A 41,228-nucleotide genomic window follows, 5' to 3' on the forward strand; every position below is an offset into this window, starting at 1 on the left:
GTCAAATTCCGCTCAATCCAAATATAAAATTGCACAATTCAAGTACTATTCACACTTCAAAACACGGACCACTATCGGAAAGCTCTGAGATTACGACAAGTGCATCCTTATACAGCCTGAGACCGAAGGGTTTCAGCGAACAGCCTGAACCAGGAAGCTTTCAAAGGTTGCAGGACAACGGCTTGGGCGGTACCCTTCTGCCGTCGTTGTTTACTCACGACCGGGCTTGGAAACCCGTTCAAATCTGGGAGCGCATCAGCGTTTTATTCATGATTACAGGTGATTTTTTACTCCTGCGATCTTGGTCTATTGCGGCTGTGCGTGGGGCGTCTTCGGACGTGCCGGTTTACTGGATTTTCGGTTTTCCAACCTTGGAGCTTCATCATGCGCAGTATAAATCCGTTCGAAATTTGGCTATTTCTTCTATGCGATTCCCGATCGCATGACGCCCCACCATCCACCCTCCCACACGGCCTCTCCATCACCGGAGGTGGCAAATGACCGACAATCCCGAACTCAAAACCATCGGCTTCACCCCCGCGATCTACCTCGGTAATCAAGCGATGTTTCACGTCATTGGTGGCGTGCCCATTGCCGATGCGTTATCGATGGCTTCGGATTTTCTTTGCCTTGCCAAGTCGCTGACTGAGGATGCGGCTTATGCGAAGGACAATGGGCGGCATGCTTGGGCTGCGCATTATCTGGTGTCTATGGGTAAGGCGTTGGTTGATGATTCGGTGAAGGTTTTGATGCGGGAGCGGGGGAATTCTGGGGGTTAGTCTGAGGGTGGGCTTGCGATGGTGCTGGGTCATCTGGATTTGTTGTGGATGATCTGGCGCTATCGCGGGCAAGCCCGCTCCCACAGGAGTGTGTGAGGGTCTGGATTTTGGTTGTCTGCCAGGCACTGAGGACTGGGGGATTGGGGGTGGCTGGGCTGGCGCTATCGCGGGCAAGCCTTGCTCCCACAGAGATAACTTTCCCAGAAATAACTTCCACGGGGTAACTTCCACAGGTCTCCCACCGGGGGGGGCTTCCACAGAGGTAACTCCATGGGGGGGGTCCACAGCGGGCTTTTTGGAGCGGGGCTCCCGCTGGTTCGAGGTCGGTGCGAATGAGGCCAGGCCCGAGCTTATCGGGGGTTTGCCCCCGCTTCAGAGCAGGTGCTGGGAAATCAACTTGGAGATTTCCACCATAGAAGTCCGGCCAGTGAATTCGAATTTCACTCTGCCCAGCGACGAAAAGTAGATCTCCAGTTCGGAGTCCAGATCGAAGGTTCCCGACGTTTCCACCGAATACGCCACGATGTTTTTGTACGGCAATGAAGTGAAGTCTTTCTTGCTGCCCGTCAGCCCCTGGACGTTCACTGCGATGATGCGTTTGTTGGTAAACACCACGCCGTCGCGCATGGATTTGTAGGAGTCGATGACCTGCTCCCCCTCCAATAGCAGTGCGGTAACCCGTTCGGCGTATTCGTCGTTTTGCTTGAGTTTGAAGAAGCCTTTGTTGTTGAAGTCGATCATGTGCCATTCCCTATGGGTTAAATGCCTATCTAAGCATGTTGCCGCAGGCTTACCTACTCCTCCCCCGCCGTGGCCTTCACGGCCACTTCGATCGCCCGAACGCTGACCGCCGCAAATATCGCGGTCATCAACACGCCGTTGAACCCGGGCAGGATCGCCGGAATCCGCGTTACGCCAAGTTTGGGCACGCAGCACAGCAACAAGTGCCCCCGGCGATACCGCGATGCTTTCGCTGTGCGCCGCCACCTGCGTTATCATCGCCCGCCTCTGCGCACCAAGAGCCTTGACCGGATGTCCGTAACGCTGCTACCAATCGCCGATCTTCACTCCCTGCCACCGGTTCTCGCCGGCCCGCTATTGCGGCGTCTGGAGCCCACGCGGCTGGTGCTGTGGCTGGTGGGGTCGCGGGAGCTGGAGCTGGCCCTGCGTTTGCAGGGTGTCGCCGACATTCGCCTCGACGCCACGCAGTGCACGGTGATTGCCGTGGGCCGCCATGCTTTCGTGCATTTGATCGATGTGCCCCTCGACAGCGCCCTGCCCTGCGACACGCTGATCGAATATGACGTGTTGATTGACGGGGCCGGCATTGCCGACTGGGCGCCGCATCTGTTGTATGGCGACGCGCTGCGACCGAATTTTGTGCTGCGCTCGCGGGTCGATCAGTTGCTGCACGGTTCCTGCCGCAAGCCGCATCATCCCGCTGCCGACGGTTTGCTCTGCGTCGATCAGTTGCTCGCGACGGCGCACGAGCCGCAGCAGCGTCCCGCGTTGCTGATGATGACGGGCGACCAGGTGTATGCCGACGACGTCGCCGGGCCCACGCTGCGGGCCATTCATGCGCTGATCGAGCGGTTGGGGCTGTTCGAGGAGCACCTCGAAGGCGCGGTGGTCAGCGACAGCGCCAAGCTCTATGAGCACCCGGCCAGTTATTACCACCGTGCGGATTTGTTACCGGCGCTTGAGAGCAACGAGACGTTGCGTGAGCGATTTTTCGGTGGGGCGCGCAAGCCGATTTTCACCAGCAGCAGCGCCGATAATCATTTGGTGACGTTTGCCGAGGTGATGGCGATGTACCTGCTGGTGTGGTCGCCGACGGCCTGGACGCTGATTGCGCCACAGCCGCCGGTGCTGACTGCCGAGCGCCGTGAACGGTATGCGCTGGAGCAGACGCGCATCGATGGTTTCAAAGCTGGCTTGGGGCGTGTGGCCCGGGCGCTGGCGCATTTGCCGAGCCTGATGATTTTCGATGACCACGATATTACCGATGACTGGAACCTTTCCGCGCAGTGGGAGGAAACGGCCTACGGGCATCCGTTTTCCAAGCGGATCATCGGCAATGCGTTGATCGCCTACATGCTGTGTCAGGGTTGGGGCAATAACCCGGATGCGTTCAAGGATCTGCTGAAGAAAACTGCGCAGTTCAGCGCGACCGGGCAGGACCGTTACTTGGACAGCCCGGTGCAGGACGACCTGATCGATGACCTGCTGAAGTTTCAGCAGTGGCATTACGTGCTGCCCACCAGCCCGGCGCTGGTGGTGATCGATACGCGCACCCGGCGCTGGCGCAGCGAGATGACGCTGAAGCAGCCTTCGGGGTTGCTCGATTGGGAAGCGCTCAGCGAGTTGCAGCAGGAACTGCTGGATCACCCCTCGGCGATCATCGTCTCGCCGGCGCCGATCTTTGGTGTGAAGTTGATCGAGACGGTGCAGAAAGTATTCAGCTGGTGCGGTTTTCCGCTGCTGGTGGATGCGGAGAACTGGATGGCCCATCGCGGCGCCGCGCAGGTGATCCTGAATATTTTCCGACACTCGCGCACGCCGGGTAATTACGTGGTCCTGTCGGGGGATGTGCATTATTCCTTCGTCTACGAGGTATTTATTCGACACCGCAAGGGTGGGCCGCGTATCTGGCAGGTCACCAGCAGTGGCATCAAGAACGAGTTTCCGCCGAGGCTGCTGGAGTGGTTCGACCGGCTCAACCGCTGGCTCTACTCGCCGCGCTCGCCGCTGAACTGGCTGACCAAGCGCCGGCTGATGCGCATTGTGCCGCATGTGCCGGAGCATGCTGAAGCGGGTGAGCGGCTGTGGAATTCGGCGGGGATCGGGCAGGTGTTCTTTAACGAACAGGGTCAGCCCCAGGCGATTTATCAGCACAACTCAAATGGCCTGCCGAAGACGCGGATGGTGGCGCCGCAAGAGGACTGACGGGCGCGGGTCGCTTGTATCGCGAGCAGGCTCACGCCTACAAAGGAATATGTATGTTTGCACGGAGCAAGTTGGTACCTGAACTGATGGTCAGCGACATCAGGAAAAGCCTGCATTTCTGGACGGTATTGGTCGGTATTCCGATTGCCTACGAGCGGCCTGAAGTCGGGTTTGCCTACCTTGACTTGAACGGCGCGCAGCTGATGCTGGAGCAATACGATCCCGGCGAGGGGCAATGGCTCAGTGGTGCGCTGCGGGCGCCCTTCGGTCGGGGTATCAATTTCCAGATTACTGTTGAATCGGTTGAACCTGTTTTGCGGCGGCTGGCTGAAGTTCAATGGCCGCTGTTTCGAGCCTGTGCCGACACCTGGTATCGCGCGGGTGAGGTTGAAGTGGGCCAGCGGGAGTTTCTGCTGCAGGATCCGGATGGGTATCTGGTGCGGTTGGTGGAAAGCCTTGGGGAGCGTACCAGTCAGAAACCGACCTGATCCTGGCGGAATGCAGGATGGCGCATTTATCGGAAAAGGCCTACATCACTAGCAGAAACGTCTCGGCGGCTATCGAGTGATACTCAGCTCATACGCAAATGCACCGTTTGCGTAGCGACCACTCAGAGGTATTGCCTTGCCATCCTGTACTCATTTCTGTACGTTCTTTGCTTCAGGCGAGGACTACAATATGCAAACCATCAACTATACGACAGCTCGAGCGCACTTGGCCGAAACAATGGATCGAGTGAACGAAGACCGTGCTCCACTGCTGGTGACTCGTCAAAAAGGTGAGCCGGTGGTGATGATGTCCCTGGCGGAATACAACGCTTTGGAGGAGACGGCATATTTACTGCGCTCTCCAGCCAATGCCGAGCGCCTGATCAAATCGATCGGCAATTTGCGCGCAGGAAAAACCAAAGCCAGGCAACTCATTGAAGAATGAATATCGAGTTCACTCCTGAAGGTTGGGACGACTATCTGTGGTTCCAACACAATGACAAGGCAGGCCTCAAGCGAATCAACCTGCTGATCAAATCAATTCAGCGCGAGCCTTTCACCGGACTTGGGAAGCCTGAGCCGCTCAAACACAATTTGAGCGGCTTTTGGTCACGGCGAATCACAGCAGAACATCGCCTTGTGTACGCGGTTGAGGACGGAGAGCTTCGGGTTGTGATGTGCCGGTATCACTACTGATCTGGGCTTGGTAAGAGTTGCCGCAGGCTCGGGCCGCGTTCGGACGATTTTTTGATCTTCGGCGGTTTCCGCGTTATCCAAGATCAAGATCAAAAGATCGCAGCCTTCGGCAGCTCCTACGGGGTTTGCCGGGATTTTCCGGGATTTTCCGGGGGTTATCGAGGGTTACCTGGGTTGTGGTTGGTTTGGTGTGATCAGATCGCCCGGCAGATTCCTCTGACAATCATCTCCACCTCCCGCTCATCAATGGTCAACGGCGGCAGCAGGCGGATGGTTTTGCCGCGGGTTACGTTGATCAGCAAGCCTTGGTCCCGGGCGGCGATCAGGGTCAGGTCGCGGATGGGCTGCTTGAGTTCAATGCCGATCATCAGGCCCCGACCACGAATGGCCAGCACGTTTGGGTTGTCTGCCAGTTCGGCGCGCAGTCTGGTGAGCAGCCGCTCGCCCTGGCGTGCGGCGTTTTCCAGTAGTGCCTGTTCCTCGATGATTTCCAATACCGTGCAACCGACACGGCAAGCCAGCGGGTTGCCGCCGAAGGTGCTGCCGTGGCTGCCGGGGGTGAACAGGTCGGCGGCTTTGCCGCGGGCCAGGCAGGCGCCGATGGGGATGCCGTTACCCAGGCCTTTGGCCAGGGTCATGACGTCCGGGACGATGCCTTCGTGCTGGAACGCGAACCACTGGCCGGTGCGGCCGATGCCGGTCTGGATTTCGTCGAGCATCATCAACCACCCATACCCGTTGCACAGTTCGCGCACGGCTTTCAGGTAGCCGGGGGGCGCCGGTTGCACGCCGCTTTCGCCCTGGATCGGTTCCATGAGGATCGCGACGATGCGTGGGCCGTGCCGTTGCTGCACCCGCTCAAGCGCCTTGAGGTCGCCAAAGGGCACTTTGACGAAATCTCCCGGCAGTTCGCTGAACCCCAGGCGCACTGCAGGGCCGTCGCTGGCGGACAAGGTGCCGAGGGTCCGGCCGTGGAAGGCATTTTCCATGACCACCACCAGCGGCTGCTCGATGCCTTTGCGCCAGCCGTGCAGGCGCGCCAGCTTCAGCGCGGTTTCGTTCGCTTCGGCGCCGGAGTTGTTGAAGAACGCCCGCTGCATGCCGGCCAATTGGGTCAGCTTCCCGGCCAGGCGCTGTTGCCAGTCGATGCTGTACAGGTTGGAGGTATGCAGCAACAGGCCGGCCTGCTCGCTGATGGCCGCGACGATTTTCGGGTGGGAATGGCCGACGTTGGTCACCGCCACACCCGCCACCGCGTCCAGGTACTCGCGACCGGCCTGATCCCACAGGCGCGTGCCCAGCCCTTTGCAAAAGCTCAGGGCCAGGGGTTGGTAGGTGGTCATCAGGCAGGCGGCGGTCATGACATCAAGCTCCATCAATTGTCGGTGTTTTTGCAGTATGGTTAGCCACTTGAGCTGGATAAACGCTGCAACCCTTCAATGATATTAAAGCTGGGCTTGATAATGGATTTGTTCCAGGCAATGACCGTTTATGTGCGGGTGGTCGAGAGCGGCAGCATGACCGCCGCCGCGCTGCAGTGCGCCATGTCCACCACCATGGTCGGCAATCACCTGCGTGCGCTGGAGCAGCGCCTTGGCGTGCGCCTGCTCCATCGCACCACCCGCCGCCAGCGCCTGACAGAATTCGGCAGCGCCTACTATCAGCGTTGCCTGGAAGTGCTGGGGCTGGTGGCTGATTCCGAGCGCCTCGCCGAACAAAGCCAGGACACGCCCAGCGGCACGTTGCGCATCACCGCACCGCTGACTTTCGGCACCGAAAAACTCGCGCCGGCCCTCAGCGAATTCGCCCTGCGCTACCCACAGGTCAAACTGGACGTGATGCTCTCCAACGGGCGCCCCGACCTGCTGGAAAATGGCCTGGACGTCGCCTTTCGCCTGGGCGCCATCGAGCCGAGCAACGTCATCGCCCGCCCGCTGATCGACTACACCCTGACCATGTGCGCATCGCCGGCGTACCTGGCACGCCGGGGCAATCCGCTAACACCCCAGGACCTGCAACAGCATGACTGCCTGGCCTTCGCCTATCCGGCCGGGGACGACTGGCAATCGGTGGCGAAACATTGGCGCCTGAGCGGTCCGGAGGGTGAAGTGATGGTGGCCGTCAGCGGCACATTGCTGATCAACAGTTCGGCGGGCCTGCATCAGGCGGCCCGCACCGGCATGGGCATCGTGATGCTGCCGGACGCGCTGGTGGAGCAGGACCTGGCGAGTGGAGCACTCGTGGCGCTGATGCCCGACTACCAACTGCCCAGCCGGCCCATGAGCCTGATTTATGCCCAGGATCGCTACCGCCTGCCCAAGCTGCGCCATTTCGTCGACTTCGCCATGCAGCGATGGGGCAAGCAGTAGCCATTCAAACCCGGCATGCACTAGTCTGCGCGGAGACCTGATCGACATGGAGAGCGACGATGTTTAGTTTCTGCGTCGAGCATCTCGCTTCATCAACACGCCAAGGACAGCCAATGACATCCCCTACCCTTTACCGCCGAGCCACTTCCCAGGATTTGCTGGCCATTTGCAGATTGGGCCAGCAACTCAACAGCCTGCACCACCAGCACCGGCCGGACATCTACGCACCCTCTACCGGGGATTTCGCCCGCGACAGTGACTTCTGGCGACCCAGCCTCGAGGGCGAAAATCACGCGGTGTTCCTCGCCGAACAGGCTGCCACGGTGAAGGGTTTCATCACCGTGCAAGTCACCGACTCGAAGGGCTCGCTGATGCAACCGCAGCGAGTCGGGCGCATCGGTTCGGTCTGTGTTGACCAGGCGGCCAGAGGCCAGGGCGTTGGCCGCGCATTGATGGCGCAGGCCCAAGCCTGGGCGCTCGACCAGGGCGCGGCGGATTTGCGTTTGACCGTGTGGGGCTTCAACGCGCCGGCGCAGCGCCTCTATGCAGAACTGGGGTTTGAAATGCGCGCGTTCGAAATGGGCAAGCGCCTGACCGATGTGCAGGCCTAAGGTTATGACCCGCCCTTGATCAGCACCGGTTTCTCCTGGTATCGATCCGCAAACAGCTGCTTCAGCTGCGCCACTTTCGGCAAGTCGTTGATGACGATGTAGGGATAGGTGGGATGTTCAGTCAGGAAGTCCTGATGTTCATCCTCAGCCGGGTAGAAACCGTTGTAGCTTTCCAGCCTGGTCACGATCGGTTTGCTGAACGAATGCGCGGCGTCGAGCTGGGCGATGTACGCCTGGGCGACCTTTTGCTGCTCGCCGCTGCGGGTAAAAATCGCCGATCGATACTGAGTGCCGCTGTCCGGCCCCTGGCGATTGAGTTCGGTGGGGTTGTGGGCCACCGAGAAGTAGATTTGCAGCAGGGTGCCGTAGCTGACCTGAGTCGGGTCGAACGTGACTTCGACGGCTTCCGCGTGCCCGGTGTCGCCGTCGCTCACTCGCTCGTAGCGAGCGGTATCGGCCCTACCGCCGGCGTATCCCGACTCGGCTTTTTGCACCCCCTTGACGTGCTGGAACACACCCTGCACGCCCCAGAAACATCCGCCGGCGAATACCGCGGTTTCACTGCGGGCCTGGGTGGTTGAGTCGAGTGCCGGAGGTGGAATGACCACTGCGTCCTCGGCGCCCAGGGAGAAGGCCGAGCATTGACCGATAACGCCAGCAGCCGTCAGGGCCAGCAGTGTGCGACGCCAGGTGAAGGATAATTTCATGGGTCTTGCTCCAGAAACGAAAGATCAAGCCGGCGTGAACTTCATCGCCAGGCCGTTCATGCAGTAACGCTGGCCAGTGGGTTTGGGCCCGTCATCGAAGACATGGCCCAAGTGACCGCCACATCTTCGGCAGTGCACCTCCTCGCGCACCATGCCGAATGAACGGTCCTGACGAATGCCCACCGCGTTGTCCAGCGGCGCCCAAAAACTCGGCCAGCCGGTGCGGCTGTCGAATTTGGTGGCCGAGGAAAACAGCGCCCGGTCACAACCGGCACAGGCGAACGTACCGTCCCGGTGCTCATCGTTCAGCGCACTGCTGTAGGCGCGCTCGGTGCCCTCTTCGCGAAGGATTTCGTATTGCTCGTCGCTCAGCAGGGCGCGCCATTCACTGTCGCTGTGCGTCACTTCGAAGACCTCTGCGGCATTGGCATCGCCAATCAAATCGCCAATGAATGAGCAGCGACCGGCAAATGTCGGCAATACACCGACCGCCAGGGCTGCAACCCCCAGCCCGCCGCTCGCTACGAGAAACTGCCGTCGTGAAAACATGCTCGTCTCCAAAAATCCAGGGGGCCTTTCATGGAACACAGCCTAGGCTGAGTGTGATCGCCAAATCCTCACGGAGAGTTAAATAAATCGTGATAACTCGATGGGCGAAAAACCCGCACACTACGCACACCGCGCTGAAGGATTAAGCTTGATGGAACAGACCAAACGCGTCCTGGTGGTCGAGGACGACCTGCATATTGCCGACCTCATCTGCCTGCATCTTCGTGATGAACATCTCGAGGTGGTGCACTGCGCGGACGGGAACGAAGGCATGCGCATGCTGCAGCAGGGAAGCTGGGATGCGCTGATCCTCGACCTGATGCTACCCGGGGTCGACGGGCTGGAAATCTGCCGTCGCGCCCGTGCGATGGCGCGCTACACGCCGATCATCATCACCAGCGCCCGCTCCAGTGAAATGCACCGGATCCTGGGCCTGGAGCTGGGTGCCGACGATTACCTGGCCAAGCCCTTTTCCATGCTCGAACTGGTGGCGCGGGTCAAGGCGCTGTTGCGGCGAGTGGATGCGATGGCGCGCAACCTGAAAATGGACGCCGGCAGCCTGAGCCTCGATGGCCTTTCCATTGACCCGATCACCCGCGACGTCGCCCTCGATGGTCGGCGCCTGGACCTCACGCCCAGGGAGTTCGACTTGCTGTACTTCTTCGCCCGCCAGCCCGGCAAGGTGTTCTCGCGCATGGACTTGCTCAATGCGGTGTGGGGCTACAGCCACGAGGGTTACGAGCACACGGTGAACACTCACATCAATCGCCTGCGGGCCAAGATCGAGGCCGACCCGGCGCAGCCCGTGCGCATCCTCACGGTGTGGGGCCGTGGCTACAAGTTCGCGGCGCAAGAGGACCAGCCATGAAGCTGACCCTGACACAACGCCTGTCACTGGTGTTCGCCGTGCTCCTGCTGGTGTGCTGCGGCACGTCGGCGTGGATGCAGGTGCGCGCCAACCAGATCCATGAGCAGGAGGTGGTGCAAGGGTTGTCGAGAAACCTGGCGCAACACATTGCCAATGACACGGTGCTGATGAACAGCCAGGGCCTGATGCCCGATGCGGTGCGCAACCTGTTCAGCCAGTTGATGCTGGTGAACCCCAGCGTCGAGGTGTACCTGCTGGACCCTGCAGGCCGGGTTGTCGGCAGCGCAGCACCCGAGGGGCGGATTCGCCGCGAGCAGGTGGACCTGGCGCCCATCCAGCGCCTGCTCGCTGGCGATGCCCTGCCGATACTGGGCGACGACCCGCGCAGCGCCGACGCACGCAAAGTATTCAGTGCCGCGCCGTTGACGGTCGATGGCAAGCCGGTTGGCTACCTCTATGTGGTGCTGCTCGGCGAGGAACATGACCGCTTCGCCGAACAAGGCGCGACCAGCGCGGCGCTGAACACGGCACTGTGGTCAATCGGGCTGGTGGCGTTGTTATGCCTGATTGCCGGTCTCACGGCCTTCTCGCTGATCACCCGGCCCTTGAGGCGCCTGACCGCGAACGTCAGCCAGTTCGATATCGACGGCATGCCGCAAACACCCCCGGCGCCAGTGGAAAAAGCCGCCAGCCAGGACGAGATCGCCGTACTCGACGCCGCCTTCCGCCAGATGCAGGCGCGCCTGAGCGAACAATGGCGCTCGTTGACTCGCCAGGACCAGGAGCGGCGCGAGCTGGTGGCGAACATCTCCCACGACCTGCGCACGCCCCTGGCGTCGTTGCATGGTTATCTGGAAACCTTGTCGCTCAAGGACGCGACCTTGTCCGTGGCCGACCGCCGCCGTTACCTGGGCATCGCCCTGGATCAGAGCCGCAAGGTTGGCGGGCTGGCACAGTCGCTGCTGGAGCTGGTGCGGCTGGAGCATGGATTTGTGCAGCCCGTGCTGGAGCGGTTTTCCCTGACCGACCTGGTGCAGGACATATTCCAGAAATTCGAACTGACCGCCGAAGCGCGCCAGGTGCAGCTCAAGGCCAACTTTGCGCCAACGGTGTCCGGGGTGTTTGCCGACCTGGGGCTAATCGAGCGGGTACTGACCAACCTGTTTGACAACGCCCTGCGCCATACGCCGGTGGGCGGAATCATCAGCATCAGCCTGGTGCCGCAGGGTGGGTTCGTCGAGATCACGGTCAGTGACAGCGGCCCGGGGATTGCTGCGCAGTTGCGTGAGGGGTTGTTTCTGCGGCCGTTCAATATTGGCGGCGCGCGGCGGGATGGCGGGTTGGGGTTGCGAATTGTGCAGCGGATTTTGCAGTTGCATGGCCGCGAGATTCGTTTGCTGGATGTCCCGGGGCAAGGGGCGACCTTGGTGTTTTCGTTGCCGGTGGATGAGGAAGTTGCCACGCAATTGGCGGTGCGGTCGATGAATCTGAATACGCCGGGAAAGGTCTGACGGACCGCGCTGCCTGCATCGCGGGCAAGCCTTGCTCCCACAGGGCTCTAAGGCGGGCAAGACACGTTCGGATAGTTCACCCCGTGCGTGAAAATAGGCCAATGCACAGAACCCGACAGGACTACTATCCACGCTCGCTTTTCGACACGGACACGTCAAGATGCTCAACGCCCTGCAAAACACCCCACCGTGGGTCTACGCGCTCTTTGTGCTGCTTTGCTATTTCGGGATCAAGGCCCTCTCCCCCACCCGGGAAAGCAAAATCTCGCTGCTGATCACGCCGCCGATCCTGCTCGCCTGGTCCCTGTATTCGCTCAATCTGGCGCTGCATCCGGTGTTGTCGCTGGGCTTCTGGCTGGTCGCCGTACTGGTGGGCAGCGCCACTGCACTGCTGATTTTTTCCAGCCAGGACGTCAGGCTGGATGCCTCGAGAGCCGGGCTGATCCTGCCCGGCACCAGCAAGACCTTGGTGCTCTACCTGCTGTTGTTTGCGGTCAACTACTACTTCGGCTATGAGGCGCAGGTTCACCCGCAACAATCGAACACGCTGCCAGTCATGTTGCTCAAGGCCTGTGCGTCCGGGATTGCCAGCGGTCTGTTTTGCGGGCGCTCGATCAGGTTTTATCAGGTGTTTCGCGGCCTCAAGGCAACTCATGCGTAGGAGCTGGCGAAGCCTGCGATCTTTTGATCTTTGGCTAGGTGGGGGCCGCCAGGATCAGGATCAGGATCAAAAGATCGCAGCCTGCGGCAGCTCCTACGGGGCACCGAGGTGGATGTTTTGGCCGCTGGCCTGTTCGTCCGTGACAACACGGCGCCGGTCCAATAGATTAGGCGGCCTGAAAAGGCCCCGGGCTTTCTCGCCTCATCCCAAGTTAAAAGAAGTAGTGAAATTTCAATGTCCGATTCCAGTACCGCTGAATCCGTAGTCACCTTGTCGTCCAAAGCGGAATACGAAAACTCCATCAATCTTTCACAACACCTGCCACAGGCCAAGACCATCGCCGAGATGGTCCTGGACTCGTTCCAGTCGACCCGTGAAAGCGACCAGATCCGCGAACTGCGTGCCGCGATCCGCCAGGCTCACGACAGCTTCGACGATGACAAGGCCTACGAACTGATGGGCGAACTCAAGCAGCTCAAGGACGCCGAGGCCGCTGATATCGCGGCACTGGAAGACCTCAGCAGCAAGTTCCCGATCAGCCGCATCCTGTCCAGTTTCAAGGACGACCCTGCGTTCCAGGAAATCGTCTACGGCCTGGCGCTGAAAGTGCTGAACCAGACTCATCAGGCCATCAGCAATCCGGGCAGCAGCAAGGGCAAGACCGTGCGGGCGAAGAAAGAAGTCGAAGTGTTCACCATCAGCAAGGACGGCGTGAGCGTCACCTTGCCGCTGCGCACGCCGCGTTCGCGCCTGAACCTTGATCGCCAAGCGCTGGAGTTCCTCGGTTTCGCGTTCGTCGGTGAAGGCGATGAAGCGGAGCTGGAAAGCGAAACCTTCCTCGACAACGCCGGGACTGAACAGGCGGTCAACCGCAAGAACATCATCACTGCGCTGCAGCAACAGACCGCGTTCGATGGCTTCAGCATCGCTGCCCAGTAACACACCTCCCGCAGCGCAGCGCCCTCCCCGTGGGGCGGGAGCTCGCTCCCCCTGGACTGCGTAGCGGCCGCGGAATAGTGGCAGCACCGCTTCTTTTGTGAGTGCTGCCCACTCAAGCGCGAGCAAGCCACAGGCTCTTTCGCCAGCTCGTGTTTCTCCCAAGCCCCGCCCTTGTGCGGGGCTTTTTATTGCCTGCGATTCAGGCAAGTCCGCGACTACTGTTCCAGTATCGAAACAGCACTAACACTTCCCTTAACCCTCGAGCACCATGGGTCCGCCTGCGGGGAGCGTCTACTCACTGTCCAGCCCAGACCTCAGTGGTGCAACTGCTGAGGCCTGCATGAACACACTTCCCCTGTACCGTCAGTTAGCCAATCACTACCTCGACGCGATCCGCAGCGGCACCTTGAAAAACGGCGAACGCTTTCCGTCCATCCGCCTGATGATGGAGAAGCACGCAGTCAGCCTGTCGACGGCGGTGCAGGTGTGCCGGGAGCTGGAGGGTCAGGGGGTGCTGGAGGCGCGCCCGCGCTCGGGCAACTATATTCGCCAGCCGGAACCCCTGCCGCACCCCCTGCCACCGGCACCGCTGGCTGCCGATGCCTATGTCGGCATTCACCAACAGGTGTCTTCGGTGCTCAAGGCCAGCCAGCGAGCGACGATCAAGGTCAATTTCGCCAACCCCTATTGCGCACCCCAGCTCTACCCGCTGAAGACCCTGCAGGACCACATGGTCAAGGCGTTGCGTCAGAACCAACAGCTGCTGGGCACCACCGCGCCCACCAGCGGCAACCTCGCACTGCGCAACATCCTCGCTCGCCGCGCCCTGACCAGCAAAACCCACCTGAGCGCCGAGCAAATCGTGATCACCAACGGCGCCACCGAGGCGCTTAACCTGGCCCTGCGCGCCGTCACCCAGCCCGGTGATACGGTTGCCGTCGAGTCGCCAACCTTCCACGGCCTGCTGCAGATTCTCGAAAGCCTTAATCTGCGGGTGTGCGAGGTGCCGGCAGCGGCGCACTGCGGGATCAATCTGTTCGCCCTGGAACAATTGCTGCGCGGCTCTGAACCGATCCGCGCCGTGATCGTGATACCCAATTTGCAAAATCCCCTGGGCAGCATCATGCCCGACTCGCACAAGGCCCGACTGGTGCAACTGTGCGCCGAGCACGCCACGGTGCTGATCGAGGACGACACCTACGGCGACCTGGTAGACACCGAGCAACCGTTGTCCACGCTGAAACACTGGGACCGCAGCGACAACCTGATCTACTGCGCCTCGCTGAACAAGACCCTCGCACCGGGGATGCGCCTGGGCTGGATCAGTGCCGGCCGCTGGCACGACCGGGTGGAGATGCTCAAGCACAGCCAGTCGAGGGGATGTGAGGCGCTGTCGCAGTTGGCGGTGAGTGCGTTCATGAAGACACCGTCCTACGAGCGTTACCTGCGCCGACTGAGGAACACCCTGACCCAGCAGCGCCACGCGATGCGCACCGCGATCCTGCGCCACTTTCCCCAAGGCACCCGCGTGACCGAGCCGCAGGGCGGCACCCTGTTATGGGTGGAACTGCCGCCTGGGTATGCGTCGATGCGTTTGTTTCATGAGGGGTTGAAGGTGGGTATTCAGATTTTGCCTGGGGATATCTTTTCCAATGGGCCGGGGTTTGGGCACTGCCTGAGAATCGCGTGTGGCGCGCCGTTTACGCCGAGGATTGAGGAGGCGCTGGCGACCCTGGGCCAACTCCTGAAAAACCAGAAGTAAAGCCTGTTTGATGGAGATCCCCGGGATGTATACGTACCCCGTAGGAGCTGTATTTCAGCTCGGGTTTGGGTGCAGCCCCAGGGCGTTTTCATGCAGGCAAATGATGTGCGGGTCATCATTCCAATGCGGAAAACGCTCGGCGATCAGGGGGTCGTGGCCAGGGATGACGTGCTCCTCACCGTCCGCCAGACGCTCGATTTCGTTGAAGGCTTCCAGCGTTTGCGCCAGGTCATCGATAATCGGAAACGGACTGCGCTGGCGAATGTTCACCCACAAATGCGCAGCGTCCGAAGCCAGCACAATCCACCCGCGCCGGGTATTGACCCGCACCACCTGGCTGCCCGGCGTGTGCCCGCCCACCGGATGCAGGGTCACGCCGGCGGCGACCTCGACGGTACCCGTGTGCAAACGCATGCGCCCCTCGAACAGCGGCGGCAGCGCCGACATCACGTCATCGACCTCGTAGGTTTTGTTCACCGTGCGATGGGCCATTTTCGGCCCGGTGCAGAAGCGCAGTTCCGCCTCCTGCAGATGCACGGTGGCCTTGGGAAACAAACCCAGGTTTCCGGCATGGTCCCAGTGCAGATGAGTCAGGATCAGGTTGTCGACCTGTGCCGGATCAATCCCCAGCTGGCGCAGGGACTCTTCCGGCAGGCGATACATCTGACGGTTGCGCCGATCCGCAGTGGCCGGCTGGAAACAGGTGTCCACCACGATCACGCGTTGCTCATGGCGAATCACCCAGAAGTAGTAATCCAGCGGCATCGGCGCGTTCGGATCACCACAGCAGGCGTCGTACAGAAAATTCTCCCGGGCCGTGCGCTGGGCATTGGCACCGACACGGATGGCGAACACTTCGTACTCGGGAACGGGCATGGGGCAGCTCCTGGTTCAGGCCACCGAGGCGGTCTTGAGCGTCGGTCGGAAGTCGAAATCGATTTGCCCGGTGATACCCAGGTCCTCGGCCAGACGCTGGAGCCCGCTGTAGTCGCGCATGATGGTCGCGTTACGGTTGCTCTCACGGGTGTCGGCGATGATCAGCGCCGCGTCCTCAACCCCCAGTTGAGTCAGGATCGCTTCCCACATCGAGTAGTCCTGGGCGACAAAGGCACTCAGGGCCACGGACAACGTACGGGCGAAAAATTCCCGCTGCGGCGGCTGCATGTTCCCGTACATGACCTTGGCCACCTCGGCCAGGACCTTGCTGTGGGCATACTCGTCACGATTGTGCAGCTCGGCCACGCGACGGTTTTGCGGCTGGATGCTCTGATCGTCCGCCAATAGATCCAGGTAGGCATTGACGCTGATTTCGGCCACCACTGCAAAAGTGATGGAGGCCAGGTCCCGCTGCCACTGTTCGGGCAACGCTTCGCGCAGGGCCAGCAGCCGCAGATAGGTGACCGACGGCGGCAAGTCCAGCGTCTGGTCCAGCGCGCGGTCGACCCGGGTGCGCTCGATCGCACGCAGGTGCATCAGCGTGTGGTAGTGCTCGTCGATCAGCGTCTGCTGCATCGCCTCGCGAAAATGCCAGTCATGCTGCCCCAGGTATTGATTGGCGATGACGCTCAATGCTGGGTTTACCACGTGCTCTTCGGCAGTGACCGTGCGCAGGTTGTAGCCGATCCAGCCCCAGGTCAGCACGCTGCTTTTGAGCTCGTCGCTCAGGGCCTGGAATTTCGGGTGCTGGAAAAACGGCACCATGCACTCCGGGTAATCCGGACGCGCAGGGTCGAAGGCTTCGCCGGCCTGCCACTTGTCCGGCGCACACACCGTGGCTCGTTTGGTCCACGCCTGGTTGAGCCGCACGATCAATTGATGATCGACTTTGGCGATCTCGATGGCTGTTTGCATAACGCGTTACCTGTTGTACGCGTACCCACCCAGGGGTACGCAAATAGAATGAATGGCGCCGGAAAATTCAGGCCAGCCAATAGCGGGTCAGGTTGCGCGCCGGGTCATTGTATCGACTGCGGGCGTGGATCATCCGCCAGTTGTCCCAAATCAGCAGGCAGCCGTCAGGGATCAACACCGGGGTGTTGTGCTCCAGAAAGTACGCTTCCCCCAACACCGCGAACCGCGCCAGCGGCGAGGGGCTGTTGGCCACCTGCGACTGCTGCAGATCCTCTTTGCAAGGATTGACGTCGCCGTAGTGAAACTGGTTGTAGCTGAAGCGCAAGATGTCACCGTCCTGCGTCGGCGTCAGGATGTATTCCTTAACCCGCCGTTGCGCGGCCTCCCCAGGCTTGGCCGTAGCCACGAACTCCACTGGCGTCTCGACAAGCCACTGGTGCAACTGCGGCTCGGTGCGTTCCAGCCATGCCAGGAACTGGTAGCCGTCGACCAGCCCCGTATGGCCGCCGCCGCAGGTCGCCTGTTGATGACAATGCAATGCCAGGTAACGCGGCGGCGGAGCATAGACCGGCGCCTCGGTGTGCGGGCCGATACCGTTCATGCTCTGGGAGTACGGCAGGTCTTCGTAGCCCGGCTTGCGCGTGATCGCGAACGCCGTCTGGCCGTTGAACTGCGGAATGATCGGACCGAACTGCTGCAGTGTGCCGACCACGTCATCGTCAAATTCGTCGGCGGTCAGTACTGTCCAGCCCCGTGCCGATAATTCTTCGTGGCGGTGGCCCAGTGAAACATCAGCTTTGAATGCAATCCCTTGATCGGACATGGTGAGATTCCTGGCGGTTTATCCGGCGTTGACGGTGGCGGTGTAGGCGGCAATGAATTCGCGACAGGCGTTGCCCGGGCGATAGCGCTGCTCATCAATGCTGCGCACGGGGGTGATTTCGGCAGCGGTGCCCGTCAGAAAACACTCCTCGAAGTCGCCGAGCTCGGTAGGAAGAATCGTGCGCTCGACCACCTGGTAATCCAGCGCCCCGGCCAATTCGATTACGGTCTGGCGGGTGATGCCGTTGAGGAAGCAGTCGGGCAGCGGGGTGTGCAGCGTCCGGTCCTTGACGAAAAACACGTTGGCGCTGGTGGCCTCGGCGACATGGCCGCGCCAGTCGAGCATCAGCGCATCGTGAAAGCCGTTGTTTTCTGCATCGTGTTTGCTCAGGGTAGCGATCTGGTAATGCCCCGAAGCCTTGGCTTCGAACGGGCTGCTGCTGGGGGGCGGCCGGCGCCAGTCGGCGGTCTTCAGGCGAATGCCGCCCATGTGCCCTGCCGGGTCGAAGTAACTCGGCCATTGCCAGCAGGCGATCGCCAGGTGCACGCGATTGAAGCGAGCCGAAGTCGAGATCATTTCGCTGCCACGCCACGCCACCGGCCGCACGTATCCGTCGACCACGTTATTGCGCTGCAGCAGCTCATGGCTGGCCGCTTCCAGTTCGGCCAGCTCATAGGGAATCACGAAATCCATCAATTGTGCCGAGCGATACAACCGTTCGCTGTGTTCGCGCAGCTTGAAGATCCTGCCGTTGTACACACGCTCGCCTTCGTACACGGTGCTCGCGTAATGCAAACCATGGGTCAACACATGCAAGCGCGCCTGGGACCATTCGACGAACTCGCCGTCGAGCCAGATAAGCCCTTCGCGCTGATCAAACGGGATGCCACTCATGTCCATATCTCCTGGTGAATCGTCCTACGCCGTTTCCAGCAGGACCGGTATCAATTCGGGCGCAGTCAGCGGCTCGTCCTGAAAAAAGAATCGCCGCTCGCCAAAGGCTGGGCGCAGGTCATCGAACCAGCTGGCGTGGGGATCGAATTGCGCATGAAAGGTGCGCAGCACCCATTGCGGATCCCGGGCCTGGAGAAACTGCAACACGAAGACTTTTTCTCCGGCCACGGTTTCAATCCCGTTGATCAGAACCTTGCCGTAGAAGGTGCTCATCGAGGGGCCGCGCACCGTGCGGGCGAGCCCGGACACGCTGCGATAGGCCGCCTGGAATATCTCGAAGGCCCGGGCCAGCGGCATCGCGAAGTAATGACGAGGGCCGGTGTCGCGCTCGACGAACATGTAATAGGGCACCGCGCCAAGTCGCACGCCTTCGGTCCAGAGCTCGGCCCAATCGGCGGGGTTTTCGTTGATATGGCGGATCACCGGCGCCTGCATGCGCAACACGGCGCCGGTGGAGCGAATGCGTTCGACGGCCTGGCGGGCGATGTCCTGGCGCAGCTCGACCGGGTGGTTGTAATGCCCCATCACAGACAAGTGCTTGCCTGCCGCGACGATTCGCCGGAACAGTGCCAGCAGCTCGGGGGCATCCTTGTCGCTGACGAACCGCTGCGGCCAGTAAGCCACCGACTTGGTACCGATGCGGATACTGCGCAGGTGCGGTAACTCCAGCAGCGGCTCGATGTAGCCGGCCAGCGAGCGAGTGTTCATGATCATCGGGTCACCGCCGGTGATCAGCACGTCAGTGACTTCGGTGTGCACCCGCAGGTAACTCACCAGTTCCTGGGACTCACGGGCGTTGAACTTGAGTTCTTCTTCACCGATGAACTGCGCCCAGCGAAAACAGAAGGTGCAGTACGCGTGACAGGTCTGGCCGGCGCCAGGGAAGAACAGCACGGTTTCCCGGTACTTGTGCTGAATGCCCGGCAGGACTTTACCGTCCAGGCTTGCGCCGTTATGGGTCAACTGGCCGGCCGGATGGGGGTTCATGCGCAGCCAGATCGCTTCGATCCGGCGCTTGATGGCCGCAGCGTCGTCCTGCTCGATCAGTTGCTTGAGCGACGCATACTCCTGCGGCAACAGCATGTCCGGGTGGGGAAAAGTCATGCGAAAAATCGGATCATCGGGAATGCTGTCCCAGTCGATCAATGTTCCGAGCACGTATTCGTTGGTGCGAAATGGCATCACCCGCGCGACCACGTCCATGGCTTCCTGTAACGCTGGCGTGAGCCTGTGCCAGTACGGCGTCTCGCGGATGGTCCGGGCGTTATAGGGCTTGTATCTGTGCAGCTCCGACATTCCCTGCATGGCAGCGCTCCCGATGAATTCCTGACGAGTTACTGGGCAGTCGGTGCTATGCGCTCGATGTCCAGCCACGCCCGCACGCTGTCGCGGTCCCACTGCCGGCGAACATAGGCGGCAAGTCGCGCTGGCACATGATCGCCATTGGCAAGCAAGCGGTTGAGCATGATTGCCAGGTCGGTGTCAGCGATGCTCCAGTCACCGAACAGGTGATCAGCGCCGCCTTTGAGCAGGCGATCGGCCACGAAGAACAATCGATCCACAGCCACCAGGGCCTCCTCGGACAGGGGCGTGTCTTTTGTTCCGAAGTAGATGAGATCTGCCGGACGCTCCCGGCGAATGATCAGCAGGTCGCTGCGTAACCAGGCTTGAAGCTGGCGGGCCCGGGCGCGCAGCCGGGTGTCTGCAGGGAACAGTTTTCGGCCCTCGGGCGCGACTTCGTCCAGGTATTCGGCAATGGCCGAAGACTCTGAAAGCGCGAAGTCTTCGTGGACCAGGGTAGGTATCTTGCAAGTCATCGACAGGTCTCGATAACTCGCCTGATAGTTCTCTCTATTTTTCAAATCGAGGGTTACACATTCAAACGGAAGTTGTTTTTCTTTCAGCGCCACAAATGCCGACATGGCAAAAGCACTGACAAAATCCGCCCCTACGTACAACTTTATATTTGAACTTTCCATGGACCACTCCCTTGCATCAAGACTATTAATCCGTTGCACTGGAGTCGATGCTAGATAGTTGCTCACGCACTGAACAGATACAGAAATTATCTGTTTACACGGATACAGAAATCGCGCATCGGACAATACAAAAACAAAAACAGGGAGTCGGCTAATGCGGACTCCCGGAAGGACAGCAAACAGAGTATGGGGGTTGTCGAGGCTCAGCTCACTGCGGTAGCCATACTGGAAAGCAACGCCAATTGCGGCATGTTGCTCATGTTGAGCATGGCCATCGACTCGGTGGCGCTGGTGTTGACGAAGCCATGTCGGGTCCAGGCGGGCACCAGCAGGACGTCGCCGGTGCTGGCGCGCACCTCGTCATCCTCGCCCATGGTCAGCAGGCCGCTGCCGGCCTGTATGACAAACAGATGCCACCAGCCATGGGCGTGGCCATTCAACACAGCGCCGGGTTTCAACCATTGCATGGACACCGCCACACCCGGTGTCAACTTGCAGCCTTCGAGGCTGTTGTCGTGGGCCAATGCGACGATATCGACTTCGCTGCCCGCAAGACTTTCGCGCATTGCAGCAAGTTTATCGCTCGTCCATACCCGCGCACTCTGGGGCGGCTGATGCAAACTCTGACGAAACTCGTCATATGAAAAAAACGCACCTTGAACATTATTCATTCGCGCATTCCAACTTGATGTCGACGTCATTCACCGAACAATAGGTGAAGCCATCGACACTGTAAACCCAACACGCCGCGCTTATAACGCAGAAGGCCGCAGGGCTGCGATCATGTCCACTTCCACCGCCGCATTCTTTGGCAACTGATAAACCCCAACTGTGGTTCTTGTATGTTTACCCGCATCCCCCAGCACATGACTGAACACGTCCGATGCGCCATTGGCCACTTCACTGAGGTCGACAAAGTCCGCAGTGGATTTCACGTACACAGTGACCCGCACCAGCGACTTGATTTTATCCAGCGAGCCGATGGCATCCACTATCAACGCCAGCCCGCGCATGGCACTGATGCTGGCGGCTGCCTGGGCATCACTGAGGCTGAGCTCCAGGCCAACCCGTCCGGGGTATTGGATCTTGCCATTCATGCGCGGCACCATGCCGCTGATGTACAGCTCATCATGGTGCCGGACCAAGGGCGCGTAGTGGCCGCCGGCGGTGTTTTCGCCATAGATGTCGTAACCCAACTCCTTGGCGAGGGTGAGGAAGCGCTCATCACAGGTTGTGTGTTCAAACATGGGTATTACCTCTCAATCAAATCGTGTTCAGCCCATCGCTCTGGCGGGCGGCGCCAGGCAGGCGACTTCCATGCGCACTTCAACCGCCTCGGCCAGACGCAACAAGTCACTGGTGAGTTGCTCGTAGTCCTTGTTGAACAGGACGATGTGGCCGATAAATGAAGTGTTGTCCTTGACCAGCGCCGACACCGAGTCGCCGATGCGCCGCTCATACACGGCCGCCACCAACTCGATGCCGAGCATCCGTGCCACGGCGTCGATGTCTGGCAGGTCACGTAACAGGCCACCGCCCGGCGCCCTGAGCAGGCGAATGCCGCAATAACCCCGCGCGACCGGATCCTGTCGCTCGCACTGGCCCTCCACGGCCCACCTCACCCAGCGCTCCCATGGGTCGAAGTCGACAAAGGCAATGCGCGCCAGGTCCCAGATGTGCATGCCGCCAGGGCGCATGTTGGTTTCCACCGCCGAAGTGAGTTGGTCAGGGCGCAGGAAGATTTCGTTGTGGTAGGCACCGTTGTCCAAGGACACCAGCCCCGACATGTGCCGCCCCGCCGCTGCCAGGCGAGCCTGGGCATCACCCTGCAACGGCGCAGGCACCACCTGCTGGATCTCGGCCCGGAAGGCGCCTTCGGTCGTGGTTTTTTCGGTGATCCAGGTGCTGCCGGCCACGTAGTCCCAGCTGTACTCCCGAGCATCGCGAACCAATTCTTCAAGCACGATGCCGCCATTGCGATAAGGCTTGAGTGCCTGCCACGCCTCGTCGCATTCGGACGGGTGATGGATCACCCGGCAGCCGCGACTTGCACCTTCACAGGCGGGCTTGATGAACGCCCTGCCGCCCAGTTCGACGACCCGCTGGCGCAGTTCTGCCAGGCTCTCGACACGGGTTGAAAATACGGGACGGTAATCTTCGGGAGCCGTGCTGGAGGTTGCTTCGAGCTTGCGGAAAATCTGCTTGTCCAGCCCCGCCCGTGCTTCGTTGGGCGTGATGCCCGGGAGGCCGTAATGACTGGCCAGGGCCGCGCCGAGCAACACCCCGCGGTCGGAAAACGGCAGCACGCCGATCAGTTTCCAGCGATCGACCGCCAGGCAGCCCACCACCAGTTCCAGGGAATCGGTTACATCCTCGGGCGCCATTGAAGCGCTGCAGACGTGGTCCGCCACCTGGTCGTCATCAGGGGCAATGCGCTCGACCACCAGGATCAGCCTTGCGTTGTAGAGCGTCTTGCAGAGGTCGCGCAGCTTCTGGATATCGTGAACCCGGTTGCCGTTGTACCCGACCACTACTACGCATGACGTCGTCTTCATGAAACCTCCTGCCTGTGAAGCAAAAAAAGCAACCGCAATGGCTCAGTCTTGCAGCGCCGCGTTGGATGTGCGGTTGAGCCAGTACCACGCCAGAATCCCGCCCGCGCCGATGGCGGCCAGCAGCAACGCGTTATGGGGCGCCGGCACCACCCGCATGATCAGCACCGTGAGCCCGGCGCCGACGCCCAGGGACACTTCCTTGACGAACATGTTGTTCTGCTTGACCGAGAAGTAATCGAGGTAGCTGAAGGCGCACTCGGCGATGGACAGCAAGGCCACCCAGATCAACGCGCCGAGCAGGGTTTCAACATGAAAGGCCGCGGGAGACGAGAGCACCGCGAAGCCGGCGACGATGATCCCGATCACGGCGAGCACCTTGAAGCGCCCCGTGCGCTCGATGAGCTTCATCACCGGCACCTGGGCAAACACCACGACCGCACTGTTGAGGATCAGCATCAGGCCGTACCAGGCTGGCAACTCACCGGTTTCGAGCAGGATCGCTTGTGGAAGAATCGAGAAAACACCAAACAGCTTGATGCCCATGATGATGCCGGCGATCGCCCACGGCAGTTTGTTGCGCCAGCCGCTGCCGTCCTGTGACACCGGACTGGCCGCTGCTGACTGGGTGGTGAAGGTCGCGCCCATGGCAATTGGCACGCACAGCAGGACAAAGCTGGCAGCACCGAGGAAAAACACGGTCGGGGTCAGCAATGGCGACAGCAGGATCAGCCCGGCCAGCAGGCTGCCCATGTTCATCGCCACCCGGTTGTAGGCTGCGCCCTCCTTGGTCTGGGCCGCTTCGCTCTTGATCAGGTAACCGGCAATCGCGATGCCATAGGCAAACAGCGCCGCAGCGAACATCACCATGCCCTGATTGCTGGTGACGGCCAGCAGCACCAACCCCAGGGCGGCGCACAGCAAGGTGACGCTCAGGGAACGACGACCGAGCACCAGCAACGTCAACGGCAGCAGCAATAACAACGCCCGATAACCCAGGGCAAGGATGCTGTTGGTGGCGGTGTCGAGCCAGACGTTGGCTTTGCCCAGCACGGCAAACAACGACACGGCGGTAATGATCCGGATCGTGAACAGACGGATGTTAATCACCGGTTTGGCGATGGCGGCCGTTGTCTCGATACTCATGCAACACCTCTGGAACCAAATGATTGTGCGAGCAAAAAACGCCGACAATCAGGAAAGACTGTAAGGTGATGGTAGAGAGAGACGGGTGTCTTGATCAGAGCAAGTTCGTATAGAATCAAACGAACTTTACTGCCGGAGAGACCAGTAAAATGCAGGTTCAACGCGCAGTCATCGCGGCCATCGAATTCCAGCCCGGCGTACCGCTGGTGCAGCAGATCGTCGATCAGCTGTCGGTGGCGATCAACCAGGGCGGCCTGCCCCACGGCTCCCGCCTGCCGCCCATTCGCGAGCTTTCGGACCTGATGAATGTGGGCAAGTCCACGGTGGTCGATGCCCTGGATCGGCTGCGTGCCAAGGGCCTGGTGGTTTCCCGCCAGGGCTCGGGGCATTTCGTGCACCGCTCCAGCGCCATGCCCAAACTGGATGCCGGCCCCGACCTGCTGCCCCAGGACACGCTCAGCGTGGTCCGCCGCGCGGTGCTGCAGGACAACGGCGCACTACGTCCCGGCGCAGGTTTCCTGCCTTCCTCATGGCTACCGGCCGATGAATTGCTCAAGGCCGTTCGCGGAACCCTGCGCGACGCCTCCCTGCGCATGGGTGAATACGGCGTGGCCGCCGGTTATCCGCCGTTGCGCGAAGCCTTGCGGGTCAAGCTGACAGCCATCGGCATCGAGGTGCCGGTGGAGCAGATCGTCACCACCGCCAACACCGTGCAGGCCATCGATATGCTGATGCGCCTGCTGATCAAGCCCGGCGACACAGTGCTGCTCGACGACCCGTGCTACTTCACCATGCACACCAACCTGGCCTTGCACGGTGCCAAGGTAGTGACCGTCCACCGGGGTGTCGAGGGCATGGACCTGGAAGCGTTCGAGCGGACAGTCATTGCCCATCGGCCTGTGCTCTACATGACCAACAACAGTCTGCATAACCCCACCGGACACTCGTTCTCGCCGGCGCAGGTCTATCGCTTGCTGGAGTTGAGTCACCGCTACGGTTTCCACATTGTCGAAGACGATTTGTATTGCGACCTGCAACAACGAAGCACCCCGCGCCTGGCGGCAGGCGGACTGGACAACGTCAGCTATGTGTCCGGTTTCTCCAAGACCCTGACCGCCAACAGTCGCGTCAGCTACGCGGTGCTTGCGCCGCCACTGGCCGCACGCATGATCGGGCTCAAGATGGCCGCCGGCGGCATGACCTCGGAACTGGCCGAGCAGATCATCTGCAACATGCTCAGCGACGGCAGCTACGCCAAGCACACCCGCCGCACCGTGGACCGGCTCTACGACTCGAGCAACCGGGTGACCCGCTGGCTGGAAGAGGCCGGTTGCTCGGTGTCATCGTTGCCCCATGAAGGGTTGTTCATCTGGACCCGATTACCTGATGGGTTCCACGCCGAGACCCTGGCCAGAAAAGGCCTGGAAATCGACCTGGTCCTGGCCCCCGGCACCCTGCTCAGCAAAGCCCCGGACGCCTGCCAGCACCTGCGCTTCAACGTCGCCCACAGCGACAGCAGCCAGGTTCGCGAGCGCTTTTTCCGGTTGCTGGATACACCACAAAAATAGCCGACTACCGCCCTCCCCGTAGGAGCTGCCGCAGGCTGCGATCTTTCGATCTTCGCGATTTCTCTTCACCGCAAAAAGATCAAAAGATCGCAGCCTTCGGCAGCTCCTGCAGGGGTTCGGTTTGCCTACTCGGCATCAAACATTCGAAACATCCATCTTGTACCCCGCCCCGGGTGCGCCCTCGTGCAACGCGCACTGGATATCCGCGTACAAGGCGTTCGCCTCAGCCGTCGTGATCGATCGCGAACAATCTCGAAGCACCACCCGGAGCAGTACATTCTCCTGCCCTGGCAACAGCCCGAGGCGCTCGATGGCCTGCACAGGCAAATCAGCGAATCCCCAACGTCCCTTGACCTGCATTTCCTCAATCCATTCGGCGCAGTCACCGGCCGCGAGTAACATTTTTTCGGTCAACACTTCTTCGCTCAACCCCGGTGTAACCGCCAGGGAAATATCACGAGCAATCGACGGCAAACGCGAAACCGCACGCCATGGATTCAAATCATGCATCTGCGCCTGCACCCGTACATTCTGATCCCGCAGCAAGCGAATATCCGGAATGCCTTTGCGCAGCATCGTCAGCCGATCCAGCCCCATCCCGAGCGCCAACCCACCATGACGCGATGGATCTATCTGCAACCGTTCCAACAACGATTGCGCAATACGACCGCACTCCAGGACCTCGACGGGAGCGCCGTCATTTATCACGTTCACTTCGATTCCACCCTCGGTGTAGTGATGCGGGCTGTCACTGTAGACCCATGGTTTTTCAGGCACGGCCGCCTGAAGAATATCGCCGACCAAGCGCAGCAAATGCTCGTGCGTCGACAGCTGCGGATCACCGAGGACCCAGATATCCATTTGATGCGGCTCCGCGCAATGCCAGCGGTCACGACTGTCTCGGCGAAAAGTGATACCGGGCGCGGCCAGCAGTATCGTCTCCCCCGGCTGCCGACTACCAGCCGCACGCTGCAGCGCAGAAGGAATCTGACTGGTGGTTTGCGTACGCAACAGAGAGTGCTCATCGACCCAACGGGTATGTTCGCTGCCCAATGTGATTTCAGCGGGGTCATAGCCGAGCAACCCGTAGTTTTCCTCGGCAGATACAACACGGGGGCCTGTCTGTAGTTGAGCCTGGGGCCAGCCGCTTTCAGCCAGTCGCTGAAGGATTTCATTGAGCAATAGTCGGACGGCATGCTCGGGAGCGCTTTTTTCGGTGAGATCGACCAGTAACAGAGCCTGGTGGACCGCCGCATCGGTCAGGTATTTTTTTGATGCATTCACGCTAACAGCCCTCTAACGACAGTTGACTTCAGGGCTCTTAAAAACCACCCGACAAGGAAATCTAACGACAGAAGTTGAGCGCTCACAACCCTACGAACACCACATTCCAGATTTTCAGAACACTCCTTCAGAGACTTCCTACGGACTATCAAGCGCGCGCCATGAGCGAAAAACAGAATCGCCGGTCAACGACTGCCTGCCACCCTGCACCTTTTTTTGAGTTCTCGTAACACGCATCACATACCCGCACAGGTAATCAAACCGTCGTTCAAATGAGGTCAGTCACATGCTCGAATTAGGTTCCTTTCCAATCGCCAGGGCTCCAGCTATTCCAGATATCACATCAGCCTCTCCTCCTGTGAATTCCATGCAATCGGACTCAAAGCCTTACGTCGTCGACTTCAGTAATGCAGTTCCGGTGGCAGTGGAAAACGGAATGGGAACCAGCGCGAACCTTGGCAAGGTTGTATCGTCCGAGGGTGAACGTTTTTATCTGAAAGACGCAGTCAGTTATGACTCAACCAGTCCTGTAGTGAGAAATGCAATTACTTCACGAGAAGTGGTCAGCACCGAGATTTATAGCTTGTTCTTGCCAGCACCGAAAGCACGTATGGTTAATGAATGCAGCTGCATAATGGAGGGCGCAGACAACGAGAAGATTTTTATTGCTTCCCGACTTGAAAACTACCAGGATTTCGGCGATTGCTTGATCAAGGAAGAATTAGCGGATGACCTCGAACGGCAATTCAAGGAATTCACACATGAAGATGCTGCCGCCTTCAAACACAATGCGGTCATTGCGAAAACGCTCACTGGCGAATTGACCAAATTGCGTGATCAACACCTCGACTGGTGGGTAGGCGTCGATGGGAATCCGGATCAAGAGCTTGTTCAAGTCTACAGAGCCAAAGCACTACAACTTGAAGAAGTGATGCAAAAGCAATTTCATATATTGCCAGAGGCCTTGCAACGGCAATCGCAGGATAGTCTGGGTGTATCGCAACTGCTGGGAGACTGGGATCCCTTCAACGTGTTTTACAAGAACATGGGTATTGTCAAAAAGGGTGATGGGAGCCTGCACGTCATGCGCCTTGATTTTGGCAGCTGCCTGGATGTTGGCTTTCAAGGGCAAACCAAAGAAAACGGATATGAAACAGCAGTCAGTCAACGACCGGCCGTTTTCCCGGAACTGAAACATCGTTTCAAAAGGGAAGATGCAGTCTTTTCAGAAAAACTCCCCCTGCTTGCGCAAGAGTTTCATACCTTTCCTTACGCTGACCATGCCCAATCCATAGCAGGAAAAACCGAATGGGCGCATACCACGCGCATGAAGATTGGTTACCGGTGCAGCCTGTTGATGCAGCAAAAGGGCTCCGCACAAAATGCTTTTGAGACCATTATCAAAACACAGTTGATGAATGCGCCAGGTTTTAAATCGGCAGACGACCTGATCCAGGTTCTACACGCCCGCATGGATGCACTCATCGATAAGCAATGTGGTGGAAGTCACAAAATTATGGAGTGGGAGCAGAACAACCCCGAGCTTTCAGGCGCCATAAGAGCAGATCTTTTATCCAGACTGAGCATCCCAACAGTACCGCTAGTGAAGACCCAAACCCACTCCTATCCTATTGGTTTCATCAAAAGCTGAATGTCAAATAACTGATCGCCAGCACCGCCTATCTACCGACGACCTCCCCTGCCAGCAGATCGCTACAATGGTGTAACGCCGTACCCACAGGCTCATCCTCAAAAATATCAGCGTCAAGCATGAGGTCTCTGCAGGAGCTGCCGAAGGCTGCGATCTTTTGATCTTCAGCTATGTCTGTTCCTGCCAAAGATCAAAATCAAAAGATCGCAGCCTGCGGCAGCTCCTACAGGGGTTCGGCGTTGTACTCACTGGCGCGAGTAGCGAGATAGTCGCCCATAAAAAACCCCGCGCTTCTCTCGAAGGCGGGGTTTTTCTTTACGGCAGTCGACGCTTAAGGCGCGTACGTCAGCAACAACTCACTCGGCACTTTGAAGTCCAGGGACATCATCACGCTCAACGCGGTAATGGTGAAGATCGAGAACACGAACAGCTTGCGTGCCCAGACCGTGTCATCCACTGCCTTGTAGCCGGTCCAGGCCATGTACAACCAGTACATGCCCATGGCCGCGGCGACGGCGAGGTAGCTCATGCCGGCGTAGCCGCTGAAGGTCAGCATCAAGGTGGCCACGAGGAAGGCCAGGATGTAGAGCAGGATGTGCTTCTTGGCCACTTTGATCCCCCGCTTCACTGGCAACACCGGAATCGATGCGGCCAGGTAATCGTTGAAGCGGAAGATCGCGATGGCGTAGGAATGCGGCATCTGCCACAGGCTGAACATCACCAGCAGCGTCAGCGCTGCCATGTCGAAGCTGTTGCTGACGGCCACGTAGCCGATCACCGGCGGCATCGCCCCCGACAGACTGCCCACCAGCGTGCCGTGAACCGACTTGCGCTTGAGGTACAGGCTGTAGAAACCGACGTAGATGACAAAGCCGATCACCGCGAACAGCGCCGCGAGCGGGTTGGCCACCTTGTACAACAAGGCAACGCCGGCGACACCCAGGACGGTCGCGTAGATCAGGGCCAGTTTCAGGGAGATCAAGCCCTGCACCAGCACCCGGTTCTTGGTGCGCTCCATCTTCACGTCAATGTCGCGGTCAATGCAGTTGTTGAACACGCAACCGGAAGCGACGACCAGGGACGTGCCGATCATGGCGGCCAGGAAGATGGCCAGATCGACATGCCCTTTGGAGGCCAGGAAAAATCCGCCTGCCACTGAAAGCACGTTACCGAAAATGATCCCCGGTTTGGTGATTTGGATAAAGTGCTTCAAGGACATCCGGATTTACCTCAGTGCGCCATCATGTTGGTGTGGATGCTGAACATGATCCACAGCGACAGGCCAACCAGCAGGACGATAACGATCGCGGCGAAAACAAACGCAATGACGTTGTTACGCTGGGCGGCCGAGCGGTCCAGGTGGAGGAAGTACACCAGGTGCACCAGCACCTGGACGACTGCGAAGATCAGTACGATCCACAGGGTCATGGCTTTCGGCAGAGTCGGGTACATCACCAGGCCGAATGGAATGACGGTCAGGATCACCGACAGAATGAAACCGATAGCGTAGGACTTGACGCTGCCGTGGCCGGCGTCGTGGCTATCGTGGGAATGAGCGTTAGCCATTTACATAGTCCCCATCAGATAAACAACGGTGAATACGCAGATCCACACCACGTCCAGGAAGTGCCAGAACAGGCTCAGGCAGCTCAGACGAGTCTTGTTGGTCGCCGTCAGGCCGTTTTTCTGCACCTGGTACATCATGATCGCCATCCAGATCAGACCGCTGGTCACGTGCAGACCGTGGGTGCCGACCAGGGTGAAGAACCCGGACAGGAAGCCGGAACGGCTAGGGCCGTAGCCTTCGGAGATCAGCAGGTGGAACTCGTTGATCTCCATGGCGATAAAGCCGGCGCCCAGCAGGAAGGTCATGGCCAACCAGCCCAGGACCTGAGTCTTCTTGCCCTTGAACAACGCCAGCATGGCGAAGCCGTAGGTGATCGAGCTGAACAGCAGCAGAGCGGTTTCGCCCAGTACGTACGGCAGCTCGAAAATGTCGGCGCCCGACGGGCCACCGGCTACGTTGTTAACCAGTACCGCGTACACCGCGAAGATCGACGCAAACAGGATGCAGTCGGTCATCAGGTAGAGCCAGAAACCGAATACGGTCATCTCGCCCGAGTCGTGGTGATGGTCATCGTGCCCATGTCCATCGACATGGGTGTGTCCAGCATTGGTCACTAAGTTCGACATGGTTTAAGCCTGTTCCAACGAGGTTTCAACACGGGTGGCGTTGGCTGGGATTTTCCCGGCCGCTACCAGACGTTTGTGCTGCTCGGCTTCGATGCGCTCGATGACATCCACCGGCACCATGTAGCCCTGATCGTCACGGGCGGCATGGATAGTGAAATACACCACGGTGCCAACCAGACCCACGATTGCCAGCCACCAGATGTGCCAGATCATCGCGAAACCGAACACGGTCAGCAGAGCACCCATGACCACACCGGTAGCGGTGTTGTTTGGCATGTGGATCGGCTCGTACTTGGCCGGAGCCTGGTACGCGGTGCCGTTTTCCTTGGCTTCGGTGAACGGGTCGATGGTTTGCGCTTTCGGCAGCACGGCGAAGTTGTAGAACGGAGGTGGCGACGAGGTCGACCATTCCAGGGTATGGGCATTCCACGGGTCACCGTGTTCGCACATGTTTTCCGGCTTGTTGCGGTCACGCACACTGACGTACAGCTGGATCAGCTGGCAGGCGATGCCGACAGCGATCATCACCGCACCGAACATGGCGACGTACAGGTACGGCACCCACTCAGGGTTGGTGGTGGCGTTCAGGCGACGGGTCATGCCCATGAAGCCCAGTACGTAGAGCGGCATGAAGGCGACGAAGAAGCCGGTGATCCAGAACCAGAATGCAGCCTTGCCCCAACCCTCGTGCAGCTTGAAGCCGAACGCTTTCGGGAAGTAGAACGCGAAGCCTGCGATGTAGCCGAATACCGCGCCGCCGATGATCACGTTGTGGAAGTGAGCGATCACGAACAGGCTGTTGTGCAAGACAAAGTCAGCACCCGGAATGGCCAGCAGTACGCCGGTCATGCCGCCGATGGCGAAGGTCACCATGAAGCCCAGGGTCCACAGAACCTGGCTGGTGAAACGCAGACGACCCTGGTAGATGGTGAACAGCCAGTTGAATAGCTTCACCCCCGTCGGGATCGAAATCAGCATGGTCGCCAGCCCGAAGAAGGCGTTGACGCTCGCACCCGAACCCATGGTGAAGAAGTGGTGCAGCCAGACCATGAAGCCCAGGATCGAGATCGCGCCAGAGGCGTAGACCATCGAGTGATGGCCGAACAAACGCTTGCCAGTGAAGGTCGAGATGACTTCGGAGAAGATCCCGAACGCCGGCAGAATCAGGATGTAAACCTCGGGGTGTCCCCAGGCCCAGAACAGGTTGACGTACATCATCGGATTGCCACCAAGTTCATTGGTGAAAATGTGGAAATCCATGTAACGGTCAAGTGTCAGCAGTGCCAGGGTAGCGGTCAGGATCGGGAACGAAGCCACGATCAGGACGTTGGCCCAGGTGCAGGTCCAGGTGAAGATCGGCATGTCCATCAGCTTCATGCCAGGGGTACGCATTTTCAGCACGGTGGCCAGGAAGTTGACCCCCGTTAGCGTCGTACCTAACCCGGATAGCTGTAGCGCCCAGATGTAGTAGTCCATCCCTACGCCAGGACTGTATTGCAAGCCCGACAGCGGTGGATAGGCAACCCAGCCGGTCTTGGCGAATTCGCCGACGCCCAGGGACAGGTTGATCAGTACGACGCCCGATACCAGCAGCCAGAAGCTCAAGGAGTTCAGGAACGGGTAGGCAACGTCGCGCGCGCCGATCTGCAGCGGCACTGCAAGGTTCATCAGGCCGGTGAAGAATGGCATCGCCATGAAGATGATCATGATCACACCGTGAGCGGTGAAGATCTGGTCATAGTGTTCAGGCGGCAGGTAGCCAGGCGAACCCTCTGTGGCCATGGCCAGCTGGGTACGCATCATGATGGCGTCGGCAAAGCCGCGCAGCAGCATGACCATGGCGACGATGATGTACATCACGCCGATTTTCTTGTGGTCAACCGAGGTCAACCACTCGGTCCACAAGTAGGTCCACTTCTTGAAGTAGGTGATTACAGCGAACAGCGCCAGGCCACCGAGTGCGATCATGGCGATGGTAATCATCACGATCGGTTCGTGGAACGGGACCGCTTCCCAACTTAATTTACCAAACATCGTTTACTCCTCTGCCCCGGCAGCTGAATGCGAACTCATGTCCATCCCTTCCATTTGGGCCACTTCTTTCTCTTTCTTCTCGTGATGCATCGGCTTGCCCGGTTTCATGCCTTCGTACTTGTCGACGATGATCTGGAACAGGTTCGGCGTCACCGAGGAGTAGAGCTCGACTGGGTTGTTCTGGCTTGGCTTGGTAAGGGCTTCGTATTCAGCTTTTTCCAGCTGTTTAGGTGCCTTTTTGACTTCGCTTACCCAGGTGTCGAAATTCTCCTGAGAAGTTGAGATCGCTTTGAATTTCATGCCGGTGAAACCTGCGCCGCTGTAGTTGGCAGAGATGCCTTCCATTTCAGCGTCACGGTTGGCAATCAGGTGCAGCTTGGTCTGCATGCCGGCCATCGCGTAGATCTGGCCGCCCAGGCCCGGAATGAAGAACGAGTTCATCACCGAGTCCGACGTGACCTTGAAATTGACCGGGGTATTGGTCGGGAACACGATCTTGTTGACCGTTGCGATGCCCTGCTCCGGGTAGATGAATACCCACTTCCAGTCCAGTGCGACCACTTCGATAGTGATCGGCTTGACGTCGGATTCCAGCGGACGGTACGGGTCAAGTTCGTGGGTCGACACGTAGGTGACGTAACCCAGGGCAATGATGATCAGGATTGGAACAGCCCACACCGCGATTTCGATCTTGGTGGAGTGCGACCACTTGGGCGTGTACACGGCGTCAGTGTTGGTCGCGCGGTATTTCCAGGCGAACAGGAAGGTCATGACGATGACCGGGACCACGACCAACAGCATCAGCAACGTTGCGGTGATGATCAGGTTTCGCTGCTCCAGGCCCACCTGGCCCGTTGGATTGAGCAAGGTCATGTTGCAGCCTGACAGCAACAACGTGCCGATCAGCGGCAATAAGCCTAGTAGTCTGGGGTACCTGTTTTTACTCATCTCACGACCTCTAAAGCAGCTTGCGCAATGCAGTTGGGTTTTGATCGCCAACACTTCACCCTGCCAAGGGTTGGCATTTTTCTTGGATTGAATAAGGGCTGCCCGTCGCGCGTCAGACGCTGTTCGACAAATCCTGGGCCAGCGGTGAGTTCTTATTCGAATTCGTGGTCAAAGGCCTTGTTACAGACCAATTCCATTTGGTGCGGATAATTGGAAGGCACCGACACCTGGGGAGTCGCACGAAGCTCTGGAGCTTCTCGACGCCCTGTTCTGCTCTGGGGTGAGCAGTGCCGGGAATTCAGTGGTGGCGATTGTAGATATGTAACGTTTTATAAACCATGTCTTATCCCGAAATAATTTTTATCCATTTCGGCAACAATCATTCATGATTTTCGCAAAAGTGCGCCATGGTATCGAAAATAATTCTCAACAAAAACACCAAAAATAGTAGGTCTACCGGGCGCAGTTTAGACAGTGTCGAAGGCTTTTCAGCCTCGGTCTACCCCGCCGTAGCCCCTATATGACAAGGGCTCCGGCAAATCGCCAGGGCCTGTTAAAACTGCCTGTTCGAGGTTTTTCGGTAGTACGGCGCGCACCTGAAACTAGAGCCAATTTCGTCGCGCAGGACTGCGCCAATCAGTCACTTTGAAACGCCCTGCGACACTTGCTCTGTGACAACATGTCGCACACCTGTCGCACCCTCGACTGTCACACATCACGCTGTTTTTACTTCAGGGCTGAAACAGGCTTTTTACCCACAAAAAAATGCCCCGGCCTTCTCAACGAAGGCCGGGGCGTCTCAGCAACCCTGGCAACAGCGGCGAGTTAGCGCAGCGCCCTGCGGTTACGCACTGTCAGCACCGGCACCAGCACCACGATCATCACGAACGCCACCAGCGCCCACTGGGCCAGGGACAGCCCCAGGATCGGTGGATACGGGGTGGAACAGAAGCCGTCGACCTGGAACCCCAGCGGGAAGATCTTCGCCAGCGGCAGCCCGTCGACAATCGGCTGCAGTACGTCGATACCGCAGCTGACCGCCGGGTAGAACTGGGTGTAGACGTGATGCCCGGCCACTGCCACACCGGCCAGCGCGCAGATCACCACCAGGGTTTCCAGGATGGTAATGCTGCGCCGGGTGCTCATTGCCGCGCCAATGAAGGCAAACACCGCGACCAGCAGCAATGCGTAACGTTGCAGGATGCACAGCGGGCAAGGCGCCTCGCCCAGGACGATTTGCATGTACAGCGCGCCGCCGATCAGCGCCAGGCAGATGATGCCCAGCAATACCAGGTAGCGCCGCTCACGGCCCAACCGCATCGTTTCCTCGCTCATTGCGTTTCCCTTCTGAATTCGATTGACCGGAAGTCTACACGCTGGCCCCTGGCTTGGAGAGCCCCGGGGCGCATGGAATAGATGTCGGGGAATAAACGACAGGGCGGTTAAGAAGGGATTAACTTGGGCTACTTACACAGATGTGCATGTGCTTGCGACCGAATCGCCAGCAGGCTGGCTCCCACATTGAAATGCTCTCAACTGTGGGAGCCTCGGGCTGCTGTACCGCTCTGGGATGCATTCAAACTGTGGGATCCAACCTGCTGGCTCCCACATTGAAATGCTCTCAACTGTGGGAGCCTCGGGCTGCTGTACCGCTCTGGGATGCATTCAAACTGTGGGATCCAACCTGCTGGCTCCCACATTGAAATGCTCTCAACTGTGGGAGCCTCGGGCTGCTGTACCGCTCTGGAATGCATTCAAAACTGTGGGAGCCAGCCTGCTGGCGATGCTTTTGCTCAGTCGCCGTAAATATCCGACTTGAAGTACTTCTCGGAAATCTTCAGGTATTCGCCATTGGCGCGAATGCCGTCGATGGCGCTGTTCAGCTCGCTGACCAGTTCGGTGTTGCCCTTGCGCACGGCAATCCCGGCGCCCTCGCCCACATATTTCGGGTCCTTGAGTTCTGGCCCAACGAACGCATACCCCTTGCCGCGAGGCATCGAGAGGAAGTCACTGAGCGGGATGGTGTCGGCAAAGATCGCATCGAGGCGACCGGCTGCCAGGTCCATGTAGATCTCTTCGTTGTTGCTGTAGCGCTTGACGTTGACGCCCTTGGGTTCAAACACCTCGGTGGCGTAACGGTCAGTGGTGGTGGCGCGCTGCACGCCGACGTTCTTGCCTTTGAGGCTGGCGTACTGATCATCCACGACTGCGCCATCCTTCATCACCAGGCGCGATGAGGTGAAGTAGTACTTGTGGGTGAAATCCACCGACTTCTTGCGATCTTCGTTGATGGTCATAGACGACAGGGCCATGTCGATTTTCTTCACTTTCAGCGAAGGAATCAGGCCATCGAACTCACCTTCGACCCAAACGCACTTGGCCTTCATCTGCGCGCACAGGGCATTGCCGATGTCGTAGTCGAAACCGACTATCTCGCCCTTGTCGGTCTTGGAGGCAAACGGCGGGTAGGCGGCTTCAATGCCGATGCGCAGGGTTTTCTCGGCGGCGAACACAGAGCTGCACGCCAACAGGCTCAGGGCCAGACCGGTGATGAGGGGGAATTGCTTCATATTCGTTCTCTCGCGGGTTGTTGTTGGTTTGGCAAGACAGAAGAAAAAGCTGGAACTGGGGGGACGACTTTTTTGTACTTATAATTCCATACTGGACTTTTGTGTACTGGTCGTCAATTGGGGGATCGGCCGGTGGTCGGGAGGAGTGCCAAGCTGAATTCATTGGCGAAGCTGATGGCCTCTTCGCGGGCGAGCCCGCTCCCACAGGGATGAACGTCGCTCACACATTGTGCAAGCAATACAAGACCTGTGGGAGCGGGCGTGCCCGCGATGGCGTATCTGAGGACGACGAGGATCTACCGCTTCCAGCGATCCGCCGCCGCATGGTCACTGTCCCGCCCTTCCACCCACCGCGGCCCGTCGCTGGTGTTTTCTTTCTTCCAGAACGGTGCACGGGTCTTGAGGTAGTCCATGACAAAGGCGCAGGCGTCGAACGCCGCCTGGCGATGGGCACTGGCGGCCCCGACGAAGACGATCGGCTCCCCCGGTTCCAGCGCGCCGATACGGTGCAGCACTTCCAGCTTGAGCAGTGGCCAGCGCTGTTCAGCCTCCAGGGCAATCTTGCCCAAGGCCTTTTCGGTCATGCCCGGGTAGTGTTCAAGAAACATCCCGGACACGTCGAGCCCGTCATTGAAGTCGCGCACGTAGCCGACAAAGTTCACCACTGCGCCCACACCCACGTTGGCAGCCTGCATGGCATTGACTTCAGCACCCGGATCGAACGCCGCGCACTGCACGCGAATGGCCATGGTTCAGCCTCCGGTCACAGTCGGAAAGAACGCCACTTCATCGCCATCGACCAGCGGTTCATCAAGCTGGCAGAGGTCTTCGTTGCGGGCGCACATCAGGTTCTGCTCTGTCAGCACAACCGCGCCGTCGCGCCGGGCGACACATTCACGCACGTCATCGACAGTGGCGAAATCCCCTGAGACCTGCAGCGAATCGACCCCCATCGCCTCACGATAACGGGCAAAAAACTTCACGGTGATGTTCATGTCGGCTCCGCCTGGAAATGTCCGCTCTTGCCGCCGACTTTTTCCAGCAGCCGAACGCTTTCGATGGTCATGCCACGGTCAACCGCCTTGCACATGTCATAGATCGTCAGTGCCGCGACGCTGGCTGCCGTCAGGGCCTCCATCTCGACACCGGTCTGCCCGGACAACTTGCAGCGCGCGACGATGCGCACGGCGTCGTCGCCCTCGGCACTGAGCTCCACCTTGACGCCGGTGAGCATCAGCGGATGGCACAGCGGGATCAGATCGCTGGTTTTCTTCGCCGCCTGAATGCCGGCAATGCGCGCCACGGCAAACACATCACCCTTGGGGTGACCGCCGCTGACGATCATTTGCAGGGTTTCGGGCAGCATGCGCACCAGCGCCTGGGCGGTCGCTTCACGGAAGGTCACGGCTTTTTCAGTGACGTCGACCATGTTGGCGCGACCTTGGGAATCGAGATGAGTCAGCACGGGGTTACTCCTGATCAGGAGTGGCGATTGTAAACCTGCGGGTCAATTTTTCGCACGCAAGATTGCAAGGCTGCCGCCAAACACCGTAGGAGCTGCCGAAGGCTGCGATCTTTTGATCTTCAATCTGAAAATCAAGATCAAAAGATCGCAGCCTTCGGCAGCTCCTACCAAGATCAAAAGATCGCAGCCTTCGGCAGCTCCTACGGGGCGTTCGGCGCGAAATTCGGGTAACAAAACGGGCGGCTTAGGGCCGCCCGGTTTGGGTGAGGGGTTACAAATGCGTCTCTGCGTATTCAGCCAGAATCGAACGAGGCACCCCTTGCAGGGTGATGTGCACGCCATTGGGGAAGTCTTTGAAGCGTTCGGTCAGGTACGTCAGCCCGGAGCTGGTCGCGGACAGGTAAGGGGTGTCGATCTGTGCCAGGTTGCCCAGGCACACCACTTTGGAACCCGCGCCGGCACGGGTGATGATGGTCTTCATCTGGTGCGGCGTGAGGTTCTGGCATTCGTCGATCAGAATCAGGCTTTGCTGGAAGCTGCGACCCCGGATGTAGTTGAGGGATTTGAACTGCAACGGCACTTTGCTGAGGATGTAGTCGACGCTGCCATGGGTGTTTTCGTCATCCATGTGCAAGGCTTCGAGGTTGTCGGTGATTGCGCCGAGCCACGGTTCCATTTTTTCCGCTTCGGTGCCAGGCAGGAAACCGATCTCCTGGTCCAGGCCCTGCACACTGCGGGTGGCGATGATGCGGCGATAACGTTTGCTGACCATGGTCTGCTCGATCGCAGCGGCCAACGCCAGAATGGTCTTGCCGGAACCAGCGGCGCCAGACAGGTTGACCAGGTGAATGTCCGGATCGAGCAAGGCGTACAGCGCCAGGCTCTGGTAGATGTCACGCGGTTTCAGGCCCCAGGCTTCCTGGTGCAACAGGGGTTCCTGGTGCAGGTCGAGAATCAGCAGCTTGTCTTCGTCGATCTCCTTGATCCAGCCTACAAAGCCCTGCTCGTCGATGATGAACTCGTTGATGTGGACCGCTGGCAAGTTGTCGATCATCCGCACCTGATGCCACGTGCGGCCATGGTCCTGGCGGGTTTCGACATTTTTCACCAGATCCCAGAAGGAGCCGGTCATGTTGTGGTAACCATTGGGCAGCAGCGAAACATCGTCGACCAGTTGGTCAGTGCTGTAGTCCTCGGATGCGATCCCACAGGCCCGGGCCTTGAGGCGCATGTTGATGTCTTTGGTGACCAGCACCACCGGCAGCTTGGGCTCGCGCGCATGCAGGTCGATCAGCTGGTTGATGATGATGTTGTCGTTCAGGTGTTCAGGCAGGATGATGTTTGGCTCAGCCCGCTTGCTCATCAGAATTGACAGCAGACCCTTCGGCCCACTTTTGCCCCGCTGGATCGGTACTCCCAGTTCGACGTCTTCAGGGCTGGCTTCACCCAGTGTCTTGTCAATCAGGCGAATCGCCTGGCGACATTCCGCGGCTACGCTGTGATGCCCGCTCTTGAGCTTGTCCAGCTCCTCAAGCACGGTCATTGGAATGGCGACGTGGTGTTCTTCGAAGTTGAGCAGTGCGTTTGGATCGTGAATCAATACGTTGGTATCGAGTACATAAAGGATAGGCTGGTTGGAGGAAGAACTACGTCCGTGATCATCCATACTCGGTCACCTTTGTGGGAGCCAATCGACGCAATACCATGACAGTGCTGCGCCTCGAAGTAGCCACCGAATTCACCTGCGAGGGATCAAGTGAACTGCACACACAATTGGGTCTTGGGAGACGCCACCTGTGTTGCAGGTTTCGGCGGTCTGTCTTCGTAATACTCCAAAACAGGTGACAGGAAAAAGTACTTTGACGCTTTTTTGAAGTTTATTTTTCAGAGTGACGAAAAGCCCTTGGCGTGCAGGCAATGTGCCGTTAAAGTCGGAAGTCCGCCTGCATCGAAATCTCTCAAGAATTCGCCCCTCGCCCAATGTTTACGGGCTTTTGTCCTGTTCAGCGAAAACCGTCCTGACAGTCGTCCCAACCGATCCCGCTGGCCGCCGTTTGCGTGATCAGCCAGGGCAGCGCAGTTTTCACTGCATCCTGTTTCACATTGAAATTGATCACCCCGTGGCGCCACAGCAGCATCAGCGTCAGCACCCGTTGTGCGGCCTGATTGGCCTTGAGCTTGCCCGCGCCGTCCTGGGCGTCGATGTCCCACAGCGCCACCTGCAGGCCCTGCGCCTTGAAGAAGGCTGCCGCGTCCGCGCGACGCTGGCCGTCCGGCGGGCGAAACAGCGGCACGTAGTTTTCCGGCAGCTTGCTTTTGACCAGGTCGGCGCTGCGCCTTACCGAGTCCTGCCAGTCCTGCCAGTGGCTGTGGGAGCGAAACTCCCAACCCTGCACGCCGATGCACTGTTGTGAGTAAGTCGCTTGCAGGCTGGACACCGAACGCTCGGCGAGTCGCGCCTGAATGTCCTTGCCCAGCACGAAGAACGTGGCGCTGATGTTCGCCTTGCGCAGGTACTCGGTCACCCAGGCGGTATTGTCCGGCACCGCGTTGGCGGCGCTGTCGAAGGTCAGCAGAAACAGCCGGTCGTGCATGCCCTCGCCGTTGCGCTCATAGTCGCCAAAACGATCGACTTCGCTGGTGGTTTGCGGGAACAGCGCAGCCTTGCGCAACAGTTCGTCGAGGTACTGAGCGTGGAACAGGCGACTCGGTTCGGCCCATTTGATGTAGTAGCTGTCATCGCTGACCTGGAACTTGGCGGCCTGTTCGCGCAGCGTCGCCATGTCCTCTACCAGAAAGCAGAACGAGGCGTCCTGATCGCAGCTTTGCTGGGCGAAGTTGTAGTTGGCCAGCAGGCGCTGCCACAGGCGCTCGCGCAGTTGATGGACGGCGTCCGAATTGATCGTGCGCAGGCCCAGGCGTTGGGTCAGGCTGGCGTCGTCCATGGACTCACTGGCCAGCAGCACCCGCGCGAACATGAGGATTTCGGCGCGCGACGCGACGTCGAACAGGGTCGGGTTGCCGAGCTTTTCGGGCCAGGTGCTGCGGTCGAGCGTCGCCACCTCGCCGGGTGCCGCTGTGGCGCCGAGGCTTAAAAGGCAGGCGAGGGCCAGAAAAACGATACGCAATGGGATGTCTCCATAACAAAACCCGCGCGGCACTATATATCGGGAAGATCAAAAGATCGCAGCCTTCGGCAGCTCCTTGTATGTTGACCCAGCACCCAGCGAGAGAGGTCTAAGCTCGTTGGTGCTGACATACAAAGATGTGTTTCTGGGGGAGGCCGATGGCTCCTGAAGGCAGGACTTGCGCCTGACCTTGTCT

The 41,228-nt window shown here is 59.3% G+C and carries 41 protein-coding genes and 2 pseudogenes; 15 read left to right on the plus strand and 28 right to left on the minus strand.

The genetic code is table 11. The features are described 5' to 3' along the window. Positions 1 to 446: hypothetical protein (locus UB23_RS30465; protein WP_236695890.1), on the plus strand; the 446-nt coding region annotated here is incomplete at its 5' end. 51 nt (positions 447 to 497) lie between these two features. After that, positions 498 to 779, plus strand: coding sequence for a DUF3077 domain-containing protein (locus UB23_RS27365; protein WP_045062658.1), 282 nt, complete (start codon positions 498 to 500; stop codon positions 777 to 779). Between the two features lie 372 nt (positions 780 to 1,151). Here the strand turns inward: UB23_RS27365 and UB23_RS27370 are convergent, their stop codons facing one another. Together UB23_RS27370 and UB23_RS28975 are read right to left on the minus strand one after the other, a co-directional pair. Beyond that, positions 1,152 to 1,520: a PH domain-containing protein gene (locus UB23_RS27370; protein ID WP_045062660.1), complete on the minus strand. Its 369-nt coding sequence runs from the start codon at positions 1,518 to 1,520 to the stop codon at positions 1,152 to 1,154. Positions 1,521 to 1,573: 53 nt separating this feature from the next. Then, positions 1,574 to 1,708 (minus strand): annotated as a pseudogene (locus tag UB23_RS28975) (two pore domain potassium channel family protein); the annotation flags it as partial. Between the two features lie 103 nt (positions 1,709 to 1,811). On the opposite strand from UB23_RS28975, the gene UB23_RS27375 reads away from it, so the two are divergent. The 4 genes from UB23_RS27375 (at position 1,812) to UB23_RS27390 (ending at position 4,909) form a co-directional block, all read left to right on the plus strand. Further along, positions 1,812 to 3,725, plus strand: a complete 1,914-nt coding sequence (locus UB23_RS27375; RefSeq protein WP_045062728.1) for an alkaline phosphatase D family protein — start codon at positions 1,812 to 1,814, stop codon at positions 3,723 to 3,725. 53 nt (positions 3,726 to 3,778) lie between these two features. Continuing rightward, the gene (locus UB23_RS27380) at positions 3,779 to 4,213 is read left to right on the plus strand and encodes a bleomycin resistance protein (protein ID WP_045062663.1); all 435 of its coding nucleotides are present in this window, start codon (positions 3,779 to 3,781) and stop codon (positions 4,211 to 4,213) included. 190 nt (positions 4,214 to 4,403) lie between these two features. Continuing rightward, entirely contained in the window at positions 4,404 to 4,658 is a 255-nt protein-coding gene (locus UB23_RS27385; RefSeq protein WP_082069261.1) for a type II toxin-antitoxin system prevent-host-death family antitoxin, read from the plus strand. Next, positions 4,655 to 4,909: a Txe/YoeB family addiction module toxin gene (locus UB23_RS27390; RefSeq protein ID WP_045062665.1), complete on the plus strand. Its 255-nt coding sequence runs from the start codon at positions 4,655 to 4,657 to the stop codon at positions 4,907 to 4,909. The genes UB23_RS27385 and UB23_RS27390 overlap by 4 nt, the downstream gene beginning before the upstream one ends. Positions 4,910 to 5,103: 194 nt before the next feature. On the opposite strand, the gene UB23_RS27395 is transcribed toward UB23_RS27390, so the two are convergent. Beyond that, positions 5,104 to 6,270 carry an aspartate aminotransferase family protein gene (locus UB23_RS27395; RefSeq protein ID WP_045062667.1) on the minus strand — a complete coding sequence of 389 codons (1,167 nt, stop codon included), beginning with the start codon at positions 6,268 to 6,270 and terminating at the stop codon, positions 5,104 to 5,106. Positions 6,271 to 6,372: 102 nt separating this feature from the next. Here UB23_RS27395 and UB23_RS27400 point away from each other — a divergent pair, with 102 nt between their 5' ends. Further along, the gene (locus UB23_RS27400; RefSeq protein WP_045062669.1) at positions 6,373 to 7,278 is read left to right on the plus strand and encodes a LysR family transcriptional regulator; all 906 of its coding nucleotides are present in this window, start codon (positions 6,373 to 6,375) and stop codon (positions 7,276 to 7,278) included. A 113-nt stretch (positions 7,279 to 7,391) separates the two neighbouring features. Continuing rightward, positions 7,392 to 7,889, plus strand: coding sequence for a GNAT family N-acetyltransferase (locus UB23_RS27405; RefSeq protein ID WP_045062670.1), 498 nt, complete (start codon positions 7,392 to 7,394; stop codon positions 7,887 to 7,889). A gap of 2 nt (positions 7,890 to 7,891) precedes the next feature. Here the strand turns inward: UB23_RS27405 and msrA are convergent, their stop codons facing one another. Beyond that, on the minus strand, positions 7,892 to 8,596 hold the full coding sequence (msrA, locus tag UB23_RS27410; protein ID WP_045062672.1) for a peptide-methionine (S)-S-oxide reductase MsrA: 705 nt from the start codon (positions 8,594 to 8,596) through the stop codon (positions 7,892 to 7,894). A 24-nt stretch (positions 8,597 to 8,620) separates the two neighbouring features. After that, the gene (gene msrB / locus UB23_RS27415) at positions 8,621 to 9,145 is read right to left on the minus strand and encodes a peptide-methionine (R)-S-oxide reductase MsrB (protein ID WP_045062674.1); all 525 of its coding nucleotides are present in this window, start codon (positions 9,143 to 9,145) and stop codon (positions 8,621 to 8,623) included. A 151-nt stretch (positions 9,146 to 9,296) separates the two neighbouring features. Here msrB and UB23_RS27420 point away from each other — a divergent pair, with 151 nt between their 5' ends. From UB23_RS27420 to UB23_RS27440, 5 genes and pseudogenes are all read left to right on the plus strand, one after another. Then, positions 9,297 to 10,013, plus strand: a complete 717-nt coding sequence (locus UB23_RS27420) for a response regulator transcription factor (protein WP_045062676.1) — start codon at positions 9,297 to 9,299, stop codon at positions 10,011 to 10,013. Beyond that, positions 10,010 to 11,524, plus strand: coding sequence for a sensor histidine kinase (locus UB23_RS27425; RefSeq protein WP_045062677.1), 1,515 nt, complete (start codon positions 10,010 to 10,012; stop codon positions 11,522 to 11,524). Before UB23_RS27420 ends, UB23_RS27425 begins: the two co-directional genes overlap by 4 nt. A 142-nt stretch (positions 11,525 to 11,666) precedes the next feature. Continuing rightward, positions 11,667 to 12,185: pseudogene (locus UB23_RS27430) on the plus strand (DUF6622 family protein); the annotation flags it as partial. 234 nt (positions 12,186 to 12,419) lie between these two features. Then, positions 12,420 to 13,124: a hypothetical protein gene (locus tag UB23_RS27435; protein WP_045062679.1), complete on the plus strand. Its 705-nt coding sequence runs from the start codon at positions 12,420 to 12,422 to the stop codon at positions 13,122 to 13,124. A gap of 340 nt (positions 13,125 to 13,464) precedes the next feature. Further along, positions 13,465 to 14,886, plus strand: a complete 1,422-nt coding sequence (locus UB23_RS27440) for an aminotransferase-like domain-containing protein (protein ID WP_045062680.1) — start codon at positions 13,465 to 13,467, stop codon at positions 14,884 to 14,886. Positions 14,887 to 14,940: 54 nt separating this feature from the next. Here UB23_RS27440 and UB23_RS27445 read toward each other — a convergent pair whose 3' ends face one another. The 10 genes from UB23_RS27445 to UB23_RS27490 all read right to left on the minus strand — a co-directional run bounded on the left by UB23_RS27445 (position 14,941) and on the right by UB23_RS27490 (position 24,191). Beyond that, entirely contained in the window at positions 14,941 to 15,762 is an 822-nt protein-coding gene (locus UB23_RS27445; protein WP_045062682.1) for an N-acyl homoserine lactonase family protein, read from the minus strand. A gap of 15 nt (positions 15,763 to 15,777) precedes the next feature. Continuing rightward, positions 15,778 to 16,737 carry a diiron oxygenase gene (locus UB23_RS27450; RefSeq protein WP_045062683.1) on the minus strand — a complete coding sequence of 320 codons (960 nt, stop codon included), beginning with the start codon at positions 16,735 to 16,737 and terminating at the stop codon, positions 15,778 to 15,780. Positions 16,738 to 16,804: 67 nt separating this feature from the next. Continuing rightward, on the minus strand, positions 16,805 to 17,560 hold the full coding sequence (locus UB23_RS27455) for a TauD/TfdA family dioxygenase (protein WP_045062684.1): 756 nt from the start codon (positions 17,558 to 17,560) through the stop codon (positions 16,805 to 16,807). 18 nt (positions 17,561 to 17,578) lie between these two features. Continuing rightward, the gene (locus tag UB23_RS27460; RefSeq protein ID WP_045062685.1) at positions 17,579 to 18,454 is read right to left on the minus strand and encodes a branched-chain amino acid aminotransferase; all 876 of its coding nucleotides are present in this window, start codon (positions 18,452 to 18,454) and stop codon (positions 17,579 to 17,581) included. A 24-nt stretch (positions 18,455 to 18,478) separates the two neighbouring features. After that, positions 18,479 to 19,819, minus strand: coding sequence for a KamA family radical SAM protein (locus UB23_RS27465; protein ID WP_045062686.1), 1,341 nt, complete (start codon positions 19,817 to 19,819; stop codon positions 18,479 to 18,481). Positions 19,820 to 19,848: 29 nt separating this feature from the next. Beyond that, a complete protein-coding gene (yfcF, locus tag UB23_RS27470; protein ID WP_045062687.1) occupies positions 19,849 to 20,493 on the minus strand; it encodes a glutathione transferase in 645 nt (214 codons plus the stop codon). Between the two features lie 203 nt (positions 20,494 to 20,696). Further along, complete coding sequence (locus UB23_RS27475) at positions 20,697 to 21,164, minus strand: cupin domain-containing protein (RefSeq protein ID WP_045062689.1); 468 nt, start codon at positions 21,162 to 21,164, stop codon at positions 20,697 to 20,699. Between the two features lie 81 nt (positions 21,165 to 21,245). Further along, complete coding sequence (locus tag UB23_RS27480) at positions 21,246 to 21,740, minus strand: RidA family protein (RefSeq protein WP_045062691.1); 495 nt, start codon at positions 21,738 to 21,740, stop codon at positions 21,246 to 21,248. A gap of 27 nt (positions 21,741 to 21,767) precedes the next feature. Beyond that, positions 21,768 to 23,048, minus strand: a complete 1,281-nt coding sequence (locus UB23_RS27485) for an ATP-grasp domain-containing protein (protein ID WP_045062692.1) — start codon at positions 23,046 to 23,048, stop codon at positions 21,768 to 21,770. 42 nt (positions 23,049 to 23,090) lie between these two features. Beyond that, positions 23,091 to 24,191 carry a hypothetical protein gene (locus tag UB23_RS27490; RefSeq protein WP_045062694.1) on the minus strand — a complete coding sequence of 367 codons (1,101 nt, stop codon included), beginning with the start codon at positions 24,189 to 24,191 and terminating at the stop codon, positions 23,091 to 23,093. Between the two features lie 149 nt (positions 24,192 to 24,340). Here UB23_RS27490 and UB23_RS27495 point away from each other — a divergent pair, with 149 nt between their 5' ends. Then, positions 24,341 to 25,759: an aminotransferase-like domain-containing protein gene (locus UB23_RS27495; protein ID WP_045062697.1), complete on the plus strand. Its 1,419-nt coding sequence runs from the start codon at positions 24,341 to 24,343 to the stop codon at positions 25,757 to 25,759. Between the two features lie 135 nt (positions 25,760 to 25,894). Here the strand turns inward: UB23_RS27495 and srmL are convergent, their stop codons facing one another. Further along, the gene (gene srmL / locus UB23_RS27500; protein WP_045062698.1) at positions 25,895 to 27,043 is read right to left on the minus strand and encodes a PheS-related mystery ligase SrmL; all 1,149 of its coding nucleotides are present in this window, start codon (positions 27,041 to 27,043) and stop codon (positions 25,895 to 25,897) included. 286 nt (positions 27,044 to 27,329) lie between these two features. Between srmL and UB23_RS27505 the strand changes: the two genes are divergently transcribed. Beyond that, positions 27,330 to 28,694, plus strand: a complete 1,365-nt coding sequence (locus tag UB23_RS27505; protein WP_152644329.1) for a hypothetical protein — start codon at positions 27,330 to 27,332, stop codon at positions 28,692 to 28,694. 331 nt (positions 28,695 to 29,025) lie between these two features. Here UB23_RS27505 and cyoE read toward each other — a convergent pair whose 3' ends face one another. The 12 genes from cyoE to UB23_RS27565 all read right to left on the minus strand — a co-directional run bounded on the left by cyoE (position 29,026) and on the right by UB23_RS27565 (position 41,032). Continuing rightward, positions 29,026 to 29,913 carry a heme o synthase gene (gene cyoE, locus UB23_RS27510; RefSeq protein WP_045062703.1) on the minus strand — a complete coding sequence of 296 codons (888 nt, stop codon included), beginning with the start codon at positions 29,911 to 29,913 and terminating at the stop codon, positions 29,026 to 29,028. 11 nt (positions 29,914 to 29,924) lie between these two features. Beyond that, a complete protein-coding gene (gene cyoD, locus UB23_RS27515; protein WP_028623533.1) occupies positions 29,925 to 30,260 on the minus strand; it encodes a cytochrome o ubiquinol oxidase subunit IV in 336 nt (111 codons plus the stop codon). Then, a complete protein-coding gene (locus tag UB23_RS27520) occupies positions 30,261 to 30,887 on the minus strand; it encodes a cytochrome o ubiquinol oxidase subunit III (RefSeq protein WP_045062707.1) in 627 nt (208 codons plus the stop codon). A gap of 3 nt (positions 30,888 to 30,890) precedes the next feature. After that, positions 30,891 to 32,921, minus strand: a complete 2,031-nt coding sequence (gene cyoB, locus UB23_RS27525) for a cytochrome o ubiquinol oxidase subunit I (RefSeq protein ID WP_045062708.1) — start codon at positions 32,919 to 32,921, stop codon at positions 30,891 to 30,893. 3 nt (positions 32,922 to 32,924) lie between these two features. After that, positions 32,925 to 33,869 carry a ubiquinol oxidase subunit II gene (cyoA, locus tag UB23_RS27530; RefSeq protein WP_045062710.1) on the minus strand — a complete coding sequence of 315 codons (945 nt, stop codon included), beginning with the start codon at positions 33,867 to 33,869 and terminating at the stop codon, positions 32,925 to 32,927. Between the two features lie 825 nt (positions 33,870 to 34,694). Then, positions 34,695 to 35,204 (minus strand): disulfide bond formation protein B, encoded by a 510-nt coding sequence (locus UB23_RS27535; RefSeq protein WP_045062712.1) that lies wholly within the window; start codon positions 35,202 to 35,204, stop codon positions 34,695 to 34,697. A gap of 458 nt (positions 35,205 to 35,662) precedes the next feature. After that, positions 35,663 to 36,439 (minus strand): ABC transporter substrate-binding protein, encoded by a 777-nt coding sequence (locus UB23_RS27540; protein ID WP_045062714.1) that lies wholly within the window; start codon positions 36,437 to 36,439, stop codon positions 35,663 to 35,665. A gap of 296 nt (positions 36,440 to 36,735) precedes the next feature. Beyond that, positions 36,736 to 37,188 (minus strand): molybdopterin synthase catalytic subunit MoaE, encoded by a 453-nt coding sequence (gene moaE / locus UB23_RS27545; protein ID WP_045062717.1) that lies wholly within the window; start codon positions 37,186 to 37,188, stop codon positions 36,736 to 36,738. 3 nt (positions 37,189 to 37,191) lie between these two features. Further along, positions 37,192 to 37,434, minus strand: a complete 243-nt coding sequence (gene moaD / locus UB23_RS27550) for a molybdopterin converting factor subunit 1 (RefSeq protein WP_045062719.1) — start codon at positions 37,432 to 37,434, stop codon at positions 37,192 to 37,194. Then, entirely contained in the window at positions 37,431 to 37,904 is a 474-nt protein-coding gene (gene moaC / locus UB23_RS27555; protein WP_045062721.1) for a cyclic pyranopterin monophosphate synthase MoaC, read from the minus strand. Before moaC ends, moaD begins: the two co-directional genes overlap by 4 nt. A 271-nt stretch (positions 37,905 to 38,175) precedes the next feature. Then, on the minus strand, positions 38,176 to 39,570 hold the full coding sequence (locus tag UB23_RS27560) for a PhoH family protein (RefSeq protein WP_045062722.1): 1,395 nt from the start codon (positions 39,568 to 39,570) through the stop codon (positions 38,176 to 38,178). A gap of 337 nt (positions 39,571 to 39,907) precedes the next feature. Further along, positions 39,908 to 41,032: a polysaccharide deacetylase family protein gene (locus UB23_RS27565; protein ID WP_045062725.1), complete on the minus strand. Its 1,125-nt coding sequence runs from the start codon at positions 41,030 to 41,032 to the stop codon at positions 39,908 to 39,910. Positions 41,033 to 41,228: the final 196 nt, after the last annotated feature.

The sequence above is a fragment of the Pseudomonas sp. ES3-33 genome, from assembly GCF_000952175.1.
Lineage (GTDB): Bacteria > Pseudomonadota > Gammaproteobacteria > Pseudomonadales > Pseudomonadaceae > Aquipseudomonas > Aquipseudomonas gregormendelii.

Coding starts and splice junctions, on each gene's coding strand:
- UB23_RS27365 (WP_045062658.1), top strand. CDS start 498: ATGACCGACAATCCCGAACTCAAAACCATCGGCTTCACCCCCGCGATC.
- UB23_RS27370 (WP_045062660.1), bottom strand. CDS start 1,520: ATGATCGACTTCAACAACAAAGGCTTCTTCAAACTCAAGCAAAACGAC.
- UB23_RS27375 (WP_045062728.1), top strand. CDS start 1,812: ATGTCCGTAACGCTGCTACCAATCGCCGATCTTCACTCCCTGCCACCG.
- UB23_RS27380 (WP_045062663.1), top strand. CDS start 3,779: ATGTTTGCACGGAGCAAGTTGGTACCTGAACTGATGGTCAGCGACATC.
- UB23_RS27385 (WP_082069261.1), top strand. CDS start 4,404: ATGCAAACCATCAACTATACGACAGCTCGAGCGCACTTGGCCGAAACA.
- UB23_RS27390 (WP_045062665.1), top strand. CDS start 4,655: ATGAATATCGAGTTCACTCCTGAAGGTTGGGACGACTATCTGTGGTTC.
- UB23_RS27395 (WP_045062667.1), bottom strand. CDS start 6,270: ATGACCGCCGCCTGCCTGATGACCACCTACCAACCCCTGGCCCTGAGC.
- UB23_RS27400 (WP_045062669.1), top strand. CDS start 6,373: ATGGATTTGTTCCAGGCAATGACCGTTTATGTGCGGGTGGTCGAGAGC.
- UB23_RS27405 (WP_045062670.1), top strand. CDS start 7,392: ATGACATCCCCTACCCTTTACCGCCGAGCCACTTCCCAGGATTTGCTG.
- msrA (WP_045062672.1), bottom strand. CDS start 8,596: ATGAAATTATCCTTCACCTGGCGTCGCACACTGCTGGCCCTGACGGCT.
- msrB (WP_045062674.1), bottom strand. CDS start 9,145: ATGTTTTCACGACGGCAGTTTCTCGTAGCGAGCGGCGGGCTGGGGGTT.
- UB23_RS27420 (WP_045062676.1), top strand. CDS start 9,297: ATGGAACAGACCAAACGCGTCCTGGTGGTCGAGGACGACCTGCATATT.
- UB23_RS27425 (WP_045062677.1), top strand. CDS start 10,010: ATGAAGCTGACCCTGACACAACGCCTGTCACTGGTGTTCGCCGTGCTC.
- UB23_RS27435 (WP_045062679.1), top strand. CDS start 12,420: ATGTCCGATTCCAGTACCGCTGAATCCGTAGTCACCTTGTCGTCCAAA.
- UB23_RS27440 (WP_045062680.1), top strand. CDS start 13,465: ATGAACACACTTCCCCTGTACCGTCAGTTAGCCAATCACTACCTCGAC.
- UB23_RS27445 (WP_045062682.1), bottom strand. CDS start 15,762: ATGCCCGTTCCCGAGTACGAAGTGTTCGCCATCCGTGTCGGTGCCAAT.
- UB23_RS27450 (WP_045062683.1), bottom strand. CDS start 16,737: ATGCAAACAGCCATCGAGATCGCCAAAGTCGATCATCAATTGATCGTG.
- UB23_RS27455 (WP_045062684.1), bottom strand. CDS start 17,560: ATGTCCGATCAAGGGATTGCATTCAAAGCTGATGTTTCACTGGGCCAC.
- UB23_RS27460 (WP_045062685.1), bottom strand. CDS start 18,454: ATGAGTGGCATCCCGTTTGATCAGCGCGAAGGGCTTATCTGGCTCGAC.
- UB23_RS27465 (WP_045062686.1), bottom strand. CDS start 19,819: ATGCAGGGAATGTCGGAGCTGCACAGATACAAGCCCTATAACGCCCGG.
- yfcF (WP_045062687.1), bottom strand. CDS start 20,493: ATGGAAAGTTCAAATATAAAGTTGTACGTAGGGGCGGATTTTGTCAGT.
- UB23_RS27475 (WP_045062689.1), bottom strand. CDS start 21,164: ATGAATAATGTTCAAGGTGCGTTTTTTTCATATGACGAGTTTCGTCAG.
- UB23_RS27480 (WP_045062691.1), bottom strand. CDS start 21,740: ATGTTTGAACACACAACCTGTGATGAGCGCTTCCTCACCCTCGCCAAG.
- UB23_RS27485 (WP_045062692.1), bottom strand. CDS start 23,048: ATGAAGACGACGTCATGCGTAGTAGTGGTCGGGTACAACGGCAACCGG.
- UB23_RS27490 (WP_045062694.1), bottom strand. CDS start 24,191: ATGAGTATCGAGACAACGGCCGCCATCGCCAAACCGGTGATTAACATC.
- UB23_RS27495 (WP_045062697.1), top strand. CDS start 24,341: ATGCAGGTTCAACGCGCAGTCATCGCGGCCATCGAATTCCAGCCCGGC.
- UB23_RS27505 (WP_152644329.1), top strand. CDS start 27,330: ATGCTCGAATTAGGTTCCTTTCCAATCGCCAGGGCTCCAGCTATTCCA.
- cyoE (WP_045062703.1), bottom strand. CDS start 29,913: ATGTCCTTGAAGCACTTTATCCAAATCACCAAACCGGGGATCATTTTC.
- cyoD (WP_028623533.1), bottom strand. CDS start 30,260: ATGGCTAACGCTCATTCCCACGATAGCCACGACGCCGGCCACGGCAGC.
- UB23_RS27520 (WP_045062707.1), bottom strand. CDS start 30,887: ATGTCGAACTTAGTGACCAATGCTGGACACACCCATGTCGATGGACAT.
- cyoB (WP_045062708.1), bottom strand. CDS start 32,921: ATGTTTGGTAAATTAAGTTGGGAAGCGGTCCCGTTCCACGAACCGATC.
- cyoA (WP_045062710.1), bottom strand. CDS start 33,869: ATGAGTAAAAACAGGTACCCCAGACTACTAGGCTTATTGCCGCTGATC.
- UB23_RS27535 (WP_045062712.1), bottom strand. CDS start 35,204: ATGAGCGAGGAAACGATGCGGTTGGGCCGTGAGCGGCGCTACCTGGTA.
- UB23_RS27540 (WP_045062714.1), bottom strand. CDS start 36,439: ATGAAGCAATTCCCCCTCATCACCGGTCTGGCCCTGAGCCTGTTGGCG.
- moaE (WP_045062717.1), bottom strand. CDS start 37,188: ATGGCCATTCGCGTGCAGTGCGCGGCGTTCGATCCGGGTGCTGAAGTC.
- moaD (WP_045062719.1), bottom strand. CDS start 37,434: ATGAACATCACCGTGAAGTTTTTTGCCCGTTATCGTGAGGCGATGGGG.
- UB23_RS27560 (WP_045062722.1), bottom strand. CDS start 39,570: ATGGATGATCACGGACGTAGTTCTTCCTCCAACCAGCCTATCCTTTAT.